Here is a 56375-nt window from a genome sequence, read left to right on the forward strand (position 1 = left end):
CCCCCCCCCCCCCCCCCCCCCCCCCCCCCCCCCCCCCCCCCCCCCCCCCCCCCCCCCCCCCCCCCCCCCCCCCCCCCCCCCCCCCCCCCCCCCCCCCCCCCCACTACGGCCATGCGCATCGTGATCGCCCCGGACAAGTTCAAGGGTTCGCTGACCGCGGCCGAGGTGGCGCGGGCTCTGGCCGACGGCCTGGCCGGGACCGGGATCGAGACCGAACTGGTGCCGGTCGCCGACGGCGGCGAGGGCACCGTCGAGGCCGCGGTCGGCACCGGGTTCCGGGCGGTGGAGGTCGAGGTGCCCGGGCCGCTGGGTGACCCGGTGCGCGCGACGTACGCGATCGGGGTGCCGGCCGGCGGCGGACCCGAGACGGCCGTGATCGAGCTGGCCGCGGCCTCGGGCCTGGACCAGCTGCCGCGCGGGGCCGACGGCCGTCCCCTGCGGGACCCGCTGCGCGCCACCAGCGCCGGCACCGGGGCGCTGATCCAGGCCGCCCTGGACGCCGGTTGCACGGACCTGGTGCTCGGCGTCGGCGGCAGCGCCAACACCGACGGCGGTGCCGGCCTGCTCACCGCGCTCGGCGCCCGGCTGCTCGACGCCGACGGCCGGCCGGTGCCCAGCGGCGGCGGCGGGCTGACCGAGCTGGCCCGGGTCGACCTGTCCGGCCTCGACCCGCGGATCGCGAAGGCCCGGATCGTGCTGGCCGCCGACGTCAGCAACCCGCTGCTCGGCCCGAACGGCGCCGCGGCGGTGTTCGGGCCGCAGAAGGGGGCCACCGCCGCCGACGTCGAACTGCTGGACGCTGCGCTGGCCCGCTACGCCCGGCTGGTGGCGGAGGCGCTCGGCGCCGATCCGGAGGTGCTGGCCTCGGCACCCGGTGCCGGTGCCGCGGGCGGGGTGGGCTTTGCCGCGCTGGCCGTACTCGGCGGCCGGATGCGGCCCGGCATCGATCTGGTCTGCGAACTCGTCGGCCTGGACCGGCGACTGGCCGGCGCCGACGCCGTGATCACCGGCGAGGGCAGCCTGGACGGCCAGAGCCTGGGCGGCAAGTCGCCGATCGGGGTGGCCCGCCGGGCCCGGGCCGCCGGAGTCCCCCGCGTGTACGCCGTCTGCGGCCGCAACCAGCTGACCGTGGCGGAGGCGACCGGGGCGGGGTTCGACCGAGTCTATGCGCTGGCCGACCGGGAGCCGGATCCCGACCGCAGCATGCGGCTGGCGGCCGAACTGCTCCGGCCGGTCGGCCGCGAGATCGGGCTCGCCCTGCGGGAGTGACTCAGAACTGCCAGTCGGTGATCCGCCAGGCGCCGTCGATCAGCCGCATCCGCAGCACGGTCGGCGGGATCTCGCCCGGCGGGTCCAGGGTGATGCTGGCCAGGTCACCGGTCACCTCGGTGTCGGTGAACGCCCAGTCCGCGATCGTCGTGTCGACGAACTCCGAGCCGTGGAAGCTGACGTCGAGGCAGGTCAGTCCGGCGCGGTCCCAGAACTCCTCGTCGATCGTCTTCCGGGCCGCCTCGCAGTCACTGCGGTAACCGGCGTCGACGAAGGCGCGGGCCGTGTCCTCCGGCACCGGGCCCTCGGCCACCGGCGGCTGCTGCTGCCGGGTCAGGGCCGCGACGGTGACGACGATCGCGAGCACCACGACGACGGCGGCGATGGGGATCCAGAGCAGCCGACGGTTCGGCCGGCCGGGCGATCCGGGCCCGGGAGGCGGTACGGGCCCGTACGGCGACCCGGGCTGGTTCGGGTCGGGCTGGTTCGGGTCCGGCTGGGTCAGGTCCTCGAGATAGGCGCCGACCTGGCCGTGGAACGGCACCGCCGGCGGGGCCTGGTCCTGCGGAATCCCTGGCGCGACGAAGTCCGGGCCGCGCTGTCCGGTGGCAGGAGCCGCGGTCTCGGACTGTCCGGAGTCCGGCATCGACTCCTCCTCGACGTGCCTGAAGTCTCCCGAGCGTTGCTCGACTCTACTGCCGGTCCGAGCCCGCGGCCGTGGATTGCGGATCCGCGAGTCGCAACTCGGATCTCTGATCGCCGTCCGCGAGGTCCCGGTCGCGTCCCCGGCCGGACTACCGTGGAGACGTCCGGGACGTCCGGACGGTGGGGAGCGACCATGATCATGACGGTGGTCCGCCGGGACTGGCTCTGGCTCGCGCTCTGCCTGCTGATGGCGGTCCTCCAGTTCATCCGCGGCGCTCACCTGGAGGCGTCCGTGTTCGCCGCGCTGCCGACGGTCTTGATCATCGACGGCGGCCTCGCCCGGCCGTCCCGGCTCCGGCGCCGGCTGCCCACCCGGCCGCCGCTGGCGGTGATCGGAGTCGCGGTCGGCATCCCGCTGGTGATCGCGCCGCGCTATTCGCTACCGCTGGCGGTGATCATCGCGGCGGCCGGGTCGGCCGCGGTGCTGCTGGCCTGGCCGGATGCGGGCACCGCGGCCCGCCGGGAGCCGGTGCCGGGTCCGGCGCTCGACCGGGGCCGGATCGGCTGGGCCGCGGTCTGCTTGGCCGCGTGTGCGTTCGAGGTGATCTCCTACCTGCTCAGCCGGTACGCGCCCGGCGCACAACTCGCCTTCCCGGCCGTCTCCGACCTGGTCGGCCCGCTGCTGGACACCGATGCGGGCCGGCTGGCCTTCGCCGCGGCCTGGGTCGGCGGCGGGTTCGCGCTGCTCCGTCGTGGCTGGCGGGCGCCGTGACCGAGCCGCTGAGTCGCGTGATCATCCTGCTCGCGTACGGGATCGCGGCGGCCGGCCTGATCACCCTGATCATGATCAGTTGGCTCCGTCCGCAGATCATCGCCAGCTTCGCCACCGTCCTGGACCGGACGATGCGGTCCCGCCCGGCGCGGATCGTGATCATCGCCTTCTGGTGGTGGCTCGGCTGGCACTTCCTGGTCACCCCGCCGCTGCCCCGCTGACGGCGTCCTCAGTCGAGGTTGTGCCGCTGGTAGACGGGGTCGGCGAAGCCGGCGATGGTTTCGATCATGGTCGCGGCGGCGGCCGACGCGGCGGCGTCGTGCATCCGCAGGATCCGGGCGCCCTGCCAGGCACAGATCGTGGCCGCCGCGATCGACGGCGCGAGCCGGTCCGGCTTGTCCAGGCCGGTTGCCTCGCCGATGAAGTCCTTGTTGGACACGGCCGCGAGCAGCGGCAGCCCGAGCCGGGCGATCTCGGAGAGGCGCCGGGTCAGTTCGAGCGAATGCCGGGTGTTCTTGTTCAGATCGTGCCCGGGATCGATGACGATCCGGTCCTCCGGCACCCCGAGCCCGATCGCCAGGTTGACCCGATCGGCCAGGAACTGCCGCACCTCGGTGACCACGTCGCCGTACTGCGGCCGGCGCAGATGCCGACCGGGCGCCGCACGGGAATGAGTGACGACGAGCGTCGCGGACGAGCCGGCCACCACCTCGGCCAGTTCCTGATCATGGAGGCCGCTGGTGTCGTTGATCACCGAGGCACCCGCGGCGATCGCCCGGCGGGCCACCTCAGGCCGCCAGGTGTCCACCGAGATCACCACCGAGCTGCGCCGGGCCGTCTCGGTGATCACCGGCAGCACCCGGTCCAGTTCCTCGCTCTCACTGACCGGCGGGGTGTCCGGCGAGAACGGTACGCCGCCGATGTCGACCCAGTCCGCGCCGGACGCCGCGGCCGTGCAGGCCGACTCCACCGCCCGGTCCAGTTCGAAGTCGCGGCCCTGGTCGAAGAACGAGTCCGGGGTCCGGTTGACGATCGCCATGATCGCGATCTCGCGGGCGAAGTCGAACCGGCGGCCGCCGATCATCCGGACCGGGCTGGTCAGCGGCGGCAGCGGCAGGCCGGTGCCGCGGGATGGTGTCATCCGCCCATCCTGACATTCGCCCCGGCTGTCTCGTCGGGAAGGTGTGGACCACACTCGACACCGCCAGGGCTCCGACGTGCTGATCGTCGGCACCGGACCGACCGGAATGGTCGCCGCCCTCGTCCTCGCCGCCAACCGGATCCCGTGCCGCCTGATCGACCGGCGGCCGACGCCCACCAGCAGTTCCCGCGCGCTCGGGCTGCAGGCCAGGTCGATGGAGTTGCTGGCCGGCCTCGGCCTGGCCGACGAGGTCGACCGGCAGGCCTACCGGCTCAGCGGTGCCTCGATCATGCGCGGCGACGAGGAGCTGACCAGGATGCCGTGGCTGCCGCCGGACAGCCCGTACCCGTACACCTATGTGCTGCCGCAGCAGGGCCTGGAGGCGATCCTCCGCCGCCGGCTCGGCGAGCTCGGCATCGAGATCGCGACCGGCAGCGAGCTCGAGACGCTCACACAGGACGACCGGTCGGTCACCGCCCGCCTCACCGGCGGTCGGGAGTTGACCGCCAGCTGGCTGATCGGTGCCGACGGGTCGCGCAGCACGGTCCGGGACCAGCTCGGCATCCCGTTCACCGGAGTGGCCACCGGCGAGACCTACTACCTTGCCGACGCCGTCCTCGATCCGGCCCCGCCGGTGCAGGACAGCGGCATGTGGCTCGGTCCCGAAGGGCCGTTGATGATCATGCGGCTGCCCGGCCCGGCCGGGCTGTGGCGGCTCTTCGTCGACGTCACCGACCGGACGGCGGGCGACGACCGGCCGGCCGAGCCGCCCCTGGAACTGCTCCAGGCGATGCTGAACGAACGCGGTCCGACCACCATCCGGATCACCCGGACCGACTGGATCTCCGTGTACCGGACCCGGGTCTGCCTGGCCGACCGCTACCGGGGCGGCCGGGCGTTCCTGGCCGGGGACGCCGCGCACGTCTTCCCACCGTTCGGTGGCCAGGGGATGAACCTCGGCATCCAGGACGCCGTCAATCTCGGCTGGCGGCTGGCCCGGGTGATCCGGGGCGGCGCGCCCGAGCTGCTGGACGCGTACCAGGCCGAGCGGCGTCCGGTGGCCGCGGCGACGATCACCAAGGTCGAGGCCCGGCGCCGGATGTACGGGCTGCGCAACCCGATCGTCCGAGGTGCCCGGGACCTGCTGCTGCGGGCCACCGCCGGCAGCCGGCCGCTGGCCCGGCGCACCAGTTGGGAGAACTCCCAGCTCGACATCAGCTATGCCCGCCGGCCGGCCCGTCCGGGCGCTGTCCCGGTCGTGGGCGACCGGCTGCCGGACCTTCCGGTGAACGGCGGAACCCTTCATGATCATCTCGCTCCCGCGCACTTCACCTTGATCGACTTCACCCCGGTCGGCGGCGCGGCCACGAGCACGGTCGAGTCGGGCCAGGATCCTGTGCTGGTACGGATCGACGACACGTCGGATCCCGGCGGCGGCACCCGCGCGGCGTGTGGGATGCGCCGCGGCGGCTACCTGCTGGTCCGGCCGGACGGCCACATCGCCGAACGCGGTCAGGACGCGTCGACGGTCCGGGTGCTCATGGGCGAACGCGGATGATCGTCTTCCCGGCGACGCGTTCGCTCGGGTTGAACGCGGCCACGGCCTCGTCGAGCGTCGCGACGCTCCCGATCCTGGTCCGCAAGCGACCTTCCCGGACGCGCTGGACGATCTCGGCCAGTTGAGTCCGGTCAGCCTCGACCACGAAGTCGATCACGAGGCCGCCGGCGGGGCGGACCTCCGGCGGCCCGGCGATCGTCACCAGGGTCCCTCCCTCGCGGACCAGACTCGCGGATTGCCGGCCGATCTCCCCGCCGACCACGTCGAAGACCAGGTCCACGGGGCCCGCGTCCGCCCACGAGCCGTCCTCGAGGTCGGCGAACTCCTGCGCACCGAGGTCGAGCACGGCCCGGCGGTCGGCGGTCCGGCCGGTGCCGATCACGTACGCGCCCGCCTCCCGCGCGAGTTGCGTCACCAGCGATCCGACGCCGCCGGCCGCTCCGTGCACGAGCAGACTCTGGCCCGCCCGTACCCGGCCGTGCACGAACAGGCCCTGCCACGCGGTCAGACCCGAGATCGGCAGGCTCGCGGCCACCGTGAAGTCGACATCGCCGGGCAGCGGCGCGAGATTGCGTGCCTCGACCGCCACGTACTCCGCCAGCGTGCCGTCGCGGGTCCAATCCGCCAGTCCGAACACCCGCTGGCCGACGGACAGCCCGGCCGTGCCGTAGCCGAGGGAGCTGACGACCCCGGCCAGTTCATGGCCCGGGATCGACGGGGTCCGGTCCCGGCCCAGTCGATCGGTCCACGTGCCGGGCCAGGTGAGTTCGCCGGGGGTGAATCCCGAGGCATGCACCTGCACCACGACATCGTTCGGCGCCGCGACCGGGTCGGGCCGCTCCGCCAGCTTCATTCCGGCCGTTCCGGCCGCCTCCTCCGTCACCACGATGGCCTTCATCGGGCCTTCCTCTCTCCGGTGACAGGCCCACGTCCCGTCACTTTTTGGACGATTTCGTCCATTATGGCGTACGGACTCAGCCGAGGCACCGCCGGACCCGCACCTGCAGGTCGGGCACGAGGTCCGCGGCGAACCACGGGTTCCGGGCCTGCCAGCGGAAGTTCAGCGGCGAAGGATGGACCAGCGGGAGGTACTCCGGCAGGTAGTCCCGGTAGGCCTTGACCGTCTCGGTGAGATTCGCTCGGGCCCGCCCCTTCAGGTAGTGCTTCTGCGCGTACGCACCGATCAGCAGGGTCAGCTCCAGCCACTGGAGCCGACCCAGGATCGGCGGATGCCAGCGCTCGGCGAAGCCGCGCCGCGGCGGCAGATCACCGTGCGCACCCTTGCCCGGGAAGTAGAAGTCCATCGGCAGGATGGCGAACAGCGCCGGGTCCCGGAACTGCTCCTCGGTCACCCCGAGCCAACTGATCAAGGTCTTGCCGCTGGCGTCGTTCCACGGCACTCCCGACTCCTGGGCCTGCAGCCCCGGCGCCTGCCCGATGATCACGATCCGGGCCCGCGGATCGGCCACGTACAAGGGATTCCAACCAGCCGCCGTCGCGGCCGCGTTGTCCGGATCGGCCATGATCGCCGCCCGGATCAGTTCCAGGGAGTCCAGGTCCTCAGTCACCGGGCCAGTCTGCACCCGACACCGTCGGATGCGGCGCACCCGGGGCCGCAGCCCCGGGCGCCCCGCCGACCTCACTCAGACGGACGCGTCACGCCGGGGCAGCACCCAGCCGGCCCTCGGGAAGTGACAGGTGTAGCCGTGCGGATACCGGACCAGATAGTCCTGATGCTCGGGCTCCGCCTCCCAGAACGGTCCTGCCGGCTCGATCGTCGTCACCGCCTTGCCCGGCCAGAGGCCGGAGGCGTCCACGTCAGCGATCGTGTCCCGGGCGATCCGCTCCTGCTCCGGCGTGACCGGGAAGATCGCCGACCGGTAGCTCGACCCGATGTCGTTGCCCTGGCGGTCCAGGGTCGACGGGTCGTGGATCTGGAAGAAGAACGCCAGCACGTCGCGGTACGTCGTCGCCGTCGGATCGAAGACGATCTCGACGGCCTCGGCGTGACCCGGATGGTTCCGGTACGTCGCGTGGTCGTTGGTCCCGCCCGTGTAGCCGACCCGGGTGCTCAGCACACCGGGCTGGCGGCGGATGAGATCCTCCATGCCCCAGAAACAGCCGCCGGCCAGGACGGCCGTCTCGGTGCCCGGGGTCCGGGTGATCGTGCCGGTGTCGCTGCTGCCGCTGGTCATGATGCCTCCTCGGTGCTGGTGGTGGCGGCCTCGTCGAACTGGGCGCGGTACTCGCCGTAGCCCTGGGCCTCGAGCTCGGCGACCGGGACGAAGCGCAGGGCGGCCGAGTTCATGCAGTAGCGCCGGCCGCCGGCCTCGCGCGGACCGTCCTCGAACAGGTGTCCGAGGTGGCTGTCCGCGCCGCTGGACCGGACTTCCGTGCGGGCCATCCAGAGGGAACGATCCGACTGGGTCCGAACGGCGTCCGCGGCGATCGGCTTGGTGAAGCTGGGCCAGCCGGTGCCGCTGTCGTACTTGTCCGCCGACGAGAACAGCGGCTGACCGGAGACCACGTCGACATAGATCCCGGGCTCGTGGTTGTCCCAGTACTCGTTGCCGAACGCCGGCTCGGTCCCGTCCTGCTGGGTGACCCGGTACTGGTCCTCGGTCAGGCGGCTCAGCGCTTCGGGGGTCTTGCGGTAGACCTGTGACACGAATTCCTCCTCTTCCGGCGCCGCTGGCTGCGGCGCCACTGGACAGAACACCGCCGGCACCGGTTTTGGTCCCGCAACGCCGCCGCGATCTTCAGTCCTCCAGGCTGCGCAGGTGCGCGATGGCCAGGTCGATCGCGGTGGCCATCGGGGCGACGTCACGAGCCGTCTGGGCCAGCAGGTATCCGCCCTGGACGACCGCGAGCAGGCCGGTGGCGAGTTGGGCGACGTCGGCGTCCCGCGGAATCAGCCCGCGATCCTGGAACCGCCGGAGCAGGTCCTCGAACAGTTCCCGCCACGCCGCGAACAGCGCGACGAGCTGCTGTCGCGCGATCGCGTCCTGGTCGGCCACCTCGTTGGCCAGCGAGCCGAGCGGGCAGCCGTACCGACCGTCCTGCAGCGCGTTGGTGCGGACCAGAGCGTCCCGCCAGCGTCGCAGACCGGCGAACGTCGTCACCTTGCCCAACCGCTCCCGCTCGAGCGCGATGGTGCGTTCCCCCACCACCTCGACGACGGCCCGGACCAGGGCGTTCTTGTCCTCGAAGTGCCGGTACAGCTGCGACTTGCTGACCGCGCCGGCCGCGACGACATCGTCGAGCGTGGTGCCACCGACACCGCGGACGCGGATCAGCTCGACTGCCGTCGCGACGATCCGCGCCCTGGTCCGCGCGCCTCGCTCGGTCAGCCTCGCGGCCGCGGCCTCGCCGGAATGCTCCACACGATCATGCTACTGAGCGTCACCCGCGAGCCAAGTGGACCAGATCGTCCATAGATCGCGATCCTCAGGTGCCGGTACGTCAGGTGAGCTCGAGCAGGTTCTCCTCGATCCGGAGCAAGGCACGGCGGGCGGCACCGAGCGCGACCACGTCGTCGCCCAGCGCGGAGAACCTCACCTTGGGCGGGAACAGGGCGACCTCCTCGATCCGGGAGCGCAGGGCGGCCAGGACCGGCTCGCCGCCGCGGGTGATCGGGCCGCCGACGACGACCAGTTCGGGGTTCACCACGAGGACCAGCGCGTTGATCCCCTCGGCGAGGTCGCCCACGTAGCGCTCGACCAGGGCACCGGCCCTCGGTTCACCTCGGGTCGCGGCGGCGAAGGCGGCCGCCGCGGCGTCGGTGAGGCCGAGCTCGGGATACAGCTCGGCAAGATCATCGCGGTAGCGCCGCTGACCGGTCCAGGACAGTGCAGGATGGTGGCCGATCTCGCCGGCCGCACCGTGCCGCCCGCGCAGCAGCACGCCGCCGGCGATCACTCCGACGCCGTTCCGGGCCCCGGCATGGACGAAGATCAAATCCTGGACGCCGTCCCCGATCCCCCGCCAGACCTCGCCCAGCACGGCCATCCGGCCGCGGTTCTCCACCAGCACCGGGCAACGCAGTTCACGACTCAACGTGCCGGCAAGATCAACTCCGTCCCAGTCCGGATGACTGTGGCAGATCAGGATGTCGCCGGCCGCGCCGACCACACCGGGCACGCCGACCCCGACGGCGCGCAGCAACCGGGGCCGCAGCCCGGCCTCGCGGAGCGCCTCCTCGACCACCTGCCGCGCGATCCGTACCGGCGAGGCGGCGTGGGCCCCCAGTTCGCCGGCACTGGTCACGATCACGTCGCCGGACAGGTCGCAGAGCACCACCTGCACACCGGTGCTGTCGATGCCGACGCCCGCCACGTAGCCGGCATCGGCGCGGAAGGCGTACCGGCGGGCCGGCCGGCCGGAGCGCCCGCTGGCCGGCTGCAGTTCGGCGACGATCCCGGACCGGACCAGATCACCGAGGACGTCGGCGGTCGTGGACCGGGCCAGGCCGGCGACCCGGGCCACCTCGGCCAAGGTCATCTCGCCCAGGTCCCGCACGGTGCGCAGGGCCAGCTCCGTGTTGAGCCGGCGCAACAGGGCCGGGTCGGAACCCGACGAGGCCGGAGCAACCATGCGGCACCTCCTGATCTTCACCCGAACTCTAGCCGGACCATTTCCATCGAGTGCCGATAATAACCCGCAATGTCCGAAACTCTTTCGACACAAAGCTTTCAGAGATCGTCATGGTGATCACCATTGACCTTATGACGGAACCCGTCGTAATCTGAGGCGCATCGGCGGAGCAGATCACCGCAGATCCGCCGCCGATCCGATCCCGAGGAGTCCTCATGATCATCGACCCGGGACCAGCGCACAGCGCGTCCGCCGCCGAGCCGCCGGGCCTGAGCCGACGCCGCTTCCTCCACGGTGCCTCCGGTGCCGCCGCCGGCGTCACCGCCGCGACCGTGTTCGGCGTGCCTGCCCTCGCCCACGCCGACGACGCCGAGTTCGCCCGGCTCCGCCGCTGGTGGGTGGACTTCCTCACCGGCGGCCCGCAGGATCCCACCGATCCGGCGGTGGCCGCGGTGATCACCGCGCGGGACAGCGCGGCCGACCATCTGCTCGCACTGGTCGATCCGGACCCGGACCGGACCTCGGTCTTCACCGATCTGTCCTACGACCCCGACGACCCGGACAGTTCCCGGGACACCGCGACCAGCGCCAGCCGGCTGCGCGAGCTGGGCACCACCTGGGCCACCGCGGGATCGCGCCACCACGGCTCCGAAGCGGTGTTGGAAACGATCAAGGCCGGGGCCCACACGATCCTCACCCACAACTATCGCGACGGCCTGCCGGAGAACGGCAACTGGTACAACTTCGAGATCGCGATTCCGCAGTATCTCAACGGGGTCTTCGCGATCCTGGGCGACGCCGCCGACCCGGATGATCTTGCCACCTATGGCGCTGCGGTCGACTTCTACGTCCCCGATCCGCGCTACAACTACCCACCGGACGATCCCAAGCACAAGCTGTCCACCGGCGCCAACCGGGTCGATCTCTGTGAGGCGGTGATGGTCCGCGGCATCAACGGCCGGTCGGCCGCCAGGATCACCGACTCCCGTGACGCGCTCGACGACGTCATGGTGTATTCGACCGACGGCGACGGGTTCTACGCCGACGGCGGCTTCATCCAGCACGAGAGCCAGCCCTACACCGGGACCTACGGCTCCGGTCTGCTGCGCGACCTGAGCGTCCTGGTGGCCCTGCTCGCCGGATCGACCTGGGCGGTCACCGGCCCCGGTGTCGAGTTGATCTTCGACACGGTCGAGAACTGCTACGCGCCCGTGGTGTACGACAACCAGGCGTTCTCCCACATCTGCGGCCGGGCCACCTCCCGCAAGGACCGGGTGGAGCACGGGCCCGGCCTCGACATCGCCGAGGGCATCCTGACGCTGGCCGGCGCGGTCCCCGCCGGCCGAGCCCAGGCCTGGCGCGAGCGCTGCCTCGGCTGGTTCCAGCGGGCGAAGTTCGCGGATCCGCTGGCCACCACGAACCTGCGCCGGCTCGGCCTGTTCCGGTCCGTCCTCGAGGACCCTGCGCTGACCCCGGCGCCGGAGCCGGTCGAGCACCGGGTCATCCCGAGTATGGCGCGGGCGATCCACCGCCGGCCGGGCTGGGCGTTCACGATCGCGATGTGCCGGACCGGGGTCGCCGCCTACGAGGCGATGTCGACCGGCGAGAACCGCCGCGGCTGGTATCAGGGCCGGGGCATGAACTATCTCTACCTGACCGGTGACAACGCCCAGTTCTCGGACGCGTTCTGGCCGACCGTCGACCCGATGCGGCTGCCCGGCGTGACGGTCGAGCGGCGGCCGCTGCCGGAGATGTGGGAGCGCGGCACCACGGCCAGCTTCGCCGGCGGCGCGAGTGCCGACGGGGTTCGGGCGGTGATAGGTCAGAAGATCGTCGGTCCCGGTGAGGGCTCGGCGCTGAAGGGCAACAAGTCCTGGTTCTGCCTGGACGACGCGGTCGTCGCGCTGGGCTCCGGGATCGTCGGCGACGGCTCGTACCCGATCGAAACGATCATGGAGAACCGCAATCTGTTCGAGACCGGTACGAACACGTTGATCATCGACGGCGTACGGCAGCCGTCCGACCAGGGCTGGACGGCCCGGCTCGGCCGGCCGGGCTGGGCGCACCTGGACCGGGTCGGCGGCTACATCCTGCTCGACGCGCCGGCCGGCCAGGAGCCGGACCTGGTCGCGCTGCGGGAGGAACGCACCGGCACCTGGCTGGACATCAACACCTACTGGAGCGGGCACGACGACACCCCGTACACGCGGCGTTACCTGACGCTCCTTCTCGATCATGGTTCGGACCCGGACCAAGGCGGCTACGCGTACCTGATCCTGCCCGGGGCCAGTGCCGCCAAGACCCAGCAACGCCAGCAGAATCCCGGTGTCCGGCTGCTCGCCCAGTCCCGGTACACGCATGCCCTGTACGCGCCCGGGTCCGGCTTCACCGGCGTCAACTTCTTCGGCATCCCCGATCCGGCCGAGCAGGTCGACCTGGCCGGCGAGCTCGCGGGTGCCACGCTGAGCGCCACCAAGCTCTGCAGCGTCGCGATCACGGCCCGCGGCCGCAGTGTCAAGATCGGCGTCGCCAATCCGGCGCACAACGTCGACACGTTCACCGTCGAACTGTCCGGGATCGGGCTTCGGCCGGAGTCAGCCGACCCGACCGTCGAGGTCACCCGGAACGGCTCGACGATCACCCTGGAGCTCGACGCGAGCGACCGCGACGGCCGTACCCATCACGCGAAGTTGATCAAGGAAGGTCGATGATCATGACCGAGCTGAGACTGCCCCGCCGTGCCCTGCTGCGTGGCGCCGCCGCCGGAGCGGTCGCCCTCGGCGGCACCGGACTGCTCGGCGCCTGCACCGACAGGGGCGGGGCGACGGGCCAGCAGCAGTCCCGGACCAGGATCGCGTTGCCGGACTACGTGCCGTTCGCCGGGGTCCCGGCCGATCTGCCCGCCACGGCAGCCGGTGTCCAGCCGGCCTTCTACCAGTACCCGGCCGCCCCGAAGCCGTTCACCGACAGCGGGTCGACGCCGATCACCAGCGGCCGGGCAGTCGCCTCCGCGGCGATCATCAACACCGTGGTCCGGGAACGGTCCGCGAACCGCTACTGGCAGGAACTGGAGCGGCGGCTCGGCGCGGAACTGACCGTGCTCGGCGCGCCGACGGCGAACTTCCCGGCCAAGCTGGCCACCATCCTGGCCGGCGGCGACATCCCGGACGTGGTCCAGCTGTACCAGACGACCCAGTTGCCGGGACTGCTGAAGGCCAAGTTCGCCGACCTCACCGAGCATCTCGGCGGGGCCGCGATCAAGGACTACCCGGCGCTGGCGAACATCCCGACGCTGAGCTGGCCGGCCGGCGTCTACAACAACGGCATCTACGGCATCCCACAGCACCGTACCCCGCAGGTGATCTCCTTGATCATCCGCGACGACATCGCCGCCGAACTGGGCGTCGGCATCGCACCGTCCGACGGCGAGGAGCTGCGCGAACTGTTCCGGCAGCTGTCCGATCCGAAGCACAACCGCTGGGCGGAGCGGTCGCCACGCAACATGGTCCAGTACGTCAACCAGATGGTCGGGGCGCCGAACACCTGGCGGGTCGAGGGCGGCACGTTCACTCGCGACTACACCACCGACGAGTACCGGCAGACCCTCGACATCGTCGGCCGGCTCTGGAAAGAGGGCGTCTTCCATCCCGACTCGTTCAACGCGGTCAGCTCCCAGGTCACCGCCTGGATCGCCGCCGGCACGGTCCGGATGGTCAGTGGTCCCGGCGCGTTCTTCCCCAGCGCCAAGGCGGTCAAGGACGAGGACCCGGCGCACACGGTGGCCGTGGTCCGGCCGCCGAAGTGGGACGGCGGCGGCTGGGCGCCGCAGTATCTGGGCCCGGCGATCCTCTGTGTCACCGCGCTCAAGCAGGCCGAGCCGGACCGGATCACCGAACTGCTCCGGATGCTGAACTACCTGGCCGCGCCGTTCGGCACCGAGGAGGAACTGTTCCTCTCCAGCGGGATCGAGGGCGTCCACTACTCCCGCGAGGGCGGCGACCCGGTCCCGCTCGAGGACGGCGGCGGCGAGATCTTCAACGTCGGCTATCTGATGTCACCGCCGCGAGTGCACTACGTGGCCGGCTTCCCCGACGTCGCCGAGCAGGAGTACCGGGCCGAGGAGTCGGCGGTCTCCGACGGCGTGCCCTGGCCGACCGCCGGGCTGTATTCGCAGACCGACGAGACCAAGGGCGTCACGCTGAACAAGACGATGTCGGGCCTGCAGGACGAGGTGATCCGCGGCCAGCGCACCCTGCAGGACTGGGACGAGGCGGTCGCGGCCTGGAAACGCGACGGCGGTGATCAGATCGCCGCCGAGTACGCGGAGTCGCTGCAGCAGACCGGCGGTTCATGATCATCGTCGCCGCCGGCTGACCGACCTCCCCCGAGACTCGGGCCCACCCGGGCCCGTGAGATCTGCCCTACTGCGAGAGGACGAACGATGTCGGAGACGATGCCAGGACCTCGACGGACCAGACGCGACCTGCTCCGGACCGGTGGCGTGCTGGCGGCCGGAGCCGTCGGCTGGTCCGCCGCGGCCGGAACCGCCCACGCCCTGACCGGCCACAGCACGCTGGACAGCGCGGACTGCAAGCTCTACTACGAGCCGACCGGGAACCCGGTCACGCTCCAGTTCAACGACGCCTTCTACGACCAGCTCTCCACCTGGAAGCGCTGGACCTCGTACAACGTGCCGGACACCTGGGGCGCGCCGGTGGAGGTCTTCTCCTACGGCGCGTACGTCAACAAGCCGGGCATGCACGGCGAGGGTCGAGCGTTCGACCTGGCCCGCTACAACTTCCGGAACTCCTCCGGCGGCGTCAACCACCTGTCCTGCCGGTACGACCAATGGCGCGGTACGGCGAACGAGGCCTACCTCCGGCCGCGCTATTGGGGCCTGGCCTGCAGCCTGGCCCGCTACTTCCAGCACGTGCTGACCTACTACGACAACTCCGATCACCACAACCACATCCACGCCGACAACGCGATCTACGGCTCGCCGAGCAATGCCACCTACAAGACGAGTTCGACCAGCCAGACCTACATCGTCCAGGCGGCCTGCAACTTCGTCTGGGGCCTGGGTACGGGCGTCGACGGCGACTGGGGCCCGGAGACCAGCGGCGACTCCACCTCGGTGCTCCGCCGGATCGGCCAGAGCTCCGGCACCGTCGCCAGCAGCGGGGCCAACTGGACCGCCTTCTGCGCCGCCACCTTCCGGAAGGCGATGAAGACCGAGGACTACTGATCATCTTGCCGGGACGGATCCGGTGAGTCTCGGCTCACCGGATCCCGTCTCGCTTGATCATCCGGTGGTCGGCCCGGTGATCATCTCGCGCACCGGGCCGACCGCCCGGACACCCTTGACACCCGTTCTCGCGGCGGCGAAAGTTGAGCCAGACCTACTTGTTTATACGTATCAAGAGAGATTGATCATGGAACATCGGGGTTTCTCGCGCCGTGGGCTGCTGCTGGCCGGGGGCATGATCACCGGAGCCGCGGCGCTGACCGGCACGGCAGCCGCCACCGGGCGACCGGGCCGGTTCGCCGAGTCGATCGTCTGGGCCTCCGGCGAGAACGGCCGCCAGACCCATTTCGTGTACGGGCTCGCCGTGACCCGCCGGGACACCGTGCTCGCCTTCAGCGAGGCCCGGATCACCCGGGGCGACGACGCGCCGCACGACATCGTCGGCAAGCGCAGCACCGACGGCGGCCGGACCTGGTCGGAAACGATCTTGATCGAGCCGAGCGACGGCGAGCAGAGCTGGACCAACCCGACCCCGGTGGTCGACCGGCGGACCGGCGACGTCTTCCTCTGCTACGCCCTGAACCACGAGAACGCCGCAACACGGCTGTTCCTGCGCCGCAGCACCGACGACGGCCGCAGCTGGGGCGACCGGATCGAGCTCACCGGCCTGTTCGACGGGAACCCGGCGGAGTGGACCGTGCACCTGTCCGGGCCGGGCCACGGCATCCAGCTCCGGGACGGTCGGCTGGTCATCCAGGTCTGGCACCGCCGCGAGGTGAGCCTGCCGGTTCCCGAGCGGCGGTACGGGGTCGGCGTGGTGATCAGTGATGATCATGGAAAGACCTGGCGAGCCGGCGGCACCCTGCCCCTCGACGTCGCCTATCCGATCAACGAGTCTCGGATCGTCGAGCGCCCGGACGGCTCGTTGATCTTGAACGGCCGGTACGCCAGTTCCGGCGTGCACCCGCGGATCCGCTCGGTCAGCAGGGACGGCGGCGACACCTGGTCGGAGCCGGTCTTCGACTCCGCGATCCGGCACTACACGGCCGTCGACTCTGGCTTCGCGAACTACCTCGGCAGCCGCGACGTGTCGCGCACCCTGTTCAGCCGCCCGGACAGCACGACGGCGCGGGAGAACCTCACCGTCGGTCTGAGCTACGACAGCGGCGACAGCTTCCCCCTCGAGCGCGTGGTGAACGCCGGTCGGTCCAGCTACTCCGACCTCGGCCATCTCGCCGACGGCACGATCCTGGTCCTGTACGGCCGGGAGGTGAACGAGTTCAACGCGGTCGACCACGTCGTGCTGGCCCGCTTCGACCTGGCCTGGCTGACCGACGGGCGGGACTCCCTGGCCACCGGCCCGCGACGCTACGAGTTCCGCCGCCAGGCCGAGAAGCTGCCCGTGCTGCCCTCCGGCGACCGACCGGTGCCGGTCCCCGACCCGAACGCCGCCGGGTATGCCCTGCTGTCCCATCCGGTCGGCCCGGCCGGCGGTTCGCTGGACCTCGGCCTGGACGTCCCGCGCCCGGGGACGTACCGGATCTGGGTGAGGGTCAAGCAGCACCGGACCGGCAGCACGACCCGGCTCCTGCTCGGCGACACCCCGCAGGGCGACCCCTTCGACACGCGGTTGGCCGAGGGCGAGGGCTTCGCCGAGTTCGACTGCGGGGAGACGCGCTTGTCCCGCGGCCGCCACCGGCTGCGCTTCCGCACCGAAGCCGCGGCCGCCGACTCGGTGCTGCTGCTGGACGCCATCCGGTTCACCGAGGTCTGAGCGCGGTTCCGATCGGCCCATCCGTCGGAGATTCCTCGCCGTGGAACCCGGACGAGCATCGCGAGCGCCGAGCGGCCTGGGTCGGAGGGAAGGACGTTCGACGCGAACCAACCGGGCTCCGGAGCCAGCACGGGTGGTCCGGCGCGTTGAACGACCCGATGAGCCCCGCTCGCGGATGGCCGCACCCGAGTCGCGGCGACCGTGTCCCACGAGCCCAGGACGCCGACCGAATCGAGCGAAGCCGCGAGTCGAGCGCGGAGGGCCCGACGCGGCGCAGCCGGCCAGAGCGTCAGCGGTGATCGGGGCGCGAGGCCGGAACCCGACCGGGCTCCGCAACCTCCGCCCGGGCCGGGCGGGGCCCTGATCCGCGAGCTGGGAGCGAGCGACGAACCTCTGGTCGGTCGACGTCGCCGAGCAGGTCCCAGAGGTTGCCCCAGGGATCGCGGAAGACGGCGACCCGTCCATAGGGCTCAAGGCGCGGCGGCCGGACCAGGTCGCAGCCGGCCTGCCGTACCCGGCGCAGCACAGCATCGAAATCATCGACCCGGAGAAACAGCCCGACCCGCCCCGCGAACTGCCGCCCCACCGCCGCGGCCTGCTCGGAACCATCCGCTCGGGCCAGCACCAGACCAGGCCCGCCATCCGCCGGACGCACGACGACCCACCGCTTGGCCCGCCCGTCGGTCGTCCTGGACGGTACGTCTTCGACCAACTCGAAGCCCAGTGTCCCGGTGAAGAACGCAAGGGCCACGTCGTAGTCGTCGACGATCAGCGAGAACAACTCCAGAGCCACGTCGCAACGATAGGAGCGATCACACCGACGGGGGTCCGGAGGCCTCCCGGGCGGGGTCTGGGGGGGGTTGCACCCAGTGGGCCGGCTCGGAAGAACGTAGGGGGTCTGGGGGACTCGGTCCCCCAACAAACAGAAGCGGACCCTGCGAAGGCGCCCGAAGGGCGCCGAGCAAGGTCCGCGATCGGGTGGAGGTGGCGGGAATCGAACCCGCGTCCTCGAGCGACGAACCAGGTCTTCTCCGGGCGCAGCTGGCTCAGCGTTCTACTCGGCCCCTGCACTCGCGCCAGCACGTTGCAGACAAGCCCAGTCTCAGTAGATGTTCCCGTACGGCCCTAAGACACAGCCTGCACGGGTGAGCCTCCTGAATGAGGCCAGGGTCCGGGACGGAGGCACGCCCGGTCTGACCCTTCGATCACTGCTCAGGCAGCGAGAGCGAAGTCAGTGCGCTTAGAATCGGCACTTATTGGTTTCCAAGGAGTCGTTTACGAGATGACCTTGGATCCTCGGCCCGCTTCCCCTGGAACTATCGTCCCAAGTCGAAACCGATCACCCCCTGTTGAGTTGTGCCTGCCTACTGTAGCTCAGCGGCCAACAGCGTGCATCACCAATATGAACAAGCCGAAAGGCCGGCATGTTCCGCGCATGCCGACCTTTCCTGGGGAGTGAGCCGTGCGGCTCAGCGCTCCTTCAGTGCCTCGAGCTTGATCACCGACTTGACCGGGTTGGTCCAGTTCTCGCCCTGCAGCGCCTTGGCTCCGCCGATGATCGTCAGGACCAGCCAGCCGAGGCCCATCAGCGGGAAGATCCAGTCGAAGATGTCGAACGGGACGAAGTTGCTGACGATCGCCGCGACCACGAGGGTGATGACCGAGATCAGCTGGAAGTTGAAGGCCTTGGCGGCCTCCTTCCGCGGATAGCTGCCTTCGCGGGAGAGGGCGAAGAACAGCAGCGGACCGAAGATCCACAGGAAGAACACCGAGAAGTGGGCCAGCCCGGCCATGCCGCGCCCCGCCTGCTCCTTGGTCTCCGGCCGGATCATCGGCTGGTAGGCCGGATGGACGCCGAGCGCCTTGGACGGCCCCGGCACGTGGACGAGGCCGAAGAACGCCTCGTTGAGTTCGCGGCGATTGCCCGCCGAGATCACCTGGCCGATGCGACGGTCGAACTCCTGCTCGGTGATCCGTCCGTCGGCGTACGCCTCCTGCAGCCACTGTTCGGCGCGGTCCCGCTGCTCGTCGGTGACCGGCATCTTGAGGCTGGGGTGTTCGAATGCGGAAGTCATGGGGACAAGCCTGGTCGACGCGGGACCACGGGACCATCGGGCACTCCCCTGACTGGTCCCGTGGTCCTCCGCACGGGGGCGAGGACGTACCCATAGGGTTTGTCCATGACCGAGAAACCCGAGATCGAATTTCCCGACGGGCCGCCGCCGGCGGACCTGGAGATCACCGACATCACCGTCGGCGACGGCGCGGAGGCCGCGCCCGGCACCCAGGTGAGCGTGCACTACGTCGGCGTCGCCCACTCCTCCGGCGAGGAGTTCGATGCCAGCTACAACCGCGGTGCGCCGCTGGACTTCCCGCTCGGCGCCGGCCGGGTCATCCAGGGCTGGGACCAGGGCGTCGCCGGCATGAAGGTGGGTGGCCGCCGCAAGCTGGTCATCCCGCCGCACCTCGCGTACGGCGATCGCGGCGCCGGTTCCGCCATCGCCCCGGGCGAGACGTTGATCTTCGTGGTCGACCTGCTCGCCGTTCGCTGACCCTCCGGGCCGGGGCGGCGGCCGCTACCAGCTGCCGCCGCCTCCGCCGCCACCACCGCCGCCGGAGAACCCGCCACCGCCGGAGAACGAGCTCCCGCCGCCGAAGCCGGTGCCACTGAACCCGCTGCCGCCGCCGCTGGACGGGACCGGGGTGGAGGCGCTGATCAGGGTGCCGGTGATGAAGCCGGTGTTGAAGCTGGTCAGGCTGTGATAGCTGCCCGAGTACCAGTACGGCATCGTGTCGGGGATCCGGCCGAGCTGAACCATCCGGGCGCAGATCTCGGCCCACCGGTCGGCCAGATTGAAGGTGATCGCCCAGGGCAGGTAGCGGGAGAAGATGTCGTCGCCCTCCTCGAACCGCAACTGCTCGGCCTCGGCGGTCTCCAGGTAGGTCTTGAAGCCCTCCACCTGGTCGCAGACCGCCCGTCCGTCGGGGGTACGGCGCCCGCGCCGCAGCTTGCTGCGCAGCACGATCAGCGTGATCACCAGCGGCGCCAGCGGGATCGCGATCCAGAACAGCGGGATGCCGACCGCGAAGGCGCCGAACATGCCGATCACCACGGCGCCGAAGCCCACGCCGCCGCTCGTGCTCGCCGACGGCACCTTGAGGAACCAGCCGCGCTGGGTGACCTGGTTGCGGACCGCGGTCTGCATGGCCGTGTGCGCGGAGACCATGGTCCCCTGCTTCGACAGGTCCTTCGTGGTGCCCGGCGGCTGGCCGTCGAACAGCTTGCTCAGCAAGGTCATCTCGTGCGGCGCGGCGGCCCGGTTCGGGTCGACCAGGGTGACCCGGAAGTCGTCCGGCCCGTCGCTCTGGACGGTCAGCGCGCCGCGGACCGCGAGATCGATGATCGTCGCCGCGGTCTCCCGGGTGTCGACCTGGCCGTCGATCAGCAGGCCGGCTTCGGCGACCGGGATCTTCGGCGGCGAGAAGGCGACCGGGATCTGCATCTTCGGGTCGTGCTGGATCACCGGTGCGGTCTGGCCGGCCAGCGGCACCGTGCCCGGGGCCAGACCGCCGTAGCGCTGGTCCTGGCCGTTCTTGCGCCACCACAGGTAGCCGACGATCGGCGGCGCGATCATCACCACGGCGCCGAGCAGGCCGAGCACGCCGAACAAGATCATCTCGCTCGGGGTCAGCTTCGAGGCGTCCGGCTCGAGGTGCGGCTGGTTGTCCGTGATCAGTCCCGGCTTGATCATGACGGCGATGGTCAGGCCGTCACCCGAGTAGAGTGTCGACTGGGAGAACGTCGCGGTCGAGCCGGTCTTCTTGGACTGCTCGTCGCACTCCTCCTTGCTGGTCGGCGGGCCGACGTAGCAGTTGGTGTCCTGGGCACCGCCGGGCACGGTCGCGGTGATCTTGATGTCGTTGATCGTCGCGGACCAGCCGGTGCCGATCGCGTCCCAGTACAGCTCGTCGTAGTTGCCGCTGGTCCGCATCGCGCCGCGGACCTCGTACGTGATCACGTACGTCTCGGAGCGGGACACCGTCTCGTCGGGATCGCCGATCCGGACCCGGGTCTCCACCGTCCGGCCGCTGTCCTCCTCGCTGGTGGACTCCTCGTAGTCGGTCGCCGCTCCGGTCGGGCTCTCCACGGAGATGATCTTGAGGTCGTAGACGGCGTCGTTCTCGTCGTCGTACTTCTCCCGGGTGACGAACCGGCGGTCGATGCCGTGCCGCCCCGAGCTGCCGAACTCGTAGTCGATGGTCTCGGTGACGTGCAGCACGCCGGCCTCGTCCACCTTGTAGTCGATCTGGTACGAGCTGATCTCGTCACTCGCGCCCCAGGCCCGGCCGGCGGTGGCCAGGGCCAGCCCGGCGACCAGGATCAGGGCCGCGAGGATCAAGATCAATGATCTTGGGACCGGTTTGACGACCTCGGCCCGGACCTTGACCCTGCTCGCGACCCGCCGCATCGACTCATTCACCCCTGTTCCGGGCCGCCAGGGCCCGTTCGGCTTCCCGCCGCGACTCCCGTTCGGCGATCGAGTGACGCTTGTCGTACTCGCGCTTACCGGTCGCGACCGCGATCTCCACCTTGGCATATCCGGAGAGGAAGTAGATGGACAACGGGACCAGTGTTGTCCCGGTGGAGGTCAGGTCCCGCTCGATCCGGCTGATCTCGCGCCGGTTCAGCAGCAGTTTGCGGGTCCGGCGGGCGGCGTGGTTGGTCCAGGTGCCGTGGCTGTACTCGGGGATGTGGGCAGCGCGCAGCCACACCTCGCCGTCATCGACCGTGGCGAACGCGTCGGCCAGCGAGGCGCGTCCCTCGCGGAGCGCCTTGACCTCGGTCCCGGTCAGCACCAGGCCCGCCTCGTAGGTGTCGCCGATGGCGTAGTCGTGGCGCGCCTTGCGGTTCTGCGCCACCATGGTCCGGCCGGACGAGTCCTTGCCCGCCTTGCCGCTCTTCGTCGTCTTCTTCGCCATCGTCCGTTCCTTGCCGTGTTACGTCAGCTTGCAAGAGTATCCGGCTGCCAGTGGGGGGTGTCGAAGCGTTTCCCGTTCAGCGCAGGGCGCCGACCGCGTGCGGGTCGACCGGCCGGCCGGTGTGGCTCGACTCGATCGCGGCGAAGCAGAGCCGGAGCCCGGGCAGCGAGGTACCGGCGGCGTTCGAGGGCGACTGGCCGTCGTGGATCGCGGCCAGCAGTTCGGCCATCGTGCCGTGCATCCCATGGCTCCACCAGGTGCCGCCGAGGTCGACGGTGGCCGAGCCGTCGGAGGTCGTCACCGTGGCGGACGTACCGCCGAGCGACGGGCCCTGGTGGGTGATCACGCCGGACTCGCCCTCGATCCGGTACTGGCCGGTCTCGTCGAAATGGCTCGCGCCGCGGAACAGCAGGGTCGCCTGGCCCTGATCGAATTCGATCACCACCGAGGCGACGGTCGGGACGTCGATCGCCTGACCGGCGACCGAGCCGGTGCGTGCGAACACGGACCGCGGTTCGGCGCCGGCGAACACCTGGGAGACGATGTCGAACCAGTGGATGCCGAAGTCGTACAAGATCAGGTCCGGCATCGTCGAGAAGACCGGGTCGTGTTGGACGCCCCGGTCGTGCGGCCAGTGGACGGCGAAGTCGGCGGAGCTGACCCGGCCGATCGTGCCCGCCCGGACTGCCGCCAGCAGGAAGGCGAAGTGCGGCGCCCAGCGGCCGTTCTGGTTCACCGCCAGCAGCCGGCCGGCCTGCTCGGCGGTCTTGATCAACTCCTCGCCCTCGGCCAGGTCCCGGACGAACGGTTTCTGGCTGAGCACGTGCTTGCCCGCCGCGAGGGCGCGCCGGACCAGCTGCGGGCGTACGTCGACATGGGTGGCGATGTCGATCACCGCGATGTCGTCCCGGGCCAGCACCTCGTCCAGTTCGGTGTAGACGTCGGCGTCGGGGAAGAACTCGTCCCGCCGCGCGATCGCCTTCTCCGCCTGGTGATCGCACAGCGCGAGCACGCGATAGCCGGCCGCCCGGTAGGCGGTCAGGTGCATCCCGCTGATCCCGCCGGTGCCGACGACGGCGATGCCGAGCTGGGGTCCCCGTTCCGGCTTGGGCGCGTAGTCCAGCGCCGACAGGTCCGGCCCGGTCATGCCGTGGCCTGCCCGTCGGTGAGGGCGACCTCGGCCCCGGTCCGGACGCTCTCCCGGGCCGCGTCGACGATCAGCTGGCCGCCGCGCGAGATCTGCCAGGAGGTCGGGCCCTCGATCGGCAGGTCCTGCTCCAGCCTGCTGATCAGGTACGCGAGCGCCGACTGATCCTCGGGCTGCAGCACGTCGACCGGGACCGCGGCCGGGGACGGCTCGTCGGCGGTCTGGACGTGGATCTCGGCGGCGTAGTCGAGGCTCATGATCGTTCCGCGGCTGCCGACGACCACGAAGCCGTGCTTGGGCTGGCCCTGGATCGTCCACGGATCGGTGAAGGAGCCCCACTTGGTCTGGAACACGGACAGTCCGGTCGCGTAGCGGGCGATCACGACCGACTGCTCATCGACCGCCAGGCCGGGCGGACCCCAGGCCTGGGCCGTCACCGCCGTCGGCAGGACGCCGTCGCGATACCAGGTCGCCAGCGTGGTCCCGTACCCGAGATAGTCGAGCAACGAGCCGCCGCCGGCCTCCGCCGAATACCACCAGCTGTCGTTCTTCGCCGCGAGCTGGTCGGCCTCCGCCTTGCCGTGCACGTGATTCAGCGGGCCGCGGTTGCCGTTGTAGTAGTGCACCTCGAGGACGTCGCCGATCAGGCCTTCGTCGATCAGTCGCTTGGTGGTGCGGTGCGGCGGGTACCAGGCCAGCGGCCAGTTCACTGACAGCGTCGGCGTCCGGCGCTCCCCTGGCGCGTCGGCGACGGCCTTGATCATCGCGTCGGCGGCCTCGATCGACACCGCGAACGGCTTCTCCAGCACGATGTGGATGTCCTCGCGGGCCAGCCGCTGCACCAGCGCGAGGTGATCTTGGGTGGTGGAGCAGACGATCACGATGTCCGGCCGGGCCTCGCCGAGCAGCGTGTCGAGGTCGGCGAAACGCAGGGCGCGGTCGACGCCGAGATCATCCGCGACCGGGTCGACCTTCGCCGGATCCGGATCCCAGACGCCGACCAGCTCGGCCCGCGGATGCGCGAGCGCCAGGGCGATCTGGTCGCCGGCGTGCATGTGATCGAAGCCGGCGACGGCGACGCGCCAGGACGGCTGCGGCATGGGAGGGACTCCTTCGCTCGGGTTGGGGTGGCACGCGTTCCTGCGCCTGTCGAAGGGCAAGGCTCGGCACTTCGACAGGCTCAGTGCGCGCTCCGCACCAGCCTAGAGGCCGATCGCCTGCCGGGCCGAGTCCAGGACCGGCTCGGTGACGGCCCTGGCCCGCTCGGCGCCGGCAGCGAAGATCGCGTCCACGTCGGCCCGGTCGACGCTGCGGTACGCCCGCTGCAGCGGCTCGAGCTCGGCGAGCACGGCGTCGATCACGCCCCGCTTGAGCGAGCCCAGATCCGGGTGATCATCGACCACGGTCTCGATCGTGCAGTTCCGGCAGCCGGCGGCGATCTCGATCAGGTTCGACACGCCGGGCCGCCGCACCGGGTCGTAGCCGACCTCCCGCTCGGCGTCGGTGACGGCACGTTTGATCTTGCGCGTGATCACGTCCGGCGGGTCGAGCAGGAACAGGACGCCGCTCACGGCGTCGTTGGACTTGCCCATCTTCTCGGTCGGGTGCTGCAGGTTCATCACCCGGGCGGCGACCGGCGGATTGATCACCTTCGGCACCACGAACACCTCGCCGTAGCGGCGGTTGAACCGGATCGCCAGGTCCCGGGTGATCTCGACGTGCTGCCGTTGATCTTCACCGACCGGTACCTCGGCAGCCCGGTAGAGCAGGATGTCGGCCGCCATCAGCGCCGGGTACGTGAACAGCGAGACCCGGGTCTCCGGGCGGCCCCGGCCCTTCTCCTTGTACTGGATCATCCGGCCGAACTCGCCCATCGTGGCCGTGCATTCGAGCAGGTACTGCAGTCCGAGATGGGCCGGCACCTCGCTCTGCCGGAACAGGCTGTTCCGGTCCGGGTCGATGCCGACGGCGACCATGATCATCGCCAGTTCGTCGGTCCGCGCCCGCAGCGTCGCCGGGTCGTGCTCGACGGTCATCGCCTGCAGGTTGCAGATGCCGTAGAAGCCCTCGCCGGCGGAGTCGCGGATCGGCCGCAGCGCGCCCAGGTAGTTGCCCAGGGTGAGGCTGCCGCTCGGGGTCAGCAGGCTGAGCCGGCGAGCCGGGTTCGGTGCTTGGGCCGGGGCTTCCGGCTCGGTGATGGTCTCGGTCATGATCGACTTCTCGCTTCCGGTGGAGCCCGCGCGCCCGGAGCGTGATCATGAGAACCGCCGCCCGGGATGCGGGCGGCTGATGGATTCGTACGCAGGATTCAGTGGCCGCCGCTCAGGCGGACCACCACTGACCTGTCATACGCATGACGTCGACGATAGCAGCCTCCGGCGGATGATCACAGGGTCACGGCGCGACCGCGACCAGGACCGCGGTCACCGCGAGGATCGCGAAGGCCAGCGCCACTTCCGCGCCGATCACCACGCCGAGCGTCGTGAAGTCCTGCCGGACGGGCGAGGTAGCCAGGTCGGTCCCGGTCCGTCCGGCGCGAGCCCGGGCCGTCGCGGTGGCCCGGCGGCTCGCGACCGCCCGGGCGGCATACCGGCGTCCATGGTTGCCGAGCAGCAGCATGACGCCGAACAGCGCCGCCTTGATGGCCAGCACCAGCCCGTACCAGGAGGACAGCAGGGGCAGCGGCCCGCCGGCCACGGCCAGGGCGTGCAGCACGCCAGTGCCGAGCAGGGTCGCGATGCTGACCGTCGCCAGCAGCGAGAACCGCGGGATCACCCGGTCGGTGAGGTTGACCTTGTTGCCGGGGATCAGCGTGGTTGCCAGCGCCAGCAGCCCGCCCAGCCAGGCCGAGGTGGCCATCACGTGGCCCGAGGTGGCGATGATCTTGACCACCCGCCACGGTTCGGTCATCGCGTTGGACTGGGTGACCAGGGTGGCGGCCAGCACGATGATCACGATCAGGACGATCGCGCGGCGCCACCCGACCACGGCGCCATGACGCAGGTCGGCGAGGAAGAACGCGGCGAAGGCGAGCACGGCCAGCCGGATGATCAGCCAGCTTCCGGTCAGCCCGTCCACCACCTCGCCGAGCGCTCGTCCGGCCAGCCCCATCGGTGCCACGACGCCGAGCGCCGTGCCGCCGCCGAGCAGCGCGATCCCGGCGGCGGCCAGCCGGGTCAGTCGACGGTTCCGTACTCCCTCCGGCCAGGCCAGCGCCCAGAACATGCCGGTGCCGGCGACCAGGACGTAGCCGCCGTAGGTGAGGACCCGGATGCCGCCCACGACGACGGCCATCGTCTCGGGCCCCAGCAGGAACACGGCGCCTCAGCCCGGCAGCGGGAGGTCGTACTGCACCCGGACCACGGCGTCCTCGACCGGCAGCGGGCGGGCGGTCCGCAGTTCCGGTGGCCGGCCGGACGCGCAACTGCGCTCGGCGGCGGGCAGCCGGAAGCAGTCCAGGCTCAGGATCCCCTCCCCGGCGATCTGCATGATCACCGGCAGCCGCGGCGGCAGCTCGGTCAGCGGTCCGAGCGTCGCGAGCGCCCGTCCCGGCTTGGACGGCCGGCTCCGCTCGGCGACGCCGGCCAGGATGTAGCGCAGCTCGACCCGGTCGGCCGGAAACCCCCACTCCACCACGGTTGCACGCGCGTTCGGCCCGTCCGGTACGAGCACGGGATGATCATCGGCGCTGAGTTGCACCGAGCGCGCCGACGGCCGCAGGGCGGAACTCGACCCGCTGCCGGCGAGCGGGCGCAACGTGATCTTGCTGACCGGTGCGGGCAGCATGATCAGCTCGACGACCTGGAAGCTGCCGTCGCCGGCGGGTGCGGCCCTCAGCCAGAGCCCGGCCTCGGTCGAACCGGGGCCGGACGTCGGCCGTGACGGCTCGCCCGGCGCCGGCGTCGCGGCCGGTGCCGAGGTGGAAGGCTCCGCCGGACTCGGGGCGGGCGACGGTGGCGGCGTGGTGGCCGGACCGGCGGACGCCGCCGGTGGCGACGTGGTGGGCAGGGCGTCCGCGGTGCGCGCGAAGAGCGCCGCGCCGCCGAGCAGCAGACAGGTGACTGCCAGTCCGATCATCCGCCGCAAGCGGGCATGCCGACCTTGGTCCGGTGCCATCGTTTCCCCCGAAACGCTCCCCGAGAGGAGCAGGTGACCCCAGTGATTTGGCCCCATTTAACCACTTTGGACACGATCCGGAGGGCGAACGGTTAACGTGATCGCACCGCAGCAGCGGCGTCATCGGGAGGCCGTCCTGGACGGCCGGATGGCCGGCACCGAGCCGGCCGGAACGTTCGGGAGAACGCTCATGTCGAGGTCACGCGCCGGCCGGCTCCGCCGTGCCGTCATCACCGCCGGAATCATCCTCGGGTCGGCCGCGCTGGTCGTACCGACCGCAGGGGCCGACGGCCAGGCCACGGTCTACGTCGTGCAGGGACTGCCCGGCCGAACGGCCACCGTGGCCGTCGACGGCCGGACCGTCTTCGCCGACGCCGGTCCCGGCGAGATCAGCGGCCCCGTCAAGATCAACAGCGGCCGGGTCACAGTCTCGGTCACCGTCGACGGCCGGACCGTCCTGACCTCGCGGGCGACGCTGGCCGCGGGCTCGAACTCCGACCTGGCCGTGCACCTGCCGATCGTGCCGAAGGGCGACCCGGTGCTGACGGTCTTCGAGAACGATCTGGCGGCCGTACCGAAGGGGAAGGCGGGGCTGGCCGTCGCCCACGTCGGCATCGAGCCGCCGGCCGACGTCATGGTGAACGACAAGGTGATCTTCGCCAACGTCACCAACGGTGACTTCGTCTACGCGGTCGTGCCGGCCGGGACCTACCAGGTCAAGTGCGTCTCGGCCGGGCACGCCTCGATGAAGATGCCGGCGCTGATGGGGCCGGTGGAGCTGACCGTCGAGGGCGGCACGTTGACCCGGGTGTACGCCTACGGCGACCCGGCGGCCGGGCTGATGACCTACACCTCGCACGCGATGAAGCTGGCCAGTGCGGGCAGCGACCGGCCGAAGGACGTCAACACCGGTACCGGCGGGCAGGCGGCCCGGACCGCCCGCTGATCATGGCACCACGGTCTCTCATGATCATGCGCCGGCTGTGGGGTGTCGGGCTGGCCGTGCTGCTGATCGGGCTGGCCGGCTGCCGGCAGCCTCCGGTCGGCACCGAGGCCGCACCGGAACCCTCCGCACCGCGGTCGACGGCGGTGGCTGAGGTCGGCACGGACGCCGCGCCCGGTTCGCGGTTCGTCCCGAACCGGCTCGACCTGCCCGGCGGCGCCCACGCCACGGTGGTGCCGGTCTCCACCGTCGACGGCAGTCTGATCGTGCCGGACGACGTACGTCAGGTGGGCTGGTGGGACGGCAGCTCCTACGTCGGAGATCCCTTCGGTGCAACGGTGATCGCCGGCCATGTCGACTCGGCCGAACACGGCATCGGGTTCTTCCGCCGGCTGTGGTCGATCGTGGTCGGGGACCAGCTCACCGTCCGCGCCGACGAGCTGCGGCGCCGCTACCGCGTCACCGAGATCCGCCGGGTGGATCGGCAGCGGCTGGCGGATGATCACGAGGTGTTCGGCCAGGACGGCCCGCCGCGGTTGATCTTGCTCACCTGCATCGGGGCCTACGACGCGGAGCAGGGTGGCTACGCCGACAATCTCGTCGTGGTGGCGCTGCCGGTCGCCGATCAGCGGTAGCCGCTGGCCTGGATCCGGTAGAGCTCCGCGTACTGGCCGCCGCGGGCCATCAGGTCGGCGTGACTGCCGTGCTCGGCCAGCCGGGAGCCGTCCAGAACCAGGATCAGGTCGGCCATCCGGACCGTGCTGAAGCGGTGCGAGACCAGGATCGTGATGCCGCCGTCGCGGCGGGTCGCGGCGGACTCGGCGTAGCGCTCGAACAGCTCGTGCTCGGTCTCGGCGTCCAAGGCGGCGGTCGGTTCGTCGAGCACGGTCAGCAGCGGACCGGTCCGCATGAAGCCGCGGGCCAGCGCCAGCTTCTGCCACTGGCCGAAGCTCACCTCGGCGCCGTCCGGCCAGGTCGGCCCGAGCTGGGTGTCCAGGCCGCGCGGCAGCCGTTCCAGCACGTCGCCGGCGCCGGCCCGGCCGACCGCCCGGACGACCGCCCGGACGACCGCAGGCTCATGATCGACTTCGGGCAGGTCGCCGAGCCCGACGCTGGTCCGGGCCAGGAACTCGAACCGGTAGAAGTCCTGGAAGCTGCCGGCCAGGCGTTCCCGCCAGCGGACGGGATCGATCGTCGCCAGGTCGGTGCCGTCGACCAGGACGTGACCCGACGTCGGGCGGTAGAGGCCGCAGAGAAGCTTGACCAGGGTGGACTTGCCGGCGCCGTTCTCCCCCACGATCGCGATCACCGCGCCGGCCGGCAGGTACACCGTGACACCGTCGAGCGCGAGCCGCTCGGTGCCGGGATAGCGGAACGAGACGTCCTGCAGGTCGATCCCGGCGTCGAGCCGTTCCGGAGCCGGCCGGTCGGCGCCGGACACCTGGGTCGCCGCGTACCGCTCCAGCCAGACCAGCCGCCGGGAGCCGTCCAGCCAGGTGCCGCGGAGGAAGCCGATCTCGCCCACCGTCGCACCGATGTAGCTGGACAGCCGGGCTCCGGCCGCCATGATCAACAGGACGTCGCCGACCGGCGAACCGCGCAGCACGACGAACACGATCGCGCCGACGTAGCCGAGACCGAAGACCGCCCAGGCCACGGCGTGGGCCGCTGCCGTACCCCAGCGGGCCGCGGCGACCGGCCGGAACCAGCGCTCCCATGCGCTGCGCCGGCGGGCCACCAGGTCCGGCCCGATCCCGGTCACCCGGACCTCCTTGCCGGCGGCGGCCGTGGTGGCGGTGGCGAACAGGTGCTCGGCCAGCCGGGTGTGCCGAGCCACCCGCTCCTCCACCTTCCGCTCGACGGCCGGCCGGATCGAGGAGCTGAACACCGGCGGCAGCCCGAACAGCAGCAACAGGAGCAGCAGCGGGTGCACCGCGGCGAGCAGGCCGAGGGTGACCACCAGGCGCAGGATCCACCCGAGCGTGCTGAGCACCGACAGGTACATGTGGTCGAGCACGAAGACCTGGTTGCGCAGCACCGCAAGACGGTCCAGATACTCCTGGCGCTCGTGCAGCTCGATCCCGCCGATCGACGCCTGCAGGGTGGCGATGTGCGCCTCCAGGCCGACGGTCACCTTGTCGCGGAATCTTCGGGTCAGCCGAGTGCTGATCACCCGGAGCAGCCAGCTGGCCGCGACCGACAGCGCCATCAGCGAAACCGAGAGCATGATCATCGTGCCGTCCCCGGCGACGATCGCGTTGCCCAGCCACTGCAGCCAGAGGGCCAGCAAGGCGTCCGGCAGGGCGGCCAGCAGGGTGATCCCGAGCGAGATCAGCAGCAGGACCGGCTCGTGCGAGTAGCCGAGTCGGAAGAGTCGCCACATCGACGCCAGCGCGGGCGGAAGATCGTCGGGCGCCGGGCCGTCGTCGCGATCAGGCGAGGACATCGAACGCCACCCCCTCCTCGTCGAAGCCGGCGTCGAACCGGCGCGCCTGCAGCTGATACATCGTGCGGTAGCGGCCGCCGCGCGCGATCAGTTCGTCATGACTGCCCTGCTCGATCACCCGGCCGTGCTCCAGCACGCAGATGCGGTCCGCCAGCCGTACCGTCGAGAACCGGTGCGAGATCAGGATCGTCGTCGCCGAGCGGGTGGCCGCGAGCACCCGCTCGAAGATCGCCAGCTCGCCCCGGACGTCCAGTTGGGCGGTCGGTTCGTCCAGCAGCACCAGCCCGGCTCCGCACCGCACGGCATGCAGGGCGCGGGCCAGCGCGACCCGCTGCCACTGGCCGCCGGAGAGGTCGGTGCCGCCCGGATAGCCCTTGGCCAGCACGGTGTCCAGCCCGGCCAGGCCGTCGGCACCGGCAGCGGCCAGGGCGTCCCGCAACTCGTCGTCGGAGGCCGGCCGAGCGGGCGCGACGTTCTCCCGCAGCGGCAGCTCGAACCGGACGAAGTCCTGGAACACGGCGGTCAGCCGTTGCCGCCAGGCGGCCAGGTCGAGGTCGCGGAGGTCGACGCCGTCCACCTCGATCGAGCCGTCGTCGGGGTCGTACAGGCGGCAGAGCAGTTTGGCCAGGGTCGTCTTGCCGGCGCCGTTCTGCCCGACGATGGCGAGCGAGCCGCCGGCCGGGATGGTGAGGTCCAGGCGGTCGAAGATCAACCGGTCGGTGCCGGGATAGTGGAACGTGACGCCGCGGAACCGGATCTCCCGCAGCGGTGCCCGGTCGGCCGGTGGCTTAGGCGCCGCGGCCGGCTTCGCCAGCGCACCCCGGTCCCGCATCGCCCCCTGCAGCCGGAGCACCGCCGCGACGGGGGCGGCGGCGCCGTCGAGGGCCCAGTTGAGCCCGCCGAAGGCGATCAGGCTGACCCCGACGGCGCTCTGGGCGAACACCACGATCCGGTCGATCGTGAGCCCACCGATCACCCCGGCGTAGCCGAGCGCACCGAACACGGCCGCATTGCCGGCCAGCACGATCAGCAGGCAGAGCAGTACGGACTTCTCCCGCAGCCGGGTCGCCCGATACTGCAGGTCGAACAGTCGCCGGCGCCGGGCGACGAACCGCTCGACCACCCAGCCGGCCAGCCCGAACAGCCGCAGTTCCTTGGCCGGGGCCGGATCGGTCGCCAACCGGTACGCATAGTCGGCGTGCCGCTGCGCCGCGCGGACCTCCGGCGTGTTCCGGTCGGCCCAGACGCCGCTCTCCCGGAGCAGCCAGTGGGTGGCGACCCAGCAGGCGAGGAGCACCAGCGGCGCCCACCAGGCGAACCCGAACAGCACGATGGCCGACGCCGCGCCGCCGATCATGCCGAGCAGCCCGGCGGCGATGAAGTCGACGTTGAGGAACATGGGCGGCCCGGTCATGCCGCGGTCGAACTCGCGGGCCACGGTGAGATCCTCGGCCAGCGCCGGGTCCTCCAGGTGCGCGATGCCGGGCGGCTCGACGCAGGTCCTGGTCAGCGTGTCGTTCAGCCAGGCCGAGACCCGGCTGCCCAGGTTCATGCTGACCGCCTGCAGCACCGGCGGCAGCAGCTGCATCACCAGGAACAGCACGCCCGCGAACAGCAGCGGCCCGACCAACGAGGCGCCGCCGGCGACCGCGCCGACGACGACGCCGGTGGCGATCGCGAACACGGCCGGCACGAGCCCGCTGAGCAGCAGCAGCGTCCACCACAGCACGGTGAGCGGCAGGTCGGCCTTCGGCAGCACGCCGAAGAACTTCCACTCCTGCCGCTCCCGGAGCCGGGCCAGCGCTGAGGCGATCACGGATCTCACCCTGCCACCGGCCGCCGACAGCGGATTGGAAAAATCCGCAAACCCGATGCGGCCTCAGTCGGCCAGGCGGACCGTGCCGGAGTTGCCGTCGACGGTCACCGTCCGGCCGTCCAGTCTGGTCGTCGCGCCGGGTACGCAGATGACGGCCGGGATGCCGTACTCGCGGGCGACCGTAGGGCCGTGCGCCATCGGCGACCCCGTCTCCGTGACCAGGCCGCCGGCGGTGAGGAACAGCGGCGTCCAGCCCGGGTCGGTGGTGACCGCGACCAGGATCTCGCCCGGCGCGAGCCGTGCCGCCGCCGGCTCGTGGACGACCCGGGCGACCCCGGTGACGGTGCCGGCCGCCGCCGGCATGCCGACCAGGGTGTCGTCGTCCGGCTCCAGCTCGGTCGGCAGATGCTCCGGCATGGTGCCGTCCGAGAGCAGGACGCCGGGCACCCGGGTCCGGCGCCTCTCCCTGAGGTGGTCGGCCCGGCGCGCGGCCGCCAACTCGCTCTGGTCCGTCCCCGCCGCCGCGGCCGCCGCCTCCTCGAGGGTGAGGTACCAGAGATCGTCCGGCGCGCCGAGCCGCCCCTGCTCGGCGAGTTCGGCGCCGGCCGCCTGCAACTGCTGCCGTACGGTCCGCAGCGGGAGCAGCCAGACGAACTTGGGCAGCTCCCGGAGCCCGGCCAGCGCCCGGGACCGGCGCAGCAGCCAGCCGGCCAGCGCCCCGCGGAGCGGCCGGGTCCGCATCGCCCGGCCGACCAGGAGATCGAGCGTCCGCTCCGCCTCGGCGCCCGCCCGGGCGAACCTGAGATCCGGGCCCTGGTCCGGGTCGTCCACCTGCAGATAGCCGGCGATCGCGGCGAACAGCGGCGTCGGATCCTCGGCCCAGCGAGGGACGCCGACGTCGATCTCGGCCGCGCCGCGATGACCGTATCGCTCCAGGAACCGAGGCAGGCCGATGTCCGGCAGGTCGCCGGACCGGAACCGCCGGGCCAGATCGCCGGGAGCCGTGTCGCGGAAGAGCGCGCGGTGCGCCAGTGCCGACTGCGCCACCCGCCACAGGTGGAGATCCATCTCGGTGGTCACGTTGTACGGCATGCCGCGCTGGGTCGCGTCGATCTCACCCGGCTCCGCCACCCGGCCGAGCAGCGCGGCGGCGATCCGGCTCGAGCCCAACCCGGCGTACAGCGGCGGCAGCAACGCCGTCATGGGTCCCATCAGCACCGGGTCCTGGGCGGTGGCCGCTGCCGCGATCCGGGCGGCGGCTGAGGATCCGGCGGCCGGCTCCGGCTGCGAGGCGATGACCTGGTCGCGCAGCCGGAAGGCCCTCCGCCGGGCCCGCCCCGGCAAGATCATCGCCGACACCGAGCCGGTGATCAGGTCGGGAACGATCTTCGCCGCGACCTTCATGATCGTCTTCACCGGCAACGTACGCCCGGGCTCGGCCGCAAGCCGCGGATCCTCCAGCAGCCGGGTCGCGGCGGACGCCACGCCTGGACCGTAGATCTCAAGCATGGCAGGGATCCGGGGACGGAACCGGCGGTCCCGGAACATGAAGGTGACATCCAGGAACAAGCGGCCGGCGATCGCCACCATCGCCTCTCGGGTGTTCGGCAGGCCGTACGCCTCCAGCCAGTGATCACCGGCCCGGGTCAGCACCGACATGCCCATCGGTGTCACCGGAACGTGCAACCCCTGCAGGTGACCGACCTCGAGGAACACCCGCAGGCCGCGTCCGTCCTGTTCGGGCACCGGGAACAAGGTCGTGATCGGCCGCGCCTGCAGCTGCCACAGCGTTCCGTCCCGGTCGAAGGCCCATTCCAGGTCCTGCGGGCCACCAAGATCACGTTCGATCCGGCGGCCGGCTTGGCGCAGTTCTTCCAACTGGGACAGGGAAAGGCAACCCCGCGCCGACGGCCGGTCGCCGTCGCGCAGCTCGTAATGATCGGTCTCCTCGGCACCGTCCACGACCCGGGTCCCCAGCCCGGGCGCGGCGTCGATCACCAGTTCCGTTCGGGTGCCGGTGATCGGGTTCGCGGTGAACGTCACGCCGGCCGCGACCGGATCGATCATGCGCTGCACGACCACGGCCATGGCAACGGCACCGGTCGCGTGGCCGCGCGCCTCGCGATAGGCGATCGCCCGCGGCGTCTGCAACGACGCCCAACAGGTACGGATCGCGGCGAGCACCGCCTCGTCGCCACTGACGCCGAGCACGGTGTCCTGGACACCGGCGAAACTGGCGTCGGGAAGGTCCTCGGCCGTCGCACTGGACCGGACCGCGACCGACCCGCCGCCCAACCGCCGATAGGCCGCGATCACCGCGTCGGCAGGGATCCGGTCCCGCCGATAGGCCTCGGTGGTGAGACAGAACCCGTCCGGGACCCGCTCCCCCGCCTTGATCAACCTGCCCAGCCCGGCCGCCTTGCCGCCGACCAGGTCGAGGCCGTCGTCGTCGAGCGCGGACAGCGCCATGATCTCCATCGGGAACCTCCTCGGGACGCACGAACCACCATGCGCCGACCAGGCTTCCCGGCACTCCTGATCATCAACGTACACCGTGATCATGGAACCGTCGATCCTTGCACCGGCTGATGTTAGTCACTAACATTTCGGAGGTGAGCAGGCGAGAGCGAACTCGGACCGCGTTGCAGGCGGCCGCGACGGAGCTGTTCCTCGAGGACGGGTTCGACGCGACGACCACCCGGCAGATCGCGGCGCGGGCCGGGGTCAGCGAGATGACCCTGTTCCGGCACTTCGCGACCAAGGAGGCCTTGCTGCTCGAGGATTCCTACGATCCCGTGATCGCGGAGGCGATCCGCGGCAGGCCCCGGTCGGAGTCGCCGCTGCGGGCCACGCTGGCCGGCTTCGCGGCGACCTGGAGCCGGTTCCCGGCCGGCGAGGTCACCGCCCTGCGGACCAGGCTGCGGATCCTCGCCGAGGCGACCACGGCCCGCGGGCTTCAGCTCGGCACCGACCAGACCCGGATCGCGGTCGCCGCAGCCCTGGTCGACCGTGGCGCGGCCGAGGCGGAGGCGAGGGTCGTGGCCGCGGCGGTGATCGCCGGGCTGACCGCGGCCCTGATCGACTGGGCCGGGACCGACGCCGAGTTGGTCGAGGCCGTCGGCGCGGCACTGCGGGTGCTGGGTGGTGGCCGAAGTGCTTGAGCTGGACGAGGTGAGCCGGACGTTCCGCGGCGGTGCCGGGGTGTCCGGCCTGACCCTGCGGGTCGAGCCGGGCGAGATCGTCGCGCTGGTGGGGCTGAACGGGGCCGGCAAGACGACGCTGATGCGGCTCGCGCTCGGGATGCTGCGGCCCGACCGGGGTGCGGTACGGATCGGCGGGGCACGCCTGGGTCAGGCTCCGCGATCGGTCTGGCGACGGGTCGGCCAGCTGGTGGAGGTGCCGCTCGCGTACCCGGAACTGACCGTGCGGCAGAATCTGCGGCTGGCCGCCGAGCTGCACGCCGCCGAGCCGGCCTGCGTCACCGCGGCGCTGACCACCTGGCGGCTGGACGGCCTGGCCGGCCGGCGGACCCGACGACTGTCCCTGGGCAACCGGCAGCGGGTCGGTCTCGCCGCCGCACTGCAGCACGACCCGACACTGGTGATCTTGGACGAGCCGAGCAACACGCTCGACCCGGCCGCGGTGTTGATCTTGCGGGACGCACTGCGGCGCCGGGCCGCGGCCGGCGCCGCCGTCCTGGTCAGCAGCCACCACCTCGACGAGGTGGCCCGGATCGCGAACCGGATCCTGTTGATCAACAACGGCCGGCTGATCGACACGCTCGATCCCGGCGGCCAGGACCTGGAACGCGCCTTCTTCGAACGGATCCACGCCGACGACCAGGAGGATGCACCGTGCTGAGCACGGCGATCCGGGTCGAGACGATCAAGCTCACCCGGTCTCTGGTCGGGGTGATCGGCACGGCCGCGATCGTCGGCGGCGTGCTGGCCCTGATCGGCGGGATCACGGCCGCGGTCCGGTCCGGTCAGTCCGAGCTCACGGCCAAGCTCGGCCCGTCCGCGACCCTCGACTGGCCGGGACTGCTGGCGGCCGCCGCGCAGATCACCGCCGCCGGGGCCTTCGGCGGCTTCGGCATCGTGCTCGCCTGGCTGTTCGCCCGGGAGTTCACCGAGGGCACGATCACCGGCCTGTTCGCCCTGCCCGTCGGGCGCGGCACCCTCGCCGCTGCCAAGATCATCGTCTTCGGCGGCTGGGCACTGGCGGTGAGCCTCATGATCATCGCCGGGATCACTGGGGTCGCCCTGCTGCTGGGGTATGGGCCGCCGGCCGGGTCCGACCTGCAAGGCCTCGGCCGGCAGTTCGTGCTCGGCATGCTGACCGCGGCGATCACGCTTCCGGTGGCCTGGCTGGCCACCCTCACCCGGTCGTTGCTCGCCGGGGTCGCGGTCACCGTCGGCCTGGTCGTGATCGGTCAGGTCGGTGCGCTGGCCGGCGTCGGCGGCTGGTTGCCGATCGCCGCGCCGGCCCTGTGGGCGCTCGGTCACGGCGCCGGGGTCACACCGGCCCAGTTCGCCGTGCTCGGCGTCTTCGTGGTCGGGTTCGCCACGCTGACCGTACGCAGTTGGACGCGGCTCCAGCTCGACCGCTGAGGCTCAGAACCAGGACATCGGGTTCTTCATGTCACCGTCCAGCCAGACCATCAGGTGCAGGTGGCAGCCGGTCGAGTAGCCGGTGGTGCCGACGTAGCCGATCACCTCGCCCTGGTCCACCCGGTCCCCGACGCCGACCGTGTAGCGGATGGCGTGGTTGTAGGCGGTGGTGACGTAGCGGCCGTCGACCTTGCCGTGGTCGATGATCAACCGGTTGCCGTACCCGGAGTTGTAGTAGCGCTCCTCGACCCGACCCTTGTACGGGGCGCGGATGGCGGTGCCGCAGCCGGCGCCGAAGTCGGTCCCGTCGTGCAGCTTCCAGTAGTGCAGCACCGGGTGGAACCGCATCCCGTACGGCGAGGTGATCGGCGCGTCGACCGGGAAGTCGAAGCCGTGCGAAGCCGACGAGTTGGACGACTTCTTTTTCTTCTTGGGCTTCTTTTTCTTCTTCGGCTCGTCGTCGTCGTTGTTGTTCGAGTCGGAGTTCCGCTCCGAGCGCTCGGCTTCCTCCCGCTCGGCCCGCGCCCTGGCCTCGGCCGCCTTCTTCCGCTTCTCGGCGGCGATCCGGGCGGCCCGTGCGGCGGCGGCCTTGCGGGCGGCTTCGGCCTTCTCGCGGGCGATCCGTTCCGCGATCCGCTTCTCCACGCTCTCCCGCTCGTTGACCTGCTCCTGGTACTGCTGCTTGTCCGCGGCCAGCTGATCGGACGCGGCAGCCTCGGCGGCCTGCTTCGCATCCAGCAGCGAGGCGACCTCGTCGGCCTCCGACTGCGCCTTGGCCTCCAACTCACGCTTCAGCACCAGGTTCGCCGCCGCAGCCTGGCGATTGGCCTGGTCCTGCTTCTCGATATCGGTCTGCTTCGCCCGCGCCGCGTTCAACGCACGCTGGGCCTCGGTCAACTCCAAGATCTGCGCATTCGACGTCTCGATCATCGTGTGCGACCACTGCACCCGGGTCTGCAAGTCCGCCAGCGACGTGCTCTCCACCAACAACGCGATCGGCAACAGATTCGTCTGCTGCTGAACCTGCTGACGCACCACCGCGGTCGCCTGCGCCTCCTTGCGGTCCAACTTCAACTGACCGGCCTCCACCGCAGCCTTCGCCACCTTCAACGCCGCCTGCGACTCCTTCAGCTTCGCCGCCATCCGCTCATCGACCCGCTTGGCCTCCGCCAACTCCGCCTGCGTCCGGGCCAACTTCGCCTGCGCCGCCTCCACCGCAGCCTGCGCCTGCTCCACCGCCGCCACCGCCTGCTGCAACTGCTGGCTGGACTCGTTGAGCTGCTGCTTGGTCTGCTTCAACTGCGCCTCGATCTTGGCCTTCTGGTCATCAAGATCATCAGCGGTCGCCAGACCACCCGGCAACGCCACCACGACAGCGGTCGCCACCACGATCACCAGCCACGCCCGCACACGACGAACCAGCGGCGACCGTGACCGGCAAGGGGGACGACCCCCTGGAACCCCCGCCCCGCTCCGCGAACGGACCGGGACGTGCTCATCACGCCGAGAGGCGACTCGACCGGCGCCGCCCGCAGCGGACACCTGCTTCGGCCGGGCGAAGCGACCATCACTCTTCGGTGCTTCGCTGTCGCCCGGAACGCCCTTGCGGGCGTAGGGAAGATCCGGAACCACAGCTTTCCCCAATCACAGATTTTCGATTTTCGCGCTCAGCCCCGAATCCGAGAGCGTTATTGAGAATGCGAAGTCAGATCACACTCTCAAGTACTTTCTGGTCGTTATCAGCGTGGGAATGATAGACAGAAGCAACCCGACGATCGCAACCCCTCCCATGGCCAGGAGGGTCTGCCGCGACCCAATCCAGGGTAAACCCTCGAGTGAGGGTTGAGCCCGTTGGGTGATGATGAAGTAAACGCCTGTTGCGAGTGTGACGCATGCGAGAGCCGCTCCGATGAGGGCGGACACGATCGCTTCCAACAGGAAGGGCAGAGTGATATAGAGGTTGCTCGCTCCGACCAGGCGCATGATGCCGATTTCCCGGCGCCGCGCGAAAGCCGCCAATCGAATGGTGTTCCCGATCTGCAATGCGGCCGCGACGAGAAGCAGGGCCGACGCCACGATCGCCGTCCATTGCAGCAAATTCAGCCATTGGAAGAACGGCTCGAGAATCTTCCGCATGTCCTGCACGTTGTCGACGCCGGGCAGGCCGATGACGGCGCTGACGACGCCCTCGTAGTGCTCCGGGTTCTTCAGCTTCACCCGGAACGACTCCTGCATGTCCTGCTCCGTCAGCACGGCACCCAGCGGGTTCCCGCGGTACGCCTCCTGGTAGTCGGCGAACGCCTCGGCCTTGGTCTCGAAGTAGACGCCGCCCTCCGCCACCTCGGGGTTGGCCTTCAGCGTCCGCTCGATCTCGTCCTTCTGGGACTGGCTGATGTCCTGCCCCGGCGTACACATCTGACCCCGGGTGTCCTTGGTGCAGAGGAAGATCGAGATCTCGATCTTGTCGTACCAGCGGTCCTTCATCAGGTCGATCTGCTGACTGGCCAGCAGGCCCGAGCCGAACAGCGACAGGGACACCCACATGGTCATGATGACCGCGAGGGTCATCGTCAGATTGCGCCTCAGCCCGTTCAGGGTCTCGGAGACGATGTGGCGGAAACGCATCAATCAACCTCAATCAGGGAACACGACAGGTAACACCGGCAGGAACCGGGCTCAGTATCCGTAGACACCACGGCTCTGATCCCGGACCACGATCCCCTCGTCCAGCTCGATCACGCGCTTGCGCATCTGGTCGACGATGGTGGAGTCGTGGGTGGCCATCAACACCGTCGTATCCGAACGATTGATCCGGTCCAGCAGTTTCATGATCCCGACGCTGGTGGCCGGGTCGAGGTTTCCGGTCGGCTCGTCCGCGATCAGGATCTTCGGCCGGTTCACGAAGGCGCGGGCCACCGCCACCCGCTGCTGCTCGCCGCCGGACAGCTCATCCGGCATCCGGTCGCCCTTGCCGTCCAGGCCGACCAGGTCGAGCACCTCGGGCACGACCCGGCGGATCACCGAGGCGGGTTTGCCGATGACCTGCAGGGCGAACGCGACGTTCTCGTGCACGGTCTTGTTCGGCAGCAGCCGGAAGTCCTGGAAGACGGTGCCGATCTGGCGCCGCATGCTGGGGATCTTCCAGGAGTGCAGCCGGTTCAGTTCCCGGCCGGCGACGAAGACGCGGCCGGTGGTGGGGCGCTGCTCGCGCAGGATCAGCCGGAGGAAGGTGGACTTCCCGGAGCCGGAGGCGCCGACCAGAAAGACGAACTCGCCCTTCTCGATCTCGACGTCGACCTCGTTCAGGGCGGCCCGGCGTTGGTTGTCGTAGACCTTGGAAACACTCTCGAAACGAATCACAGTTTGCGCCTCGGCCGGGCTAGACGATCTGAGCGCGCCGCATTGACGGCACCGGGAACCGGCCGGGGTCGAGTCTAGGTGACCTTTTCGTGATCCAAGACCATTGGGGGCTGCGGGCGAGTCGGCCGCGTCACACTCCGCCGGTCAGGCGCCGGGCAGGGCGACATCGAGCACGTACCGCTGGGCCGGGCTCAGCCGCGCGTACGTGTTCACCCGCAGATAGGCCTGCTGATCCAGCTGCTGAGGCAGGTCCCGACGGCAGAAGTACGCGTGCAGGGCCCGCCGCGGCCGCTCGGTACGGTTCCGTGTCCCGCCGTGCCAGAGATGGCTGTTGAAGATCACCACGGTGCCGGCGGGCGCGAGCAGCAGCGTCTCGTCGGGATGCGGCACGGTCGGGTCGGCCAGCACGTCGCCCGGCATCGCGGCGCTGCGGTGGCTGCCCGGAACGACCCGGGTCGCCCCGTTCTCGGCGGTGAAGTCGTCCAGCAGCCAGATCGAGTTGCAGACCCGGTAGTCGCCGGGCGCCACCGGCTCACCGAAGTCGGCATGCAGACCCTGGTGTCCCTGGCCGGGCAGGGCGGCGCGGGCGTTCAGTGAGGAGAGCCGGAAGTCCCCGATCACGTGCCGCATCCCCGCGAGCACCTTCGGGTGGGAGTAGCAGACGTCGAACAACGGGTCCTTGTTGACCAGGTCGGCCAGGCGGTCGGTGCCCCGCTCCTGGTGCACCTCAAGTCCGGCACGGTCTCCCTCGGCGGCGGTCAGCTCGGCCAGTCGCGCGTTCAGGGCGGCGACCTGGCTCGTGGTCAGCAGCCCGGTCAGCGGCAGGTAGCCGTCCCGGTCCAGCCGGTCCCGCTCGGCCGGGGTCAGGGTGTCGTCGACGACGCCGAGTTCGCGCAGTGCCGTGGGCTGGTCCATCGCCGGTCCTCTCCGTTGCGCCCGCGGTCCGGGGCCTGATGTGCTGGAGGCCGACTCTGCCGCGAGGACGCCGCCGAGGCGATGCAGGAGGCAAGCCGCCCTATGCACGAACCGCCACAGCTGATCGGAGCCGGGGCCCACGTCGCGGCGCCCGGCCAGCACTTCCCGTTGCACGCCCACCGCAGCTGGGAGATCGTCTACTACGTGAGCGGCCGGGCCAGCTGCCCGATCGGTCCGCTGACGTACGACGGCACGCCGGGCACCATCCTGGCGACGCCGCCCGAGACCCCGCACGCGGAGCTGACCGAGGCCGGCTACGCCAACCGGTTCGTCCAGCTCACCGCACCGCCGGACCGTGACTGGCCGCGGGTCAGCTACGACGACGGCGACGGCTCGATCGGCCGGCTCTTCCGGGCCCTCACCCACGAGTTCCTGCGCTCGGCGCCCGAGCGGGACCGGATGCTCGCGCTGCTCGTCGAGCAGCTGGACCTGGAACTCCGCCGGGCCGGGGCGGAGCGGCCGGGCGGGCTGCCGGAGCGGACCGTGGCGGCGGCGGAGCGGCTGATCGAGCAGCGGTACGCCGAGCGGTTGCGGATCGCCGACCTGTGCGCCGAGCTGGCCTGCTCCCCGTCGGCGTTGCGGGCCTACTTCGGGCGGCTGTGCGGGACCAGCCCGAGGGCGTACCTGCGCGCGGTCCGGCTCCGGCACGTCCTCGGCTACCTGCGCAACTCGACGCTGACCCTGCAGACGATCGCCGAACTCTGCGGCTACGACTCGGTCAGCCACCTGAGCCGGCACGTCCGGGAGGCCACCGGTTCCGCCCCCGGAGCGCTGCGCCGGGATTCCGCCGCAGCAGATCGCCCGGCTGACGTCACCGAATGGACACTGTGACCGGCAGATCGGCCGGGATCGAGGTCAAAGTGTCCGCTCGGCGAAGGAACCCTGCCGCGGCTGGGCTGGGGACGTTGGTCAGGGCGCCGGGTGGTTGATCCGGGAGCCGGCGTAGAGGTAGCGGTCGTCGCCGGCGGGCCGGCCCGGAGCGCGTTGCTCCTCGGTGAAGCGGCCGACCCGGAACGGGGTCGGCGAGAGCTGGCCGTCGGCCCGGCCGGCCCAGAGGCCGTCCCGGACCGGGGTCAGCGCATAGTCGGTGCGCTCCGGCTCGCCGCCGAGTTCGAGGTCCTCCTCGACCACGGCCCGGAAGATGTCAGCGTTGCCGACGAGCTCGATCCGCTCCCCCGCCCGCGCGTACCAGCCGAGCCAGGACTCCAGCGGCTCGGCGTCGCCGGTCGTCGCGAGCGAGCCCGGCGGCACCGCGATGCCGTACCCGGCGAGGGCGGAGCGGCGCAGTTCGAACCAGAGGTTCGCCGCGCCGGCGCCGTTGACCAGCAGGCAGAGCGCGCGGCGCAGGCCCGGCAGCACCAGCAGATAGGCGGACTGGCCGACGGTCAGCCCGTTGTGCCCGAACACGAGCTCGCCCTGCCAGCGACCGACCATCCAGCCGAGTCCCTGATGTCCCTCGATCTGCAGGCCGGGCGGGTTGGCACCGTGATCGGCCAGCATCGCCGCGGCGGCGTCCGACGGCAGCAGTCGGCCGCCGTCGCGGACCAGTTCGGCGGCGACGGTCAGCACCTCGGTCGCGGTGGAGTTGATCCCGCCGGCCGGCCCGATCGACCGCGGCAGCGCCCAGTAACTGACCGGAGTGCTCGACCGGCCCGGGCCGCCGGTGTGGCCGACGGCCGCCGAGTGCAGGATCGCCTCCTCGGCCAGCGTCGAGGTGCGGGCCAGTCCGAGCGGCTCGATCAGCAGGTCCCGCAGCACCAGCCGCCACGGCTTGCCGTACAGGATCTCGAGCAGTCGGCCGGCCACCACCCAGCCCGCGTTCGAGTACGAATACAGGGCGCCGGGCCGGAACATCTGGGCGACCCCGCCGAGCCCGGCGACGTAGCGTTCCAGGCAGTCGTCGCCGCGCCCGGTGTCGGTGAACAGGTCGCCGTCGATCCCGGACCGGTGGGTCAGCAGGTGCCCGACGGTGATCAGCTTCGAGGCCTCGGCGTCGGAGCTGAGCGGGACGCCGGCACCGAGGAGCTCGGCGGCCGGCTGGTCCAGCGCGGTGCGACCGTCGGCGATGGCGCGGGCCATCAGGATCGCCGTGTACGGCTTCGTGATCGACCCGATCTGGAACACGGTGTCGGGCAGCACCGGCTGACCGGTGGCCGTGTTCACCACGCCGTAGGTCTCGACCCGGACCCGGTCGGAGGCCGGATCGGCGCCGATCTCGAGTTCGCCGAACACGGCACCCGGCACTCCGTGCCGCTCGGCCAGTTCCTGGAACCCGGCCGCCCCGTCAGCCTCGGTCACAGCGGTCAGTTCGCGACCGCAGAGGTCCGGCGCCAGCGGATGCCCGACTCGATGAACCCGTCGATGTCCCCGTCGAACACGGCGTCCGGGTTGGACACCTCGTAGTTGGTGCGCAGGTCCTTGACCATCTGGAACGGGTTCAGCACGTACGACCGCATCTGGGCGCCCCAGCTCTTGCCGCCGTCGCCGCGCAGTGCGTTCATCTCCGCCTCCCGCTCCTGCCGAGCCCGCTCCAGCAGCCGGGCCTGGAGCACCCGGAGGGCGGCCGCCTTGTTCTGCAACTGCGACTTCTCGTTCTGACAGGAGACGACGATGTTGGTCGGCAGGTGGGTGATCCGGACCGCGGAGTCGGTGGTGTTGACGCTCTGGCCACCGGGACCGGAGGACCGGAAGACGTCGATCCGCAGGTCGGCCTCGGGGATGTCGATGTGGTCGGTCTCCTCGGTGACCGGCAGCACCTCGACCCCGGCGAACGACGTCTGCCGACGGCCCTGGTTGTCGAACGGCGAGATCCGGACCAGCCGGTGGGTGCCCTGCTCCACCGACAGCGTCCCGTACGCGAACGGGGCCTTGACCGTGAACGTCGCGGACTTGATGCCCGCCTCCTCCGCGTACGACGTGTCGTAGACCTCCGTCGCGTACGCGTGCCGCTCGGCCCATCGCAGATACATCCGGAGCAGCATCGCGGCGAAGTCCGCGGCGTCCGTGCCGCCGGCCTCGGACCGGATGGTGACCAGCGCCTCGCGCTCGTCGTACTCACCGGACAGCAGGGTGCGGACCTCGAGCGCGTCGATCTCGGTCCGCAGCGAGGCCAGCTCGGACTCGGCCTCGCTCAGGCTCGCCGCGTCGCTCTCCTCCTCGGCCAGCTCGACCAGCACGCCGAGGTCGTCCAGCCGGGACCGCAGCCGGGTCAGCCGCTCCAGCTCGGACTGCAGCAGCGACAGCCGCGACGTCACCCGCTGCGCGTTGGCCTGGTCGTCCCAGAGGTCCGGCCGGGCCACCTCGATCTCGAGTTCGGCGACCTCGGCACGCTTCGACTCCGGGTCGAGGACGGCCTCGATCGAATCGAGGGCTTTGCCCAGTTCGGCCAGGTCGGCGGGAAAATCTGCTACTGCCACAACCGATCACTCTACTGAATGGCGCCGACAGTCATCCCCTATGCTCTGCGCCGGACGAATCTGGGGAGGCTCCGATGACGGAACAGGTGCTGGCGATCGACGTCGGCGGGACGAAGATCGCGGCTGCGCTGGTCGACGACCAGGGCCGGATCGGCCGGCAGACGGTACAGCCGACGGCGGAGTCCGCCGACCCCGACGAGGTGTTCGCCGGCCTCGAGGCCGCGGTACGCGAGCTGGTCGGCCCCGAGGTCTCCACCGGCGCGCCGCTGCGGGTCGGGATCGGCTCGGCGGGCCCGATCGACGAGCCGGCCGGGACCGTGTCCCCGGTCAACATCGGCGCCTGGCGCGGCTTCCCGATCGTGTCCCGGACCCGGGCCGTGATCAAGGAGGTCACCGGCATCGAGCCGCTGGTCGGGCTGGCCGGCGACGGGCACTGCTTCGCGCTCGGCGAGCACTGGCTCGGCGCCGGCCGCGACCTGGATTCGATCATCGGCGTGGTGGTGTCGACCGGCGTCGGCGGCGGCGCCGTGCTGCGGGACCGGCTGGTCGGCGGGCTGACCGGCAACGCGGTCCATCTGGGCCACATCACCGTCGACGCCTGGGGCGGCCGCTGCGTCTGCGGCGGCTACGGCTGCGTCGAGCTCTATGCCCGCGGCCCCGGCATGGTGGCCGCCGCCCGGCAGGCCGGCTGGACCGGTGGCGAAGACGCCAAGGCGCTCACCGAGTCGGCCCGGGCCGGCGACCCGACCGCGATCAGCGTCATCGACCGCGGCATGCGCGCCCTGGCCGCCGGACTGGCGACCACCGCGACCGAGCTGGACATTCCGACCGTCGTCCTCGGCGGCGGCGTGGCCAAGGCCGGCGAGGTGATCTTCGAACCGCTGCGCCGGCATCTGCGCGACTTCGCCGTGCTGCCGTACGTGACCGGGCTGGAGGTCCGCCCCGCCGTCCTGGACAACGCCGGCCTGCTCGGCGCCGCCGCCCTGGCCTTCACCCTCCAATCCCACCGCTGACCGGTCACCAAAGCAGCGGTTCTGGCGGCGTGTCGCCGCACTGTTGACCGGTCGATCGGGTCTGGGGGGTAGCGGTCACTGCCGTGACGGCATCGAGTGCGGGGCATCCTGCGGCCGGGTACGGGAGCCGGCTCGTCGGCAGCCGCTCGCTGACCGCGATTCGCTCGAGGGATCGACGCCCGCCAGGACAAGCGGGGTCCGATCCACCGATGTCGTGATTTCTCTTCGCAGCGGGTGGTCCAACGTGAGAACCGGCCCGGAGCGCCCCGTCAGCAGAGAGATCGCGACACGCAGCGGGCGGACGACGGAGCCCGAGTCCGGTGCCGGAGAACTCAGGTCGCGGCTTGGTCGGCAACCCGGCCGAGCCGGTGATCGCCGGGCTCACCGTTCGGTTGATGCCCGCCCTCGTCGCCTGGTCCTTCCGCAGCCTCCGACGCGGTCTCACCTGTCGGGTCGGTCTCGCCCGTCGGCACGGTCTGGTCCTCGGTGCCGGGCTGGTACTCGGGGGCGGGCTCGAACTCCGCCTCCGGCCCGGTGTCGGCCGTCTCCACGTCCTCCTCGTACTCCGGCTCGCCGAGTTCCTCGATCCGGACGAACCTCTCCTCGCCGGTCACCCGCCTGCCCGGCCAGTCACTGATCCAGATCAGGACGAAGGCGGCCAGCGACGCCACCAGCGCGATGACCGGGCCCAGGACGAACAGCCAGACCACGACGAGCCCGGCCACGACCAGGGCGGCGACCGCGATCGCGCGGTTCCGGGTCAGCTTGCCGTGCCAGCCGCGCCAGGCGCAGTACGCGACCCACGGGATCATGGTGAGTCCCACGACGACCCAGGCGAACAGCGCCAGCCGGCCCTCGAAGTTGCCGGCCACCAGCCGGATCATGCCGATCAGGGTGAGCGCGCCGACGCCCAGGCCGAGAGCCAGGCGCAGGTACGGGTGCGGGGTGCCGTTGGTCGCCATCGGTCTTCACCTTACGGCTCGACGGACCGCTCGGCAGCCACCCGGCCGCGACGGACCCTCGGCGGGCCGCGATCTCAGGCGCGGGCGAAGGTCAGCGTCTCGCCGCGCGCGCCGCCCATCCAGACGTCCTGACAGGCCGCGGCCAGCTCGGGCAGACCCTCGACGACGGTGCCGAAGACGTTGCCCGGCACCCAGCCCTGGTCGCCGTTGATCAAGAGGTTGTTCCGCCCGTAGAACACGGCAAGATCAATGATCTTGGACAGCTCGCCGGGACCGGAGCCGGCCTCGTAGCCGTACGCCGGGTTTCCAAGATCATCGGCATCGAAGGCGAAGTAGCAGAGATCGCCCGGGATCGGGGTGACCGTCGTGTTCTCCTTGCCTGGTTCGGTTTTCGCGAAGGCGGGGACCAGGTTGTAGATCTCGTTCCGGGCGTACTTGCCGTGGTGCACCGGCCCGGACAGCGGCAGCGCATCCCAGACCGCGGCGGCCGTCCGCGGCGCCTCGTCGTCGAGCAGGGCGGCCTTGCAGGAGACGCCGCGGGCCTCCAGGGTCACGGTGATGAAGCGGGTCATCAGGTTCCTTTCGACTCGAGCAGGACGGGCCACTGGCCGGCCCAGTCGGTGGCACGTTCGTAGGCCCGGCCGGCGCGGAGCACCAGGGCGTCGGCGTGCCGCGGTCCGACGACCTGCAGGCCGACCGGCCGGCCGTCCCGGGTGAACCCGCAGGGCACACTGAGCGCCGGCTGTTGGGTCAGATTGAACGGGTACGTGTACGGGGTCCAGCTGGTCCAGGCGTCGCTCCCCCAGCCCTCCGGCGCGTCCCGGCCGAGCTCGAACGCCGGGATCGGCAGGGTCGGCGTGACCAGCAGGTCGTAGCGCTGGTGGAACCGGCCCAGCTCTGACCCGAGCCGCATCCGGACCGCGGTCGCGTCCAGGTAGTCCGAGGCGGTCAGCCCGGTCCCGTACTCGACACCGCGGCGCAGCCCCGGGTCGATCCGGTCCAGCGCCTCCGGTCCGTACCCCTCGACCACCTTCGCCGCCCCGGCGAACCAGAGCACCGAGAACGCCGCCACCGGGTCGTCGAAGCCCGGATCGGCCTCGGTCACCTCCGCGCCCAGCCCGGCCAGCACCTCGGCCGCCGCCCGGACCAGGGCGTCCACCTCGGGATCGTTCTCGACCTGGCCCAGGTTCGCCGAGTAGGCGATCCGCAGGCCGGCGACGCCGTCCTCCAACCCTTCCAGGTACGACCGCTCCGGCGACGGCAGCGCGGACCAGTCCCGCGGGTCCGGCCGGGCGATCAGGTCGAGCAGCGCGGCCGCGTCGGCGACGGTCCGCGTGATCGGACCGGCGTGGGACAGGGTGCCGAACGGGCTCGGCGGGTAGATCGGCACCAGCCCGTACGTGGGCTTCAGTCCGACCGTGCCGGTGAACGAGGCCGGGATCCGGACCGAGCCGCCGCCGTCGGTGCCGATCGACCAGGGCCCGAGGCCGAGCCGGACGGCCGCGGCCGCACCGCCGCTGGACCCGCCGGCCGTCCGGTACGGCTGCCAGGGGTTGCCGGTGGCGCCGAAGGTCGGCGAGTCGGTCACGCCCTTCCAGCCGAACTCGGGCGTCGTGGTCTTGCCGAGCAGCACCGCTCCGGCCTCCCGCAGCCGGGCCACCGGCGGCGCGTCCTCGGTCCACGGGCCGGCCGGGTCGATCAGCGCCGTGCCGCGCCGGGTCGGCCAGCCGTCGGTGAGGAACATGTCCTTGATCGACACCGGTACGCCGTCGCCCGGTCCGAACGGCCGGCCCTCGGCGTAGCGCCGGGCCGACCGTTCCGCGTCGGCCAGCGCCCGCTCGGCGTCGACCAGCACGAAGGCGTTGACCTTCCGGTCGTACGCCTCGATGGCGGCCAGCACGTCCCGGGTCGCCTCGAAGGGCGTGAACGCGCCGGAGCGGTAGCCGGCGACCAGGTCGGCCGCGGTCAGCGCGGTCAGGTCGTTGGGCGGCGTCGTCGTGGTCCGGGGCAGCCGGCGCGGCGGAGCGGCACCCGCTTCGGAGACCCGCGGAACCTCGTTCATCGTGCCTCCACCGGTGCCTGGCCGGTCACGTAGCCGAGCCGTTTGTCGACGATGTTGATCAAGGGTTCGCCGTCCAGCCAGCGCAGCGCGTTGTCGGCGAACTGCCGCGCCAGCGCGTCCCGCCAGCCGACCACGTCGCCGGACAGGTGCGGCGAGATGATCACTCCGGGCGTGGTCCAGAGCGGGTCGTCGGTCGCCAGCGGTTCGGCCGGGAACACGTCGAGCGCGGCACCGGCCAGCCGACCCTCGGTCAGCGCCGCGATCAAGGCTTCATGATCAACCAGCGGCCCGCGGCCGACGTTGATCAACTGCGCGGTCGGCTTGAGCGCGGCGAGCACGTCGGCGTTGATCAGGTTCCGGGTCTGGTCGGTGAGCGGCGCGGCGACGACCAGGTGATCGGCCCGGCCCGCCTGGGACACCAGGTCGGCGGACGCGACGACGCTGCCGAAGTCGGGATCCTCGGCGCGGGCGGTGCGGCCCACTCCCCGTACCTCGAAACCGACGGCGCGGAGCAGCCGCGCCGTGGTCCGGCCGATCGGCCCGGTCCCGATGATCATGACCGTGCGTCCGGCGGCCAGCAGCGTCTCCCGGTGCTGCCAGGTCCGGGCCTGCTGTTGCGCCCGGGTCAGGTGGACGCCCTTGAGTTGATCAAGGATCGAGGTGAGCACGAACTCGGCGATCGGCCGGTCGAACACGCCGCGCGCGTTGGTCACCAGGACCGGCGCCTGGACCAACGCGTCGAACAGCAGCGAGTCCACCCCGGCGGCCGCGACGTGGATCCAGTCCAGCCCGGCGGCCGCGGGCCAGGTGTCGGCGACCGCGGTGGAGAAGAAGTCCCAGAGCAGCAGGGCCCGGCTGTCCGGCAGCGCGGCGGCCAGGCCGGCCGCGTCGACGTAGCGCAGCGCGGCCCGTTCCGCGACCGGTTCCAGCCCGCCGGGACGAGACCCGTCCGGCCCGCAGAGCACCGTGATCACGGGCAGGGTCCGGGCGGGGCTCACTCACAGACCCTAAGAACGGCGCCGAAGGATTGTCAACAATCTGACCCGAAGGCATCATGACTTCATGACACAGCCCGCGGCCGGTGGGCTTCCGGAGGGACCACCGGTACGCACCAGGATCGGACTGATCGCACCCTTCGATCTCGCGCTCGACGACGAGCTCGCCCGGTGGGTCCCCGAGGGGATCAGCCTGCACACCGCGCGGACGCCGCGGTTGCCCGGCCCGGTCGACCTGCACCTGGTCGAGCGACTCAACGACCATGATCAGATCCTGGCCTGCATCGGCGAGCTGAGCGCCATCGAGCCCGCCGCGTACGCCTACGCCTGCACGGCCGCCAGCTTCGTCGACGGGGTCACCGGTGAGCATGCGCTGGCCGAGGCGATCCGGCTGGCCGCCGGGGTGCCCGCAGTGACCACCTCCGGTGCGCTGCTGGCGGCGCTCACCGCCCTCGAGGTCCGGTCGGTCGCGGTCGCGGCACCGTACGACATCATGATCACCGAACGGCTGGTCCGGTTCCTCGCCGAGGCGGCGATCACGGTGACCGGGTACGGCTCGCTCGGCCTCACCGCACGGATCTGGGAGGTGCCGTACCGGACGACTGCCGAGCTGATCCGCCGGCTGCCGGGCTCCGGCGCCGAGGCCGTCCTGCTCGCCTGCACGAACCTGAGCAGCTACGACCTGATCGCGCCGCTCGAGGCCGAGCTCGGGATGCCGGTGGTCAGTGCGAACCAGGCCACCGTCTGGGCCGCGCTGCGGCTGGTCGGCCGCCGAGCCGTGGGACCCGGTCAGGCCCTGGTCGAGCGCACATGATCAAACCGATCGACGACGCGGAGTACACGGAACGGCTGTGCCGCGTCCACACCGCCATGGCGGAACGATCATGGTCGGCCCTGGTCGTCGCGGACCCCGCCAACCTCTACTACCTGACCGGGTACGACGCCTGGTCGTTCTACATGCCGCAGTGCTTGATCATCCCGGCCGACGGCGCGCCGCGGCTGTTCCTGCGCGCGATGGACGCCAACGGCGCGGCCGCGACGGCCCGGCTGCCGGCCGACCGGATCGAGGGCTACCCCGAGTCGCTGGTGCACCGGCCGGACGTGCACCCGTACGACTGGATCGCCGACCGGGCCCGGGCCCAGGGCCTGCTGCCGACCGACCCGGACGCGCTGATCGCGGTCGAGGCCGACGCACATTTCTATTCGGTACGGGCTCACCAGGCGCTCGCCGAACGGGTCGGCCGGGCCCGACTGGTGGACAGCGGCGAGCTCGTCAACTGGGTCCGGTTGATCAAGTCCGAGGCCGAACTGGACCGGCTCCGGGTCGCCGGCCGGCTGGCCGAGGAGGCGATGCGGGTCGCCCTGGCCGCGGTGGCGCCGGGCCGCCGGCAGTGCGACGTGGCCGCCGAGATCGTCGCCGCACAGACCCGCGGCACCGATGATCATGGCGGCGACTACCCGGCCATCGTGCCGTTGCTGCCGAGCGGCGACAGCGCCGGAACTCCGCACCTGACCTGGTCCGAGCGCCGGTTCTGCGCGGGCGAGGCAACCACGATCGAGTTGGCCGGGACATATCAGCGCTATCACGCGCCGCTGGCCCGGACCGTCATGATCGGCGAGCCGCCGGCCCGGTTGGCCGGTGCCGCGGCGGTGATCCGGGACGGGATGGCGGCCGCGCTGGAGGCCATGGTGCCGGGCCGGCCGGTCCGCGCGGCGCACACGGCGTTCCAGCAGGTGATCGCGGCACACGGCCTGACGAAGGATTCGCGGATCGGCTATTCGATCGGAGTCGGCTATCCTCCCGACTGGGGCGAGCGGACGATCAGCCTGCGGGGCGAGGAAGCACGCGCCTTCGGTACCGGCATGGCCTTCCACGTGATTCTCGGGCTCTGGCTGGACGGCTGGGGGTACGAGCTGTCCGAGCCGGTGATCATCTCCGATGGTGGAGCCGAACCGCTCTGCCGGTTGCCGCGCGAACTGGAGGTGACGAGATAGACAGCCGACCGTCGGTGCTCACCGACACCGAACGGAGTGTCCTCGACCAGATCGACGAAGGTCTGGTCACCGGGCTTGCCGCTGCCCTGGTCCAGGCCCCGGCCCGACATACGCCGAACGTCAACCCGCCCGGCGGGGAGGCGCCCACCGTCGCCGTGCTGTCCGACCTGGCCGGCGAACTCGGGCTGGAGGTGGTCACCAGCGAGGTGGCGCCGGACCGGTCCAACGTCTCGGTGCGACTGCCCGGCGGCGACGAGCCCGGCCTGCTGCTGCTCGGGCACACCGACGTGGTGCCGATCGGCGAGGGCTGGACCGGCGATCCGTGGAGCGGCCGGGTCTCCGGCGGGCGGCTGTACGGGCGCGGGTCGGCCGACATGAAGGGCGGGCTGGCCGCCTGCCTGACCGCGATGGCGGCGATCCGGCGGGCGGGCGTGGTGCTGCCCGGCCTGGTCGAACTGGCCGCCGTGGTCGACGAGGAGGACCACGGTCTCGGCATTCGGCACTTCCTCGGCAGCGAGCGGGGCCGGTTCGCCGGCTGCATCGCGGCCGAGCCGACCGACCTGCAGACGATCATCGCGGCCCGCGGCGACTCCTACGTCGAGTTCACGATCACCGGCCGGCACGCCCACTCCGGGCTGCCCAGCGAGGGCGCGAACGCGATCGTCGGCGCCGCCGCCGTGGTCGGCGCGATCGAACAGTGGCACACCGAACTGGCCGCGTCGGCGCACCTGCTGGCCGGCGCCGCGACCTGGAGCATCGGCAGCATCGCCGGCGGCAGCGGACCGACCGTGGTGGCCGGCGAGTGCACGATCGTCGCGGACCGGCGGCTGCTGCCGGGCGAGTCCGCGAACGCCGTGCTGGAGGACGCCCGGAACCGGCTCGGCGACCTCGGGCTGTCCGCCCGCGGGCTGTCGGTCCAGGTCCGGATGACGATGGACATGCCCGGCTTCGAGACCGCGCCGGGCCATCCGCTGGTCCGGACCGTCGAGGGCGCCCTGGGCGATGCCGGCGGGCCGCTCTGGGGGCTGGGCGGCTGGACCGCGGCCTGCGACGGCGGCTTCATCGCCCGGGACGCCGGCATTCCCGTCGTGGTGCTCGGCCCCGGGTCGGTCACCCAGCACGCGCACCGGCCCAACGAGTCCGTCCCGGTCGAGGAGTTGGTCACCGCCGCCCGTGCCTACGCGCTGACCGCGCTCCGGCTGATCGGGGGTGCGTCGTGACCGCCGAGCCGGTGTCGGTCGGGCTGCTCTACCCCGGCCACAGCGCGGAGGACGACTACCCCGCGCTGGTCGAGCGGCTCGGCGGCCGGATCCGGCTGCCGCTGGTGCACACCAGCGTCGGCGAGGACGCGCACCGGGTGGACGCGCTGCTCGATCTCGGCGGTGCGGACCGGCTGGCCGAAGGGGCCGGTCGGTTGGCCGAGAGCCGGCCGGATTCGATCATGTGGGCCTGTACGTCCGGCAGCTTCGTGTTCGGCTGGGAGGGCGCCCGGCAGCAGGTCGACCGGCTCGCCGAGCTGCTCGGCAAGCCGGCTTCGTCGACCTCGATCGCCTTCGTCGAGGCGGCCCGGTCGCTCGGGCTCACCCGGGTCGCCGTCGCGGCCTCGTACCCGGAGGACGTGGCGGCCCGGTTCGTCGAGTTCCTGGGCCGTGGCGGCGTCGAGGTCGCCGGCTGGGGCTTCCGGGACATCGTGACCGCGGCCGAGGTCGGCACGCTGGGCCGCGACGAGGTGATCGGGATCGCCGTCGACCATGATCATCCAGAGGCCGAGGCGGTGCTGGTGCCGGACACCGCGATGCATTCGCTGGCCTGGCTGGACGACCTCGAGACCGCGGTCGGCAAGCCGGTGCTGACGGCCAACCAGGTCACCGTCTGGGAGGGGCTCCGGCTCGCCGGCGGCCCGACCACGCTGCCAGGGCTCGGGCGCCTGTTCGCCGGGTCCGCCGGGTGAGGGAGGAACGATGTCGGGGCGTCGCGCCATCGAGCCCGTACCGACGGCGTCGACGGCGAGCCTGATCGCCGACCGGCTCCGGTCGGCGATCCACAGTGGGCACTTCGCGGCCGGCGAGCAGCTGCACGAGGTGGTGCTGGCCCGCGAGTTCGGAGTCAGCCGAGGCCCTTTGCGGGAAGGGATGCAGCGGCTCACCCAGGAGGGCCTGCTGGTGTCGATCAAGAACCGCGGCCTGTTCGTGGTCGAGCTGACCGAGGCCGACGTCCGTGACGTCTACCTGGCCCGGTCGGCGATCGAGCACGCCGCCGCGGAGGAGATCTTCCGGACCGGCAACCCGGAGCGGTCCGGGCTGCGCCTGATCAAGATCTGGCAGGACATGGAGAAGGCCGGGCAGCGCAACGACGTCGTCGCGATCGGGCACTGGGACGTGAAGTTCCACGAGTGCCTGGTGGCCCAGGCGAAGAGCCCGCGGCTGTCCCGGATCCACCGCACCCTGATGACCGAGACCAAGTTGTGCATCAACGCCCTCGGCGGCAGCTATCCCCCGCCCGACGAGCGCGTCCCGGAACACAAGGCGATCGCCGAGGCGATGCGCGACCAAGATCGACAACTCTTCGACCGGCTGCTCACCGCGCACATGGAGGACGCGATCCAGCGGCTGGCCAAGGTGGTGCCCCCGCCCGCTCGCTGACTCCCTTGATCATTTCGGCATCGCGATGCCGATGTACTTCGTCTCCAGGAATTCGTCGATGCCGATCGCGCCGCCCTCGCGGCCGAGGCCGGACTGCTTGACGCCGCCGAACGGCGCGGCCGGGTTGGAGACCACGCCCTGGTTCAGCCCGACCATGCCGGACTCGATCCGCTCGGCCATCCGCAGCGCCCGGCGAAGATCATTGGTGAAGACGTACGAGACCAGGCCGAACTCGGTGTCGTTGGCCAGCGCGACCGCGTCGTCCTCGTCCTCGAACGGCGTCAGCGGCGCGACCGGCCCGAAGATCTCCTCGTCGCTCATCCGGGCCTCCCGCGGCACCCCGGACAGCACGGTCGGCGGATAGAAGTAGCCCTTCCCGCCGAGCGGCACGCCGCCGGTGAGGACGCTCGCCCCGCGATCCACTGCGTCCTGGACCAGCTCGGTCACCTTGGTCAGCGCGGCGGCGTCGATCAGCGGCCCGACCTGGACCCCGTCGCCGGTGCCGGGACCGACGGTCAGTTCGGCCATCCGGGCGGCGAGCCGGCGGCCGAACTCGTCGATCACGCCGGACTGGACGTAGATCCGGTTGGCTGCCGTGCAGGCCTCGCCCATGTTGCGCATCTTGGCCTGCAGCGCCCCGGTCACCGCCTCGTCCAGGTCGGCGTCGTCGAAGACCAGGAACGGCGCGTTGCCGCCGAGCTCCATCGAGGTCCGGAGCACCTTCTCGGCGCACTGCTCCAGCAGGATCCGGCCGACCTTCGTCGAGCCGGTGAAGGAAAGCTTGCGGGCCAGGCCGGACCTGATCATGGGCTCCAGCACGCCGCCGGCGTCGGTGCAGGTGATCAGGTTGACCCCGCCGTCGGGCAGCCCGGCCTCGCGCAGGATGTCGATCAGGGCCAGCATCGACAGCGGCGTCTGCGGGGCGGGCTTGATCACGCTGGCGCAGCCGGCCGCGATCGCCGGGCCGAGCTTGCGGGTGCCCATCGCCATCGGGAAGTTCCACGGAGTGATCAACAACGCCACGCCGACCGGCTGCTTGGTGATCAAGAACCGAGCGTCGCCCGCCGGTGAGACCTGGTAGCCGCCGTCGATCCGTACCGCCTCGCCGGCGAAGTGGCGCAGGAACTCGGCGGCGTAGACGATCTCGCCGCGCGCCTCGGCCAGCGGCTTGCCCATCTCGGCGGTCATCAGGGCGGCCAGGTCGTCGATCCGCTGGTGCAGCAGCTCGAACGCCCGGGTCAGGATGTCGGCGCGCTGCCGCGGCGACAGGGCCGCCATGGCCGGCTGGGCGGCGACCGCGGCGTCCAGCGCCTTCCGGCCGTCCTCCGGGCTCGCGTCCGCGACCGCACAGAGCACTTCCCCCGTCGCGGGGTCGAGCACGTCGAAGGTCTTGCCACCGGTCGCCGGCTGCCAGGCGCCGCCGACGAAGAGGTCCTTCGGCACCGCGTCCACGATGGCGGGCCGGGCTGACTGCGTCGTCTCCGAGGTGCTCATAGCGCAACCGTACTCGCTGATCTCGACGCCTCGGAAGCCGCTTGTTAGGCTGGAATTATTGTCAACAATCCGACGATCAACGAGGTCATCATGGCGCAGCTCTCCCCCGTTCTGGCGCAGGCGAATCCGGTTCTCGCGGCCCGCGGCTCCGGGGTGGAGATCTTCGACGACGACGACCGCCGCTACCTCGACTTCACCGCCGGCATCGGCGTCACCAGCACCGGCCACTGCCATCCGCGGGTGGTCGAGGCGGCCCAGCGGCAGGTGGCGACGATCATCCACGCGCAGTACACGACGGTCCGCAACAAGCCGATGCTCGAGCTCACCGAACGGCTCGGCCCCGTGCTGCCGGAGCCGCTGGACCGGGTGTTCTTCGCCAACTCCGGTTCGGAGGTGGTCGAGTCGG

The 56375-nt window shown here is 71.2% G+C and carries 53 protein-coding genes and 1 other RNA gene (1 of these 54 running past the window's edge); 22 read left to right on the forward strand and 32 right to left on the reverse strand.

Translation table 11 applies throughout. The features are described 5' to 3' along the window. Window positions 1-111 precede the first annotated feature (111 nt). Entirely contained in the window at window positions 112-1269 is a 1158-nt protein-coding gene (locus tag AC6CCG_RS29600; RefSeq protein ID WP_496658390.1) for a glycerate kinase, read from the forward strand. 1 nt (window position 1270) lies between these two features. Here the strand turns inward: AC6CCG_RS29600 and AC6CCG_RS29605 are convergent, their stop codons facing one another. Then, a complete protein-coding gene (locus AC6CCG_RS29605; RefSeq protein ID WP_496658391.1) occupies window positions 1271-1915 on the reverse strand; it encodes a hypothetical protein in 645 nt (214 codons plus the stop codon). 192 nt (window positions 1916-2107) lie between these two features. On the opposite strand from AC6CCG_RS29605, the gene AC6CCG_RS29610 reads away from it, so the two are divergent. Then, window positions 2108-2686 carry a hypothetical protein gene (locus AC6CCG_RS29610; RefSeq protein ID WP_496658392.1) on the forward strand — a complete coding sequence of 193 codons (579 nt, stop codon included), beginning with the start codon at window positions 2108-2110 and terminating at the stop codon, window positions 2684-2686. After that, a complete protein-coding gene (locus tag AC6CCG_RS29615) occupies window positions 2683-2907 on the forward strand; it encodes a DUF6186 family protein (protein WP_496658394.1) in 225 nt (74 codons plus the stop codon). Before AC6CCG_RS29610 ends, AC6CCG_RS29615 begins: the two co-directional genes overlap by 4 nt. Before the next feature lie 8 nt (window positions 2908-2915). Here the strand turns inward: AC6CCG_RS29615 and folP are convergent, their stop codons facing one another. After that, window positions 2916-3827 carry a dihydropteroate synthase gene (gene folP, locus AC6CCG_RS29620; RefSeq protein WP_496658395.1) on the reverse strand — a complete coding sequence of 304 codons (912 nt, stop codon included), beginning with the start codon at window positions 3825-3827 and terminating at the stop codon, window positions 2916-2918. Window positions 3828-3870: 43 nt separating this feature from the next. Here folP and AC6CCG_RS29625 point away from each other — a divergent pair, with 43 nt between their 5' ends. Continuing rightward, window positions 3871-5385: an FAD-dependent monooxygenase gene (locus AC6CCG_RS29625; protein WP_496658396.1), complete on the forward strand. Its 1515-nt coding sequence runs from the start codon at window positions 3871-3873 to the stop codon at window positions 5383-5385. Here the strand turns inward: AC6CCG_RS29625 and AC6CCG_RS29630 are convergent. From AC6CCG_RS29630 to AC6CCG_RS29655, 6 genes are all read right to left on the reverse strand, one after another. Further along, complete coding sequence (locus tag AC6CCG_RS29630; RefSeq protein ID WP_496658397.1) at window positions 5366-6283, reverse strand: NADP-dependent oxidoreductase; 918 nt, start codon at window positions 6281-6283, stop codon at window positions 5366-5368. The two genes, AC6CCG_RS29625 and AC6CCG_RS29630, sit on opposite strands and share 20 nt — an antisense overlap. Before the next feature lie 76 nt (window positions 6284-6359). Beyond that, window positions 6360-6953, reverse strand: a complete 594-nt coding sequence (locus AC6CCG_RS29635; RefSeq protein WP_496658398.1) for a uracil-DNA glycosylase family protein — start codon at window positions 6951-6953, stop codon at window positions 6360-6362. A gap of 75 nt (window positions 6954-7028) precedes the next feature. Beyond that, window positions 7029-7580, reverse strand: coding sequence for a peptide-methionine (S)-S-oxide reductase MsrA (gene msrA, locus AC6CCG_RS29640; RefSeq protein ID WP_496658399.1), 552 nt, complete (start codon window positions 7578-7580; stop codon window positions 7029-7031). After that, a complete protein-coding gene (gene msrB / locus AC6CCG_RS29645; RefSeq protein ID WP_496658400.1) occupies window positions 7577-8053 on the reverse strand; it encodes a peptide-methionine (R)-S-oxide reductase MsrB in 477 nt (158 codons plus the stop codon). The genes msrA and msrB overlap by 4 nt, the downstream gene beginning before the upstream one ends. Window positions 8054-8144: 91 nt before the next feature. Next, the gene (locus AC6CCG_RS29650) at window positions 8145-8768 is read right to left on the reverse strand and encodes a TetR/AcrR family transcriptional regulator (protein ID WP_496658402.1); all 624 of its coding nucleotides are present in this window, start codon (window positions 8766-8768) and stop codon (window positions 8145-8147) included. A gap of 79 nt (window positions 8769-8847) precedes the next feature. Continuing rightward, a complete protein-coding gene (locus AC6CCG_RS29655; RefSeq protein ID WP_496658403.1) occupies window positions 8848-9978 on the reverse strand; it encodes an ROK family protein in 1131 nt (376 codons plus the stop codon). A gap of 215 nt (window positions 9979-10193) precedes the next feature. Between AC6CCG_RS29655 and AC6CCG_RS29660 the strand changes: the two genes are divergently transcribed. The 4 genes from AC6CCG_RS29660 (at window position 10194) to AC6CCG_RS29675 (ending at window position 16997) form a co-directional block, all read left to right on the forward strand. Next, entirely contained in the window at window positions 10194-12689 is a 2496-nt protein-coding gene (locus tag AC6CCG_RS29660) for a polysaccharide lyase 8 family protein (protein WP_496658404.1), read from the forward strand. Window positions 12690-12691: 2 nt separating this feature from the next. Then, window positions 12692-14332: a type 2 periplasmic-binding domain-containing protein gene (locus AC6CCG_RS29665; RefSeq protein WP_496658405.1), complete on the forward strand. Its 1641-nt coding sequence runs from the start codon at window positions 12692-12694 to the stop codon at window positions 14330-14332. A gap of 87 nt (window positions 14333-14419) precedes the next feature. Next, window positions 14420-15223: a hypothetical protein gene (locus AC6CCG_RS29670; RefSeq protein WP_496658406.1), complete on the forward strand. Its 804-nt coding sequence runs from the start codon at window positions 14420-14422 to the stop codon at window positions 15221-15223. A gap of 187 nt (window positions 15224-15410) precedes the next feature. After that, entirely contained in the window at window positions 15411-16997 is a 1587-nt protein-coding gene (locus AC6CCG_RS29675; RefSeq protein WP_496658407.1) for a sialidase family protein, read from the forward strand. A 289-nt stretch (window positions 16998-17286) separates the two neighbouring features. On the opposite strand, the gene AC6CCG_RS29680 is transcribed toward AC6CCG_RS29675, so the two are convergent. From AC6CCG_RS29680 to AC6CCG_RS29690, 3 genes are all read right to left on the reverse strand, one after another. Further along, window positions 17287-17790, reverse strand: a complete 504-nt coding sequence (locus AC6CCG_RS29680; protein ID WP_496658408.1) for a VOC family protein — start codon at window positions 17788-17790, stop codon at window positions 17287-17289. A gap of 183 nt (window positions 17791-17973) precedes the next feature. Beyond that, window positions 17974-18344: a transfer-messenger RNA gene (gene ssrA / locus AC6CCG_RS29685) on the reverse strand. Window positions 18345-18466: 122 nt separating this feature from the next. Continuing rightward, on the reverse strand, window positions 18467-19072 hold the full coding sequence (locus AC6CCG_RS29690; RefSeq protein ID WP_496658409.1) for a DUF1707 and DUF4870 domain-containing protein: 606 nt from the start codon (window positions 19070-19072) through the stop codon (window positions 18467-18469). A gap of 105 nt (window positions 19073-19177) precedes the next feature. Here AC6CCG_RS29690 and AC6CCG_RS29695 point away from each other — a divergent pair, with 105 nt between their 5' ends. Beyond that, the gene (locus AC6CCG_RS29695) at window positions 19178-19549 is read left to right on the forward strand and encodes an FKBP-type peptidyl-prolyl cis-trans isomerase (protein ID WP_179748950.1); all 372 of its coding nucleotides are present in this window, start codon (window positions 19178-19180) and stop codon (window positions 19547-19549) included. Window positions 19550-19573: 24 nt separating this feature from the next. Here the strand turns inward: AC6CCG_RS29695 and AC6CCG_RS29700 are convergent, their stop codons facing one another. The 7 genes from AC6CCG_RS29700 to AC6CCG_RS29730 form a co-directional block, all read right to left on the reverse strand. Further along, window positions 19574-21466, reverse strand: a complete 1893-nt coding sequence (locus AC6CCG_RS29700) for a DUF2207 domain-containing protein (protein WP_496658410.1) — start codon at window positions 21464-21466, stop codon at window positions 19574-19576. 4 nt (window positions 21467-21470) lie between these two features. Beyond that, window positions 21471-21977, reverse strand: a complete 507-nt coding sequence (gene smpB, locus AC6CCG_RS29705) for an SsrA-binding protein SmpB (protein ID WP_496658411.1) — start codon at window positions 21975-21977, stop codon at window positions 21471-21473. Window positions 21978-22053: 76 nt separating this feature from the next. Next, the gene (locus AC6CCG_RS29710) at window positions 22054-23124 is read right to left on the reverse strand and encodes a Gfo/Idh/MocA family protein (protein WP_496658412.1); all 1071 of its coding nucleotides are present in this window, start codon (window positions 23122-23124) and stop codon (window positions 22054-22056) included. Then, window positions 23121-24224 carry a Gfo/Idh/MocA family protein gene (locus AC6CCG_RS29715; RefSeq protein ID WP_496658413.1) on the reverse strand — a complete coding sequence of 368 codons (1104 nt, stop codon included), beginning with the start codon at window positions 24222-24224 and terminating at the stop codon, window positions 23121-23123. Before AC6CCG_RS29715 ends, AC6CCG_RS29710 begins: the two co-directional genes overlap by 4 nt. A 102-nt stretch (window positions 24225-24326) precedes the next feature. Then, entirely contained in the window at window positions 24327-25334 is a 1008-nt protein-coding gene (gene trpS, locus AC6CCG_RS29720) for a tryptophan--tRNA ligase (protein ID WP_496658414.1), read from the reverse strand. 184 nt (window positions 25335-25518) lie between these two features. Next, window positions 25519-26442 (reverse strand): CopD family protein, encoded by a 924-nt coding sequence (locus AC6CCG_RS29725; RefSeq protein WP_496658415.1) that lies wholly within the window; start codon window positions 26440-26442, stop codon window positions 25519-25521. Window positions 26443-26448: 6 nt separating this feature from the next. Continuing rightward, window positions 26449-27201 carry a hypothetical protein gene (locus tag AC6CCG_RS29730; RefSeq protein WP_496658416.1) on the reverse strand — a complete coding sequence of 251 codons (753 nt, stop codon included), beginning with the start codon at window positions 27199-27201 and terminating at the stop codon, window positions 26449-26451. 229 nt (window positions 27202-27430) lie between these two features. On the opposite strand from AC6CCG_RS29730, the gene AC6CCG_RS29735 reads away from it, so the two are divergent. Continuing rightward, complete coding sequence (locus tag AC6CCG_RS29735; RefSeq protein ID WP_496658418.1) at window positions 27431-28186, forward strand: DUF4397 domain-containing protein; 756 nt, start codon at window positions 27431-27433, stop codon at window positions 28184-28186. Between the two features lie 20 nt (window positions 28187-28206). Then, complete coding sequence (locus AC6CCG_RS29740; protein ID WP_496658419.1) at window positions 28207-28818, forward strand: class F sortase; 612 nt, start codon at window positions 28207-28209, stop codon at window positions 28816-28818. On the opposite strand, the gene AC6CCG_RS29745 is transcribed toward AC6CCG_RS29740, so the two are convergent. The 3 genes from AC6CCG_RS29745 to AC6CCG_RS29755 form a co-directional block, all read right to left on the reverse strand. Next, a complete protein-coding gene (locus AC6CCG_RS29745) occupies window positions 28809-30629 on the reverse strand; it encodes an ATP-binding cassette domain-containing protein (protein WP_496658420.1) in 1821 nt (606 codons plus the stop codon). The two genes, AC6CCG_RS29740 and AC6CCG_RS29745, sit on opposite strands and share 10 nt — an antisense overlap. Next, complete coding sequence (locus AC6CCG_RS29750; protein WP_496658421.1) at window positions 30616-32445, reverse strand: ABC transporter ATP-binding protein; 1830 nt, start codon at window positions 32443-32445, stop codon at window positions 30616-30618. Before AC6CCG_RS29750 ends, AC6CCG_RS29745 begins: the two co-directional genes overlap by 14 nt. A 63-nt stretch (window positions 32446-32508) precedes the next feature. Further along, a complete protein-coding gene (locus AC6CCG_RS29755; RefSeq protein ID WP_496658422.1) occupies window positions 32509-34923 on the reverse strand; it encodes a PEP/pyruvate-binding domain-containing protein in 2415 nt (804 codons plus the stop codon). A gap of 134 nt (window positions 34924-35057) precedes the next feature. Here AC6CCG_RS29755 and AC6CCG_RS29760 point away from each other — a divergent pair, with 134 nt between their 5' ends. The 3 genes from AC6CCG_RS29760 to AC6CCG_RS29770 are packed head-to-tail and all read left to right on the forward strand — an operon-like array spanning window position 35058 to window position 37055. Further along, a complete protein-coding gene (locus AC6CCG_RS29760; RefSeq protein ID WP_496658423.1) occupies window positions 35058-35606 on the forward strand; it encodes a TetR/AcrR family transcriptional regulator in 549 nt (182 codons plus the stop codon). Then, on the forward strand, window positions 35590-36306 hold the full coding sequence (locus AC6CCG_RS29765; protein ID WP_496658424.1) for an ABC transporter ATP-binding protein: 717 nt from the start codon (window positions 35590-35592) through the stop codon (window positions 36304-36306). The genes AC6CCG_RS29760 and AC6CCG_RS29765 overlap by 17 nt, the downstream gene beginning before the upstream one ends. Beyond that, window positions 36300-37055: an ABC transporter permease gene (locus AC6CCG_RS29770; protein ID WP_496658425.1), complete on the forward strand. Its 756-nt coding sequence runs from the start codon at window positions 36300-36302 to the stop codon at window positions 37053-37055. Before AC6CCG_RS29765 ends, AC6CCG_RS29770 begins: the two co-directional genes overlap by 7 nt. 3 nt (window positions 37056-37058) lie before the next feature. Here AC6CCG_RS29770 and AC6CCG_RS29775 read toward each other — a convergent pair whose 3' ends face one another. From AC6CCG_RS29775 to AC6CCG_RS29790, 4 genes are all read right to left on the reverse strand, one after another. Continuing rightward, the gene (locus AC6CCG_RS29775) at window positions 37059-38465 is read right to left on the reverse strand and encodes a peptidoglycan DD-metalloendopeptidase family protein (protein ID WP_496658426.1); all 1407 of its coding nucleotides are present in this window, start codon (window positions 38463-38465) and stop codon (window positions 37059-37061) included. Window positions 38466-38765: 300 nt separating this feature from the next. Next, window positions 38766-39680 carry a permease-like cell division protein FtsX gene (gene ftsX, locus AC6CCG_RS29780; protein WP_496658427.1) on the reverse strand — a complete coding sequence of 305 codons (915 nt, stop codon included), beginning with the start codon at window positions 39678-39680 and terminating at the stop codon, window positions 38766-38768. Window positions 39681-39731: 51 nt separating this feature from the next. Then, window positions 39732-40415, reverse strand: a complete 684-nt coding sequence (ftsE, locus tag AC6CCG_RS29785) for a cell division ATP-binding protein FtsE (protein ID WP_179748980.1) — start codon at window positions 40413-40415, stop codon at window positions 39732-39734. Between the two features lie 144 nt (window positions 40416-40559). Continuing rightward, entirely contained in the window at window positions 40560-41330 is a 771-nt protein-coding gene (locus AC6CCG_RS29790; RefSeq protein ID WP_496658428.1) for a phytanoyl-CoA dioxygenase family protein, read from the reverse strand. A gap of 102 nt (window positions 41331-41432) precedes the next feature. Here AC6CCG_RS29790 and AC6CCG_RS29795 point away from each other — a divergent pair, with 102 nt between their 5' ends. Then, window positions 41433-42221, forward strand: coding sequence for a helix-turn-helix transcriptional regulator (locus AC6CCG_RS29795; RefSeq protein WP_496658429.1), 789 nt, complete (start codon window positions 41433-41435; stop codon window positions 42219-42221). A gap of 78 nt (window positions 42222-42299) precedes the next feature. On the opposite strand, the gene AC6CCG_RS29800 is transcribed toward AC6CCG_RS29795, so the two are convergent. Further along, window positions 42300-43688, reverse strand: coding sequence for a serine hydrolase domain-containing protein (locus AC6CCG_RS29800; protein ID WP_496658431.1), 1389 nt, complete (start codon window positions 43686-43688; stop codon window positions 42300-42302). Window positions 43689-43693: 5 nt separating this feature from the next. Continuing rightward, on the reverse strand, window positions 43694-44806 hold the full coding sequence (gene prfB / locus AC6CCG_RS29805; protein WP_496658432.1) for a peptide chain release factor 2: 1113 nt from the start codon (window positions 44804-44806) through the stop codon (window positions 43694-43696). A 74-nt stretch (window positions 44807-44880) separates the two neighbouring features. Between prfB and AC6CCG_RS29810 the strand changes: the two genes are divergently transcribed. After that, complete coding sequence (locus AC6CCG_RS29810; RefSeq protein ID WP_496658433.1) at window positions 44881-45819, forward strand: ROK family protein; 939 nt, start codon at window positions 44881-44883, stop codon at window positions 45817-45819. A 332-nt stretch (window positions 45820-46151) separates the two neighbouring features. Here AC6CCG_RS29810 and AC6CCG_RS29815 read toward each other — a convergent pair whose 3' ends face one another. The 4 genes from AC6CCG_RS29815 to AC6CCG_RS29830 form a co-directional block, all read right to left on the reverse strand. Next, a complete protein-coding gene (locus tag AC6CCG_RS29815) occupies window positions 46152-46781 on the reverse strand; it encodes a hypothetical protein (protein WP_496658434.1) in 630 nt (209 codons plus the stop codon). A gap of 74 nt (window positions 46782-46855) precedes the next feature. After that, window positions 46856-47353: a DUF3830 family protein gene (locus AC6CCG_RS29820; protein WP_496658436.1), complete on the reverse strand. Its 498-nt coding sequence runs from the start codon at window positions 47351-47353 to the stop codon at window positions 46856-46858. Next, the gene (locus tag AC6CCG_RS29825; RefSeq protein WP_496658437.1) at window positions 47353-48843 is read right to left on the reverse strand and encodes an amidase; all 1491 of its coding nucleotides are present in this window, start codon (window positions 48841-48843) and stop codon (window positions 47353-47355) included. The genes AC6CCG_RS29820 and AC6CCG_RS29825 overlap by 1 nt, the downstream gene beginning before the upstream one ends. After that, window positions 48840-49841 (reverse strand): D-2-hydroxyacid dehydrogenase, encoded by a 1002-nt coding sequence (locus AC6CCG_RS29830; protein WP_496658438.1) that lies wholly within the window; start codon window positions 49839-49841, stop codon window positions 48840-48842. The genes AC6CCG_RS29825 and AC6CCG_RS29830 overlap by 4 nt, the downstream gene beginning before the upstream one ends. 64 nt (window positions 49842-49905) lie before the next feature. Here AC6CCG_RS29830 and AC6CCG_RS29835 point away from each other — a divergent pair, with 64 nt between their 5' ends. The 5 genes from AC6CCG_RS29835 to AC6CCG_RS29855 are packed head-to-tail and all read left to right on the forward strand — an operon-like array spanning window position 49906 to window position 54475. After that, the gene (locus tag AC6CCG_RS29835) at window positions 49906-50652 is read left to right on the forward strand and encodes a maleate cis-trans isomerase family protein (RefSeq protein ID WP_496658439.1); all 747 of its coding nucleotides are present in this window, start codon (window positions 49906-49908) and stop codon (window positions 50650-50652) included. After that, the gene (locus tag AC6CCG_RS29840; protein WP_496658440.1) at window positions 50649-51833 is read left to right on the forward strand and encodes a M24 family metallopeptidase; all 1185 of its coding nucleotides are present in this window, start codon (window positions 50649-50651) and stop codon (window positions 51831-51833) included. The genes AC6CCG_RS29835 and AC6CCG_RS29840 overlap by 4 nt, the downstream gene beginning before the upstream one ends. Before the next feature lie 14 nt (window positions 51834-51847). Further along, on the forward strand, window positions 51848-53053 hold the full coding sequence (locus tag AC6CCG_RS29845) for a M20 family metallopeptidase (RefSeq protein ID WP_496658441.1): 1206 nt from the start codon (window positions 51848-51850) through the stop codon (window positions 53051-53053). Beyond that, complete coding sequence (locus AC6CCG_RS29850) at window positions 53050-53784, forward strand: maleate cis-trans isomerase family protein (protein ID WP_496658442.1); 735 nt, start codon at window positions 53050-53052, stop codon at window positions 53782-53784. The genes AC6CCG_RS29845 and AC6CCG_RS29850 overlap by 4 nt, the downstream gene beginning before the upstream one ends. A 10-nt stretch (window positions 53785-53794) precedes the next feature. Beyond that, window positions 53795-54475, forward strand: coding sequence for a GntR family transcriptional regulator (locus tag AC6CCG_RS29855; protein WP_496658443.1), 681 nt, complete (start codon window positions 53795-53797; stop codon window positions 54473-54475). Between the two features lie 9 nt (window positions 54476-54484). On the opposite strand, the gene AC6CCG_RS29860 is transcribed toward AC6CCG_RS29855, so the two are convergent. Then, window positions 54485-55969, reverse strand: coding sequence for an NAD-dependent succinate-semialdehyde dehydrogenase (locus AC6CCG_RS29860; protein ID WP_496658444.1), 1485 nt, complete (start codon window positions 55967-55969; stop codon window positions 54485-54487). 90 nt (window positions 55970-56059) lie between these two features. Here AC6CCG_RS29860 and AC6CCG_RS29865 point away from each other — a divergent pair, with 90 nt between their 5' ends. Then, on the forward strand, window positions 56060-56375 hold the 5' end (the start) of the coding sequence (locus tag AC6CCG_RS29865) for an aspartate aminotransferase family protein (RefSeq protein WP_496658445.1). The gene runs 941 nt beyond the window's last position; only the first 316 of its 1257 coding nucleotides appear in the window; it begins with the start codon at window positions 56060-56062; its stop codon lies off the right edge, out of view.

This window comes from Microlunatus sp. YIM B11417 (assembly GCF_059617205.1).

Excerpts from the sequence above, each read along its gene's own strand:
- folP (WP_496658395.1), bottom strand. The coding sequence starts at position 3,827 with ATGACACCATCCCGCGGCACCGGCCTGCCGCTGCCGCCGCTGACCAGC.
- AC6CCG_RS29840 (WP_496658440.1), top strand. The coding sequence starts at position 50,649 with ATGATCAAACCGATCGACGACGCGGAGTACACGGAACGGCTGTGCCGC.
- AC6CCG_RS29730 (WP_496658416.1), bottom strand. The coding sequence starts at position 27,201 with ATGATCGGACTGGCAGTCACCTGTCTGCTGCTCGGCGGCGCGGCGCTC.
- AC6CCG_RS29710 (WP_496658412.1), bottom strand. The coding sequence starts at position 23,124 with ATGACCGGGCCGGACCTGTCGGCGCTGGACTACGCGCCCAAGCCGGAA.
- trpS (WP_496658414.1), bottom strand. The coding sequence starts at position 25,334 with ATGACCGAGACCATCACCGAGCCGGAAGCCCCGGCCCAAGCACCGAAC.
- AC6CCG_RS29815 (WP_496658434.1), bottom strand. The coding sequence starts at position 46,781 with ATGGCGACCAACGGCACCCCGCACCCGTACCTGCGCCTGGCTCTCGGC.
- AC6CCG_RS29715 (WP_496658413.1), bottom strand. The coding sequence starts at position 24,224 with ATGCCGCAGCCGTCCTGGCGCGTCGCCGTCGCCGGCTTCGATCACATG.
- AC6CCG_RS29735 (WP_496658418.1), top strand. The coding sequence starts at position 27,431 with ATGTCGAGGTCACGCGCCGGCCGGCTCCGCCGTGCCGTCATCACCGCC.
- ftsX (WP_496658427.1), bottom strand. The coding sequence starts at position 39,680 with ATGCGTTTCCGCCACATCGTCTCCGAGACCCTGAACGGGCTGAGGCGC.
- msrA (WP_496658399.1), bottom strand. The coding sequence starts at position 7,580 with ATGACCAGCGGCAGCAGCGACACCGGCACGATCACCCGGACCCCGGGC.
- AC6CCG_RS29655 (WP_496658403.1), bottom strand. The coding sequence starts at position 9,978 with ATGGTTGCTCCGGCCTCGTCGGGTTCCGACCCGGCCCTGTTGCGCCGG.
- AC6CCG_RS29795 (WP_496658429.1), top strand. The coding sequence starts at position 41,433 with ATGCACGAACCGCCACAGCTGATCGGAGCCGGGGCCCACGTCGCGGCG.
- AC6CCG_RS29835 (WP_496658439.1), top strand. The coding sequence starts at position 49,906 with ATGACACAGCCCGCGGCCGGTGGGCTTCCGGAGGGACCACCGGTACGC.
- AC6CCG_RS29630 (WP_496658397.1), bottom strand. The coding sequence starts at position 6,283 with ATGAAGGCCATCGTGGTGACGGAGGAGGCGGCCGGAACGGCCGGAATG.
- AC6CCG_RS29660 (WP_496658404.1), top strand. The coding sequence starts at position 10,194 with ATGATCATCGACCCGGGACCAGCGCACAGCGCGTCCGCCGCCGAGCCG.
- AC6CCG_RS29810 (WP_496658433.1), top strand. The coding sequence starts at position 44,881 with ATGACGGAACAGGTGCTGGCGATCGACGTCGGCGGGACGAAGATCGCG.
- AC6CCG_RS29605 (WP_496658391.1), bottom strand. The coding sequence starts at position 1,915 with ATGCCGGACTCCGGACAGTCCGAGACCGCGGCTCCTGCCACCGGACAG.
- AC6CCG_RS29675 (WP_496658407.1), top strand. The coding sequence starts at position 15,411 with ATGGAACATCGGGGTTTCTCGCGCCGTGGGCTGCTGCTGGCCGGGGGC.
- AC6CCG_RS29665 (WP_496658405.1), top strand. The coding sequence starts at position 12,692 with ATGACCGAGCTGAGACTGCCCCGCCGTGCCCTGCTGCGTGGCGCCGCC.
- smpB (WP_496658411.1), bottom strand. The coding sequence starts at position 21,977 with ATGGCGAAGAAGACGACGAAGAGCGGCAAGGCGGGCAAGGACTCGTCC.
- AC6CCG_RS29755 (WP_496658422.1), bottom strand. The coding sequence starts at position 34,923 with ATGGAGATCATGGCGCTGTCCGCGCTCGACGACGACGGCCTCGACCTG.
- AC6CCG_RS29825 (WP_496658437.1), bottom strand. The coding sequence starts at position 48,843 with ATGAACGAGGTTCCGCGGGTCTCCGAAGCGGGTGCCGCTCCGCCGCGC.
- AC6CCG_RS29600 (WP_496658390.1), top strand. The coding sequence starts at position 112 with ATGCGCATCGTGATCGCCCCGGACAAGTTCAAGGGTTCGCTGACCGCG.
- AC6CCG_RS29700 (WP_496658410.1), bottom strand. The coding sequence starts at position 21,466 with ATGCGGCGGGTCGCGAGCAGGGTCAAGGTCCGGGCCGAGGTCGTCAAA.
- AC6CCG_RS29790 (WP_496658428.1), bottom strand. The coding sequence starts at position 41,330 with ATGGACCAGCCCACGGCACTGCGCGAACTCGGCGTCGTCGACGACACC.
- AC6CCG_RS29820 (WP_496658436.1), bottom strand. The coding sequence starts at position 47,353 with ATGACCCGCTTCATCACCGTGACCCTGGAGGCCCGCGGCGTCTCCTGC.
- AC6CCG_RS29610 (WP_496658392.1), top strand. The coding sequence starts at position 2,108 with ATGATCATGACGGTGGTCCGCCGGGACTGGCTCTGGCTCGCGCTCTGC.
- AC6CCG_RS29740 (WP_496658419.1), top strand. The coding sequence starts at position 28,207 with ATGATCATGCGCCGGCTGTGGGGTGTCGGGCTGGCCGTGCTGCTGATC.
- AC6CCG_RS29745 (WP_496658420.1), bottom strand. The coding sequence starts at position 30,629 with ATGTCCTCGCCTGATCGCGACGACGGCCCGGCGCCCGACGATCTTCCG.
- AC6CCG_RS29860 (WP_496658444.1), bottom strand. The coding sequence starts at position 55,969 with ATGAGCACCTCGGAGACGACGCAGTCAGCCCGGCCCGCCATCGTGGAC.
- AC6CCG_RS29695 (WP_179748950.1), top strand. The coding sequence starts at position 19,178 with ATGACCGAGAAACCCGAGATCGAATTTCCCGACGGGCCGCCGCCGGCG.
- AC6CCG_RS29855 (WP_496658443.1), top strand. The coding sequence starts at position 53,795 with ATGTCGGGGCGTCGCGCCATCGAGCCCGTACCGACGGCGTCGACGGCG.
- AC6CCG_RS29690 (WP_496658409.1), bottom strand. The coding sequence starts at position 19,072 with ATGACTTCCGCATTCGAACACCCCAGCCTCAAGATGCCGGTCACCGAC.
- AC6CCG_RS29670 (WP_496658406.1), top strand. The coding sequence starts at position 14,420 with ATGTCGGAGACGATGCCAGGACCTCGACGGACCAGACGCGACCTGCTC.